The sequence below is a fragment of the Tateyamaria sp. genome (assembly GCF_039945315.1).
Lineage (GTDB): Bacteria > Pseudomonadota > Alphaproteobacteria > Rhodobacterales > Rhodobacteraceae > Tateyamaria.
This window is the reverse complement of record NZ_JBDUXB010000036.1, coordinates 56926-111644: the sequence shown is the minus strand read 5'-3', so window position 1 is coordinate 111644 and position 54719 is coordinate 56926. Positions and strand designations below refer to the sequence as shown.

The 54719-nt window shown below is 57.4% G+C and carries 60 protein-coding genes and 3 tRNA genes (1 of these 63 running past the window's edge); 26 read left to right on the top strand and 37 right to left on the bottom strand.

Annotated elements, in window-relative coordinates; genetic code table 11:
• Window positions 1-57 precede the first annotated feature (57 nt).
• From ABJD00_RS10585 to ABJD00_RS10575, 3 genes are read left to right on the top strand one after another with little or no spacing between them, the layout of a single operon-like run.
• A complete protein-coding gene (locus ABJD00_RS10585; RefSeq protein ID WP_413834666.1) occupies window positions 58-597 on the top strand; it encodes a TRAP transporter small permease in 540 nt (179 codons plus the stop codon).
• Window positions 594-1883, top strand: coding sequence for a TRAP transporter large permease (locus tag ABJD00_RS10580; protein WP_108836138.1), 1290 nt, complete (start codon window positions 594-596; stop codon window positions 1881-1883). Before ABJD00_RS10585 ends, ABJD00_RS10580 begins: the two co-directional genes overlap by 4 nt.
• A 12-nt stretch (window positions 1884-1895) precedes the next feature.
• On the top strand, window positions 1896-3503 hold the full coding sequence (locus tag ABJD00_RS10575; RefSeq protein WP_413834664.1) for an N-acyl-D-amino-acid deacylase family protein: 1608 nt from the start codon (window positions 1896-1898) through the stop codon (window positions 3501-3503).
• A 247-nt stretch (window positions 3504-3750) separates the two neighbouring features.
• Here ABJD00_RS10575 and ABJD00_RS10570 read toward each other — a convergent pair whose 3' ends face one another.
• The 3 genes from ABJD00_RS10570 to tpiA form a co-directional block, all read right to left on the bottom strand.
• Entirely contained in the window at window positions 3751-4557 is an 807-nt protein-coding gene (locus ABJD00_RS10570) for a hypothetical protein (protein ID WP_413834661.1), read from the bottom strand.
• A gap of 88 nt (window positions 4558-4645) precedes the next feature.
• Window positions 4646-5821 (bottom strand): cytochrome P450, encoded by a 1176-nt coding sequence (locus ABJD00_RS10565; protein ID WP_413834659.1) that lies wholly within the window; start codon window positions 5819-5821, stop codon window positions 4646-4648.
• Window positions 5822-5905: 84 nt separating this feature from the next.
• Window positions 5906-6652, bottom strand: coding sequence for a triose-phosphate isomerase (gene tpiA / locus ABJD00_RS10560; RefSeq protein WP_413834657.1), 747 nt, complete (start codon window positions 6650-6652; stop codon window positions 5906-5908).
• Window positions 6653-6742: 90 nt separating this feature from the next.
• Here tpiA and ABJD00_RS10555 point away from each other — a divergent pair, with 90 nt between their 5' ends.
• Window positions 6743-7651, top strand: coding sequence for an isopenicillin N synthase family dioxygenase (locus tag ABJD00_RS10555; RefSeq protein ID WP_413834655.1), 909 nt, complete (start codon window positions 6743-6745; stop codon window positions 7649-7651).
• Window positions 7652-7675: 24 nt separating this feature from the next.
• Here ABJD00_RS10555 and ABJD00_RS10550 read toward each other — a convergent pair whose 3' ends face one another.
• The 4 genes from ABJD00_RS10550 to ABJD00_RS10535 all read right to left on the bottom strand — a co-directional run bounded on the left by ABJD00_RS10550 (window position 7676) and on the right by ABJD00_RS10535 (window position 9306).
• Window positions 7676-7999 (bottom strand): TfoX/Sxy family protein, encoded by a 324-nt coding sequence (locus tag ABJD00_RS10550; protein WP_413834653.1) that lies wholly within the window; start codon window positions 7997-7999, stop codon window positions 7676-7678.
• A 1-nt stretch (window position 8000) separates the two neighbouring features.
• Window positions 8001-8378 (bottom strand): HesB/IscA family protein, encoded by a 378-nt coding sequence (locus ABJD00_RS10545; protein WP_413834651.1) that lies wholly within the window; start codon window positions 8376-8378, stop codon window positions 8001-8003.
• A 102-nt stretch (window positions 8379-8480) separates the two neighbouring features.
• Entirely contained in the window at window positions 8481-8918 is a 438-nt protein-coding gene (locus ABJD00_RS10540) for a hypothetical protein (protein WP_413834649.1), read from the bottom strand.
• Window positions 8908-9306, bottom strand: coding sequence for a LysR family transcriptional regulator (locus tag ABJD00_RS10535; protein WP_413834647.1), 399 nt, complete (start codon window positions 9304-9306; stop codon window positions 8908-8910). Before ABJD00_RS10535 ends, ABJD00_RS10540 begins: the two co-directional genes overlap by 11 nt.
• Before the next feature lie 83 nt (window positions 9307-9389).
• On the opposite strand from ABJD00_RS10535, the gene ABJD00_RS10530 reads away from it, so the two are divergent.
• Window positions 9390-9536, top strand: coding sequence for a hypothetical protein (locus tag ABJD00_RS10530; RefSeq protein WP_413834644.1), 147 nt, complete (start codon window positions 9390-9392; stop codon window positions 9534-9536).
• Between the two features lie 84 nt (window positions 9537-9620).
• Here ABJD00_RS10530 and ABJD00_RS10525 read toward each other — a convergent pair whose 3' ends face one another.
• The 18 genes from ABJD00_RS10525 to ABJD00_RS10440 form a co-directional block, all read right to left on the bottom strand.
• On the bottom strand, window positions 9621-10826 hold the full coding sequence (locus ABJD00_RS10525; protein WP_413834642.1) for a glycerophosphodiester phosphodiesterase family protein: 1206 nt from the start codon (window positions 10824-10826) through the stop codon (window positions 9621-9623).
• 114 nt (window positions 10827-10940) lie between these two features.
• Window positions 10941-11303, bottom strand: coding sequence for an SUF system Fe-S cluster assembly protein (locus tag ABJD00_RS10520; RefSeq protein WP_413834639.1), 363 nt, complete (start codon window positions 11301-11303; stop codon window positions 10941-10943).
• Between the two features lie 183 nt (window positions 11304-11486).
• Window positions 11487-12689, bottom strand: a complete 1203-nt coding sequence (locus ABJD00_RS10515) for a hypothetical protein (protein WP_413854507.1) — start codon at window positions 12687-12689, stop codon at window positions 11487-11489.
• Window positions 12690-12891: 202 nt separating this feature from the next.
• Window positions 12892-14118, bottom strand: a complete 1227-nt coding sequence (locus tag ABJD00_RS10510; protein WP_413834634.1) for a cation:proton antiporter — start codon at window positions 14116-14118, stop codon at window positions 12892-12894.
• Between the two features lie 62 nt (window positions 14119-14180).
• The gene (rimK, locus tag ABJD00_RS10505; protein ID WP_413834631.1) at window positions 14181-15557 is read right to left on the bottom strand and encodes a 30S ribosomal protein S6--L-glutamate ligase; all 1377 of its coding nucleotides are present in this window, start codon (window positions 15555-15557) and stop codon (window positions 14181-14183) included.
• Between the two features lie 141 nt (window positions 15558-15698).
• Window positions 15699-16625 carry an XdhC family protein gene (locus tag ABJD00_RS10500; RefSeq protein WP_413834629.1) on the bottom strand — a complete coding sequence of 309 codons (927 nt, stop codon included), beginning with the start codon at window positions 16623-16625 and terminating at the stop codon, window positions 15699-15701.
• Window positions 16606-17061 carry a CoxG family protein gene (locus ABJD00_RS10495; protein ID WP_413834626.1) on the bottom strand — a complete coding sequence of 152 codons (456 nt, stop codon included), beginning with the start codon at window positions 17059-17061 and terminating at the stop codon, window positions 16606-16608. The genes ABJD00_RS10500 and ABJD00_RS10495 overlap by 20 nt, the downstream gene beginning before the upstream one ends.
• Before the next feature lie 111 nt (window positions 17062-17172).
• Window positions 17173-17781: a nucleotidyltransferase family protein gene (locus tag ABJD00_RS10490; protein WP_413834623.1), complete on the bottom strand. Its 609-nt coding sequence runs from the start codon at window positions 17779-17781 to the stop codon at window positions 17173-17175.
• A complete protein-coding gene (locus tag ABJD00_RS10485; RefSeq protein WP_413834620.1) occupies window positions 17774-18553 on the bottom strand; it encodes an XdhC family protein in 780 nt (259 codons plus the stop codon). Before ABJD00_RS10485 ends, ABJD00_RS10490 begins: the two co-directional genes overlap by 8 nt.
• Window positions 18550-19731: a vWA domain-containing protein gene (locus tag ABJD00_RS10480; protein WP_413834617.1), complete on the bottom strand. Its 1182-nt coding sequence runs from the start codon at window positions 19729-19731 to the stop codon at window positions 18550-18552. The genes ABJD00_RS10485 and ABJD00_RS10480 overlap by 4 nt, the downstream gene beginning before the upstream one ends.
• Window positions 19728-20603 carry an AAA family ATPase gene (locus ABJD00_RS10475; RefSeq protein WP_413834615.1) on the bottom strand — a complete coding sequence of 292 codons (876 nt, stop codon included), beginning with the start codon at window positions 20601-20603 and terminating at the stop codon, window positions 19728-19730. The genes ABJD00_RS10480 and ABJD00_RS10475 overlap by 4 nt, the downstream gene beginning before the upstream one ends.
• Before the next feature lie 44 nt (window positions 20604-20647).
• Complete coding sequence (locus tag ABJD00_RS10470; RefSeq protein ID WP_413834612.1) at window positions 20648-23074, bottom strand: aerobic carbon-monoxide dehydrogenase large subunit; 2427 nt, start codon at window positions 23072-23074, stop codon at window positions 20648-20650.
• Window positions 23071-23565, bottom strand: coding sequence for a (2Fe-2S)-binding protein (locus tag ABJD00_RS10465; RefSeq protein WP_108835751.1), 495 nt, complete (start codon window positions 23563-23565; stop codon window positions 23071-23073). Before ABJD00_RS10465 ends, ABJD00_RS10470 begins: the two co-directional genes overlap by 4 nt.
• Before the next feature lie 11 nt (window positions 23566-23576).
• The gene (locus ABJD00_RS10460) at window positions 23577-24431 is read right to left on the bottom strand and encodes an FAD binding domain-containing protein (protein ID WP_413834607.1); all 855 of its coding nucleotides are present in this window, start codon (window positions 24429-24431) and stop codon (window positions 23577-23579) included.
• A 116-nt stretch (window positions 24432-24547) separates the two neighbouring features.
• Entirely contained in the window at window positions 24548-25672 is a 1125-nt protein-coding gene (locus tag ABJD00_RS10455) for an MHYT domain-containing protein (protein ID WP_413834958.1), read from the bottom strand.
• Between the two features lie 210 nt (window positions 25673-25882).
• Entirely contained in the window at window positions 25883-26755 is an 873-nt protein-coding gene (locus ABJD00_RS10450) for a PhzF family phenazine biosynthesis protein (RefSeq protein WP_413834605.1), read from the bottom strand.
• 85 nt (window positions 26756-26840) lie between these two features.
• Window positions 26841-27065: a DUF1150 family protein gene (locus ABJD00_RS10445; protein ID WP_108835747.1), complete on the bottom strand. Its 225-nt coding sequence runs from the start codon at window positions 27063-27065 to the stop codon at window positions 26841-26843.
• A gap of 3 nt (window positions 27066-27068) precedes the next feature.
• On the bottom strand, window positions 27069-27479 hold the full coding sequence (locus ABJD00_RS10440; RefSeq protein WP_413834601.1) for an Hsp20 family protein: 411 nt from the start codon (window positions 27477-27479) through the stop codon (window positions 27069-27071).
• 159 nt (window positions 27480-27638) lie between these two features.
• Between ABJD00_RS10440 and ABJD00_RS10435 the strand changes: the two genes are divergently transcribed.
• From ABJD00_RS10435 to ABJD00_RS10425, 3 genes are all read left to right on the top strand, one after another.
• Complete coding sequence (locus ABJD00_RS10435; RefSeq protein WP_108835745.1) at window positions 27639-27863, top strand: YdcH family protein; 225 nt, start codon at window positions 27639-27641, stop codon at window positions 27861-27863.
• Window positions 27864-27951: 88 nt separating this feature from the next.
• Entirely contained in the window at window positions 27952-28437 is a 486-nt protein-coding gene (gene purE / locus ABJD00_RS10430; RefSeq protein ID WP_413834599.1) for a 5-(carboxyamino)imidazole ribonucleotide mutase, read from the top strand.
• A complete protein-coding gene (locus ABJD00_RS10425) occupies window positions 28430-29497 on the top strand; it encodes a 5-(carboxyamino)imidazole ribonucleotide synthase (RefSeq protein ID WP_413834597.1) in 1068 nt (355 codons plus the stop codon). Before purE ends, ABJD00_RS10425 begins: the two co-directional genes overlap by 8 nt.
• A 9-nt stretch (window positions 29498-29506) precedes the next feature.
• Here ABJD00_RS10425 and ABJD00_RS10420 read toward each other — a convergent pair whose 3' ends face one another.
• Both ABJD00_RS10420 and ABJD00_RS10415 read right to left on the bottom strand, forming a co-directional pair.
• A complete protein-coding gene (locus ABJD00_RS10420) occupies window positions 29507-30652 on the bottom strand; it encodes an alpha-D-ribose 1-methylphosphonate 5-triphosphate diphosphatase (RefSeq protein WP_413834595.1) in 1146 nt (381 codons plus the stop codon).
• Window positions 30639-31421, bottom strand: coding sequence for an esterase/lipase family protein (locus tag ABJD00_RS10415; RefSeq protein ID WP_413834593.1), 783 nt, complete (start codon window positions 31419-31421; stop codon window positions 30639-30641). The genes ABJD00_RS10420 and ABJD00_RS10415 overlap by 14 nt, the downstream gene beginning before the upstream one ends.
• A 72-nt stretch (window positions 31422-31493) precedes the next feature.
• Between ABJD00_RS10415 and ABJD00_RS10410 the strand changes: the two genes are divergently transcribed.
• The gene (locus ABJD00_RS10410; protein ID WP_413834591.1) at window positions 31494-31946 is read left to right on the top strand and encodes an NUDIX domain-containing protein; all 453 of its coding nucleotides are present in this window, start codon (window positions 31494-31496) and stop codon (window positions 31944-31946) included.
• Here ABJD00_RS10410 and ABJD00_RS10405 read toward each other — a convergent pair.
• The 4 genes from ABJD00_RS10405 to ABJD00_RS10390 all read right to left on the bottom strand — a co-directional run bounded on the left by ABJD00_RS10405 (window position 31912) and on the right by ABJD00_RS10390 (window position 36119).
• Window positions 31912-32760: a DMT family transporter gene (locus tag ABJD00_RS10405; protein WP_413834588.1), complete on the bottom strand. Its 849-nt coding sequence runs from the start codon at window positions 32758-32760 to the stop codon at window positions 31912-31914. The genes ABJD00_RS10410 and ABJD00_RS10405 overlap by 35 nt on opposite strands.
• A 287-nt stretch (window positions 32761-33047) precedes the next feature.
• Complete coding sequence (locus ABJD00_RS10400; RefSeq protein ID WP_413834586.1) at window positions 33048-33845, bottom strand: alpha/beta fold hydrolase; 798 nt, start codon at window positions 33843-33845, stop codon at window positions 33048-33050.
• Between the two features lie 293 nt (window positions 33846-34138).
• A complete protein-coding gene (groL, locus tag ABJD00_RS10395; RefSeq protein ID WP_413834583.1) occupies window positions 34139-35779 on the bottom strand; it encodes a chaperonin GroEL in 1641 nt (546 codons plus the stop codon).
• 52 nt (window positions 35780-35831) lie between these two features.
• The gene (locus ABJD00_RS10390) at window positions 35832-36119 is read right to left on the bottom strand and encodes a co-chaperone GroES (RefSeq protein ID WP_108835736.1); all 288 of its coding nucleotides are present in this window, start codon (window positions 36117-36119) and stop codon (window positions 35832-35834) included.
• Between the two features lie 283 nt (window positions 36120-36402).
• Between ABJD00_RS10390 and ABJD00_RS10385 the strand changes: the two genes are divergently transcribed.
• Together ABJD00_RS10385 and ABJD00_RS10380 are read left to right on the top strand one after the other, a co-directional pair.
• A complete protein-coding gene (locus ABJD00_RS10385) occupies window positions 36403-36684 on the top strand; it encodes a PepSY domain-containing protein (RefSeq protein WP_413834579.1) in 282 nt (93 codons plus the stop codon).
• Window positions 36685-36747: 63 nt separating this feature from the next.
• Window positions 36748-37242 carry a helix-turn-helix transcriptional regulator gene (locus ABJD00_RS10380; RefSeq protein ID WP_413834576.1) on the top strand — a complete coding sequence of 165 codons (495 nt, stop codon included), beginning with the start codon at window positions 36748-36750 and terminating at the stop codon, window positions 37240-37242.
• A gap of 17 nt (window positions 37243-37259) precedes the next feature.
• Here the strand turns inward: ABJD00_RS10380 and ABJD00_RS10375 are convergent, their stop codons facing one another.
• Window positions 37260-37937 (bottom strand): DUF2161 domain-containing phosphodiesterase, encoded by a 678-nt coding sequence (locus ABJD00_RS10375; RefSeq protein WP_413834574.1) that lies wholly within the window; start codon window positions 37935-37937, stop codon window positions 37260-37262.
• Window positions 37938-38054: 117 nt separating this feature from the next.
• Here ABJD00_RS10375 and ABJD00_RS10370 point away from each other — a divergent pair, with 117 nt between their 5' ends.
• From ABJD00_RS10370 to ABJD00_RS10350, 5 genes are all read left to right on the top strand, one after another.
• Window positions 38055-38975: a manganese-dependent inorganic pyrophosphatase gene (locus tag ABJD00_RS10370; protein ID WP_413834571.1), complete on the top strand. Its 921-nt coding sequence runs from the start codon at window positions 38055-38057 to the stop codon at window positions 38973-38975.
• Window positions 38976-39086: 111 nt separating this feature from the next.
• On the top strand, window positions 39087-39959 hold the full coding sequence (locus ABJD00_RS10365) for a TIGR01459 family HAD-type hydrolase (RefSeq protein WP_413834568.1): 873 nt from the start codon (window positions 39087-39089) through the stop codon (window positions 39957-39959).
• Between the two features lie 89 nt (window positions 39960-40048).
• A complete protein-coding gene (locus tag ABJD00_RS10360; protein ID WP_413834565.1) occupies window positions 40049-40492 on the top strand; it encodes a MaoC family dehydratase in 444 nt (147 codons plus the stop codon).
• Window positions 40493-40630: 138 nt separating this feature from the next.
• On the top strand, window positions 40631-41563 hold the full coding sequence (locus ABJD00_RS10355) for a bifunctional riboflavin kinase/FAD synthetase (RefSeq protein ID WP_413834563.1): 933 nt from the start codon (window positions 40631-40633) through the stop codon (window positions 41561-41563).
• Complete coding sequence (locus tag ABJD00_RS10350) at window positions 41560-42030, top strand: YcgN family cysteine cluster protein (RefSeq protein WP_413834560.1); 471 nt, start codon at window positions 41560-41562, stop codon at window positions 42028-42030. The genes ABJD00_RS10355 and ABJD00_RS10350 overlap by 4 nt, the downstream gene beginning before the upstream one ends.
• Here ABJD00_RS10350 and ABJD00_RS10345 read toward each other — a convergent pair.
• Together ABJD00_RS10345 and ABJD00_RS10340 are read right to left on the bottom strand one after the other, a co-directional pair.
• Window positions 42027-42818 (bottom strand): alpha/beta fold hydrolase, encoded by a 792-nt coding sequence (locus ABJD00_RS10345; protein ID WP_413834557.1) that lies wholly within the window; start codon window positions 42816-42818, stop codon window positions 42027-42029. The genes ABJD00_RS10350 and ABJD00_RS10345 overlap by 4 nt on opposite strands.
• The gene (locus ABJD00_RS10340; RefSeq protein WP_108835726.1) at window positions 42815-43414 is read right to left on the bottom strand and encodes a 2-hydroxychromene-2-carboxylate isomerase; all 600 of its coding nucleotides are present in this window, start codon (window positions 43412-43414) and stop codon (window positions 42815-42817) included. The genes ABJD00_RS10345 and ABJD00_RS10340 overlap by 4 nt, the downstream gene beginning before the upstream one ends.
• A 107-nt stretch (window positions 43415-43521) precedes the next feature.
• Between ABJD00_RS10340 and ABJD00_RS10335 the strand changes: the two genes are divergently transcribed.
• Entirely contained in the window at window positions 43522-44541 is a 1020-nt protein-coding gene (locus tag ABJD00_RS10335; protein WP_413834553.1) for a ribose-phosphate pyrophosphokinase, read from the top strand.
• Between the two features lie 72 nt (window positions 44542-44613).
• On the opposite strand, the gene ABJD00_RS10330 is transcribed toward ABJD00_RS10335, so the two are convergent.
• Complete coding sequence (locus ABJD00_RS10330) at window positions 44614-45162, bottom strand: hypothetical protein (protein WP_413834550.1); 549 nt, start codon at window positions 45160-45162, stop codon at window positions 44614-44616.
• A 77-nt stretch (window positions 45163-45239) separates the two neighbouring features.
• Here ABJD00_RS10330 and ABJD00_RS10325 point away from each other — a divergent pair, with 77 nt between their 5' ends.
• Both ABJD00_RS10325 and tgt read left to right on the top strand, forming a co-directional pair.
• Window positions 45240-45818: a Crp/Fnr family transcriptional regulator gene (locus tag ABJD00_RS10325; RefSeq protein WP_413834548.1), complete on the top strand. Its 579-nt coding sequence runs from the start codon at window positions 45240-45242 to the stop codon at window positions 45816-45818.
• 275 nt (window positions 45819-46093) lie between these two features.
• On the top strand, window positions 46094-47221 hold the full coding sequence (gene tgt / locus ABJD00_RS10320; protein ID WP_413834545.1) for a tRNA guanosine(34) transglycosylase Tgt: 1128 nt from the start codon (window positions 46094-46096) through the stop codon (window positions 47219-47221).
• 537 nt (window positions 47222-47758) lie between these two features.
• Here tgt and ABJD00_RS10315 read toward each other — a convergent pair.
• Window positions 47759-47908: a hypothetical protein gene (locus ABJD00_RS10315; protein WP_413834543.1), complete on the bottom strand. Its 150-nt coding sequence runs from the start codon at window positions 47906-47908 to the stop codon at window positions 47759-47761.
• A 320-nt stretch (window positions 47909-48228) separates the two neighbouring features.
• Here ABJD00_RS10315 and lon point away from each other — a divergent pair, with 320 nt between their 5' ends.
• The 7 genes from lon (at window position 48229) to ABJD00_RS10280 (ending at window position 54120) form a co-directional block, all read left to right on the top strand.
• On the top strand, window positions 48229-50640 hold the full coding sequence (gene lon / locus ABJD00_RS10310) for an endopeptidase La (protein ID WP_413834540.1): 2412 nt from the start codon (window positions 48229-48231) through the stop codon (window positions 50638-50640).
• Window positions 50641-50796: 156 nt separating this feature from the next.
• Window positions 50797-51243, top strand: coding sequence for an HU family DNA-binding protein (locus ABJD00_RS10305; RefSeq protein WP_413834538.1), 447 nt, complete (start codon window positions 50797-50799; stop codon window positions 51241-51243).
• A gap of 61 nt (window positions 51244-51304) precedes the next feature.
• Window positions 51305-51379: transfer RNA gene (locus ABJD00_RS10300), tRNA-Val, on the top strand.
• 211 nt (window positions 51380-51590) lie between these two features.
• Window positions 51591-52169, top strand: coding sequence for a histidine phosphatase family protein (locus ABJD00_RS10295; RefSeq protein WP_413834535.1), 579 nt, complete (start codon window positions 51591-51593; stop codon window positions 52167-52169).
• Between the two features lie 48 nt (window positions 52170-52217).
• A tRNA-Val gene (locus tag ABJD00_RS10290) sits at window positions 52218-52293 on the top strand.
• A gap of 221 nt (window positions 52294-52514) precedes the next feature.
• On the top strand, window positions 52515-53453 hold the full coding sequence (locus ABJD00_RS10285) for a pirin family protein (RefSeq protein ID WP_413834532.1): 939 nt from the start codon (window positions 52515-52517) through the stop codon (window positions 53451-53453).
• Between the two features lie 590 nt (window positions 53454-54043).
• A tRNA-Asp gene (locus ABJD00_RS10280) sits at window positions 54044-54120 on the top strand.
• Between the two features lie 88 nt (window positions 54121-54208).
• Here the strand turns inward: ABJD00_RS10280 and ABJD00_RS10275 are convergent.
• Window positions 54209-54719: the 3' portion of an alpha/beta fold hydrolase gene (locus ABJD00_RS10275; protein WP_413834529.1), read on the bottom strand. The gene runs 347 nt beyond the window's last position; only the last 511 of its 858 coding nucleotides appear in the window; its start codon lies off the right edge, out of view; its stop codon occupies window positions 54209-54211.

The following is a 54719-nucleotide window of genomic DNA, read 5'->3' as shown; positions in this document are numbered from 1 at the left end:
GGGGGGCTGCGCGCTCCCCTTTAGCCATGCCCGCTCAAGGCCGAAGGAGATCACACGATGCAAGCCCTGCGATGGCTCGAGCGGCATATAGAGGAATTGATCTGCTGCACGTGCCTCGTGATCATAGCGGTGGCCGTATTTGCGCAGGTCGTTGCACGGTACATCTTCGAAGTGGCATTGCACTGGACCGAAGAAACTGCGTCGATGGCAATGGTCTGGGCGGTATACACCGGCGCCTCGCTTTGCGTTCGTGAGCGTTTCCACATCCGTATCATGGTGGCCGTTCAGTCACTGCCCGAACGCTTTGGCAAGGTCGTGGTCGTGACCGCTGATATCCTTTGGGCCTTGTTCTGCGTCTTCATGCTGAAGGTCAGCTACGACTATCTCTACATTTTCTGGCGTTTCCCCGAAACCTCACCAAGCCTCGGCATCAACCAGTTCTATCCGCAAACAATTCTGGTGATTGGTTATGCGTTGATGCTTCTGCGACTGGCCCAAACCTACGTGGCTTGGTGGCACGACGGGATGCAGGGTCTGCCAGGCATGCTGCACGAAAACGGCGACGACGGCGTGCCAGAGGACGAAGCACACATATGAGTCCTCTTGCAATCATTGCCATCTGTTTTGTCGTGCTCACCATCATGGGCATCCCGTTGTTTGTCGCAGTCGGTCTCACAACGGCGGTGGCGATCTACATCATCGACATTCCCTACACCCTGCTGGCGCAGACGGGCTACGGGTCTCTCACTCCATTTCCACTGCTCACCATTCCGCTCTTCGTTCTGGCAGGAAGATTGATGGAAGTGGGCGGCATGGCCACGCGCATGATCGGAATCGCGACAAACCTCGTCGGCGCCTATCGCGGGTCCATGGGGCTGGTCACAGTCTTTGCCTGTATGCTCTTCGCAGCCCTTTCAGGCTCAGGTCCGGCGACGACCGCCGCCATCGGCTCTGTCACTGTGCCCGCGATGAAACGCGAAGGCTATGACGTGCCATTCGCCGCTTCAATAACCGCCAGCGCAGGCGCATTGGGCAGCCTCATCCCCCCTTCGAACCTACTGATCATCTACGGGCTGGTCTCAGAGACTTCGATTCCCCGCCTGTTTCTTGCAGGGATTTTGCCGGGATTCATGGTGACTGTCCTCCTGATGATCACCACCTACATCATCGCGAGACGGCGTGGTTACGGCGGAGACGGCGACCCGTTCTCATGGGGGCCGTTCCTGAGAGCGGCATGGGAGGGGAAATGGTCCATCGGCGCACCAGTCATCATTCTAGGTGGTATCTATGGCGGAGCATTCACCCCGACAGAGGCGGCGGGCGTGGCAGTGTTCTACTCTCTCTTCGTCGGCCTATTCATTTACCGCGAACTGACGCTGAAAAAGATCATCGACGCGCTGCGGTTCACGGCCCTGTTGACCGGGATTCTCATCCTGCTAACGCCGACGCTGGCCTTTGGACAACTGACTGCGTTTTATGATGTGCCCAGCGCGGTGCAGGAAGGTATCACGGCGCTCACTACCAACAAGTACCTCGTGTTGCTGCTGATTGGGATTTTCTACATCTTCATCGGTACCTTTATGGAAAGCCTTGCGCAGATTGTTCTTTTCACAGCAGTCTTCCTGCCTCTCGCGCTTTCTTTGGGTGTTGACCCGGTGATGTTCGGTATCTTCACGGTGATCACCTGCGAGATTGGTTTTCTAACGCCACCCTTGGGTGCCAACCTGACCGTTGCGGCGCGGATTTCGGGCATCTCCATCGAACGTATATCGGTTGCCGTGCTGCCCTTCATCGCGGCCTATATTGTGGGAATGCTGATCCTGATTGCGTTCCCGGACATCGCGACAATCTTGCCCAATTGGCTTTATGGGCCTGCACTTTAGGGAGGCAAAGGCATGTTCGATCTTATTCTCAAGGGTGGTGAAGTGTTCGACGGCACCGGCGCCCAAGGGTTTGTTGGTGACGTCGCAGTCAAGGGCGGCCGCATTGCTGAGATCGCACCTGCGGGTGAGATCAACCATGCAAACGCGGCGGAGGTTATAGAGGTCGGAGGGCTCAGTGTTTCACCCGGTTTCGTGGACATGCATACCCATTCAGATTTCACCCTGATTGCCGATGGCCGCGCTGAAAGTCAGGTACATCAGGGCGTGACGACGGAAGTGATCGGGCAATGCGGCATCTCCTGCGCACCGGTCGTCAGCTATGACCAGATCAAGCGCGTCGCGCCCTGGCACACGAATGATGCCAAACACAAAAACTGGCACGGTTTTGGCGAATACTTGGACGTTTTGGACGAAACGGATTTGGGCGTGAACGTCATGGCCTTTGTCGGCCACGGCACGATCCATCGCGCGGTCCTCGGCGGTGACATGCGCGCAGGTGAGGCCGATGAGGTCGCTCAGATGGCCCGGCTGGTCGATCAATGTATGGACGAAGGCGCGGGAGGATTTTCGTCCGGCCTCGAGTATTTTCCCGGCATCCTCGCCGCGCCTGAGCATCTTGTGCCTATGTGTGAAGTGGCAGCCAAACGCGGGCGGCTCTACGCCACCCACGTGCGCAACCGCGATACGCACTATGATCTTGGCTTCGGCGAAGCCATCGCCACTGCGCGACAATCAGGTGCAAAACTGCAGATCAGCCACATCCAACCCAAGTTCGGCGCGCCGGATTACGCCATGGAACACACACTCGAGATGATCGACCTTGCGCGCCGATACGACTGCGACATCGCTTTCGATGTCATTCCGCACGATTGGAACCACACATTGATGGCCGCCATTCTGCCCTCGTGGGCACAAGCAGGAGGCATCGACGAGGTGATGAAACGGCTGGCCGATCCAGAGGCGCGCGAGAAGATCAAGGCCAACCCACAGCCCATGTGGCTAATCGTAAAGGCCGAGAAGTGGTCTGACATAGTTTTGCTGAACGCCACCGAGAACAAAGACATCGTTGGCATGGATTTCGCCGAGATTGGCCGCATGCGGAACTGCCACCCTTATGATGCAGTGCTCGATATCCTTCTTGAGGAGGGTGAGAACATGATGGCGTGCATGTGGTCATCCAAGTCTTTCCGAAATTCCGACGTGGACCTGTGCCTTGAACAGGACGAATGCGCGGTGATCTCGGACACTGTGGCGATTGCCAATGACGGCATTCTGAAAGACCACATCGGATCATTGTCGGGCTACGGTTGGGCGGCGCGGTTTCTGCAGTATTACGTGCGAGACCGACAGGTGCTGTCGCTGGCACAAGGGATCGCCAAAATCAGCTCAATCCCAGCGGACAGGCTCGGGATCAAAGAGCGCGGACGCTTACGGCCGGGATATCACGCGGACATCTGCGTGTTCGACAAGTCGGTGATTGCGAGCAATGCAACGGCGAAACATCCAAGGCGCTATGCATCAGGCATCGCGCATGTGCTGGTGAACGGGAAACTTTCGATGCGAAACGGCGAGCGCACATCGATAAATGCGGGACAAGTTCTTCGAGATTTCAGAGCCTAATTGCTGGACGGTGTTTGCCCGGCATAGAGTTTGTATTGCTGCATCCTGTCGGCCAACTAAAGAACTGCTTCCGGATATGAGCAGTCGTTTGGTGTGATCGGCATGAACGTCTTCAAAAAGCTCACAGCATTCACTCGCTGTATCTTGCGCCAAGGCCTGATTTCCAACTTGGGTCAAGTCTTGCCGTGAAGGCGAAAGGCACCTGGCACTCTACAAGCATAAACTGTTCCAACCGTCGCAACAGGTGTCAGCGCAGGTTTGGGTCGCGTTCAAGGTCGAGGATAGCGTTGTACTCGTCTTGGGGATCCATCCAGGCTGCCAGGATCGTTCCATCTGAAATCTGGAGCTCGTCGATTTGCGAGGGCGTGACCAGAACCATTCGAATGTTACTCATGAAAGCGCCGCCATGGGTGTCTCCGAACACCACACGGATATATTTCTTACGTGGTGCAAAGAGGCGTAGATACGGGTCGGCAGGGTCGCCGACCAGCAGTACTTCGGCCTGTTCTTTTTTCCAGTCAGGCGCGATGGTTTTGTAGGCGGGTCCGTTCATTGCGGAAAACGCACCGGGAATGATCATGCCGACCGAAGCCGACACCATCAGCGCACCCGCGCCGAGCTGTACGACACCGGCTCCGTGCCCGATTGTGTGCGACCAACCCGCCAGACGCATGAGCGCGCCATTGGGCAGGTAAACCACATCGACTTCGTCGCCCGGTTCGACCGCGCGCCACAGGTCAATGAGGGCAACTTCTTTCTCTGCATGGGTCTGGCCGTTTTCGGATCTCTCGAAACGCAAATAGTGATATTTAGGCGGCGTCGCGCGATGGCGTTCCTCGCGGTCGACATGGCCCTTTTTTATCCACTTTTCAGTTATAACAGCGCGTCCTTTCACGCCGTATTTACGCAGCATTGCCGCCTTCACATAAGTGCGAAAGCCAAGCACCAGCATAAACACCCCGACAACACCAACGGCCACGACACCAAGGAAGGGAAGCCAGTTGAACAAGACGTCGCCAACGGGGTCATCGGGTTTGACGATCTCGGTGATCATGCCGCTGCTTGTCTAAAGTCCTGAACCATTCCGACATATTATCAGCAGGCGCCGCCATTACCCTAGCCAAAAAACTGGCCAAGCCGCCTCACACTGCCTCCACGACCAATTCATCAAGTTTGTGAAAATGATAGCTGTCGGCAAATTGCGGTGGCTTGGCGATCTGCAAATTGGGGGCATGGTTGAACAGGGCGGGCAGGGCGATCTGCATCTCAAGCCGCGCCAAAGGTGCGCCGACGCAAAAGTGCAGCCCGCCGCCAAAGGCGAGGTGGGCGGGTTTGGTTCGTGCCGGATCAAACTGGTGTGGATCAGCAAACACGGCAGGGTCTCGTCCCGCGGCCCCTAGCATCAATGCGATTTCATCGCCCGGGTTCAGGGTGTGCCCCCCCACCTCCATCGTTTCGTAGGCATAGCGCGTGAACATGTGCAGCGGCGGGGTATACCGCAGTAGCTCCTCAATCGCGTTGTCCCGCGTATCGGGGCCAAGCGCGCTTGTTGTGTCTGTTTCAATCAAGCACTTCACTGCGTTTCCAAGGCTGTGAACCGTCGCCTCGTGACCTGCGTTGAGTAACAGCACGATGGTTGCAATCATTTCGTCCGGGCTGAGACGCCTTGCGTCGTCCTGTGCTGCAATCAGCTCACTGATCAGATCATCCGCCGGGTCAGCGCGTCGTTCTTCGATGTAGCCGCGGAGGAAACCCGCAAACTCAACGGCTGCGGTATTCGCTGCGTCCTCGATCTCGCGAGTGCGCCCGGCCTGATACATCGCCACCATGGCCGACGACCAGCGCAGCAGATCGGGGGCAAGAGACTCGGGCACGCCAAGCAGGCGGGCAATCACGCGCACAGGAACCAGCTGGCAATAGGCCGGGATCAGATCGAACGCGCCCTTCGGCATGTTCGAAAGAAGGTCGGCGCAAATCGCCTCAATATCAGGGGTAAGACCGGCAATGCGACGCGACGTGAACGCATGCAAGACAAGCCGGCGCAGACGGGTGTGCTCAGGCGGTTCCAGTTCCAGCAGCGAATGCTGCTCGACCGCGTAAAACGCGCTCAAATGATCCGGGATGGGTGTTTTGCGGCTTTCGGGCACGGCCCGCCCCAGCCGTTTGTCCCTAAGAAGTGTATGCACCGTGGCGTGATCAAAAGCGGCCAGCATGCCATAGTCCTTCCAGAACGCCACGGGGCCCGACGCGCGGGCATGATCATAGAAGTCGTATGAGTTTTGGATAAAGGACGGATGGTGCGGGGACTGGCTCAGCATGGGACGGGTTTTTCAGTCTGCTATGGTCTTTGCAAGCGGCCGGGGACGCTACCCCGCCGCATGTTCTGCAAAGATGTAAGGGGATCAGGATGCAGCAAGCGCGTCGATAATCGGTTGGAAATCCGCGACCTTCAAAGACGCCCCGCCAACAAGGGCCCCATCCACGTTTTCGGCGGTGAAGATCTCGGCAGCGTTGGAAGGTTTGACCGAGCCGCCATAGAGGATCCGGATGGAATCACCTTGGGACCCGAACCGCGCAACAAGACGGGCGCGGATCATGTCGTGCGTCTCAACTATCTGCTCAAGCGTGGGCACGCGGCCCGTACCGATGGCCCAGATGGGTTCGTAAGCAATCACCAGTTTCTCGCCCGTCGCGCCATCAGGCATGGAGGCGTCAAGCTGGGCCGCTATGATATCAAGCGTGTCGGGGCCCATTCGTTCCACCTCGCTTTCGCCGATGCACAGAATGGCCAGCAGATCAGCGCCCCAGGCGGCTTCGACCTTGGCGCGCACATCTGCGTTGGTTTCAGCATGGTCGCCCCGCCGATCAGAGTGGCCAACAATCACGGCGCTGGCCCCCGTCGCTTTGATCATTGCGGCAGAGATATCACCCGTATGTGCGCCAGATGCCGCTGAATGGCAGTCTTGTCCGCCAATGGACACCGGACTGTCTTTGCTTGCGGCCACGGCCTGCACCAAAAGCGTGCTGGGTGGGCAAATCAGGATATCTGGCGCGCTATCTCCACCGGGGGCTTGCAGGTGCCCCAAAGCCTCCAACATGGCCGCATCGCCGTTCATTTTCCAATTGCCCGCTGCCAGTGTCCGCCGCATGCCGTGTCTCCTTTTTCGCTCTGTCCGCCTTGGACCTAGCATCGCGGTGATGCCTGCGCTAGGGCTGCCGGAAAGAGTGTGAGAGGTGATATGAGTAGGATCCCAAGGATTGATGCAGCAGCCCTCGCGGCCAATGACGCAGAAAGCCTTGCGGCGCTGCGCGAGGCGGCCACGGGCGTTGGCTTTGCCACGGTGTTTAACACGGCCCTGTCTCGCGCGCGCGTCGTTGAAGTAATCGAAGTCTACCGCGCCTTTTTCAAACAGCCGGAGGCCGCCAAACAAGCACTGAATATGGCGCGTACGGGGTCGAACCGAGGGTGGGGTGCCGCAGGATCAGAACAGGTCGATCCGGACGCTAACCCTGATTACAAACAGTTCTTTGATGTGGGGTACGAACTGCCGCGCAGCCACCCGCTGAGTGCGCAGCCTTTTTACGCACCCAATCTATGGCCAGAGAATGACGCCTTTCGTGGGGTGATCACCGGATACTACGTCGATGCCTGTGCGGTCTCGATGGATCTGCTTGGCGCGATTGCGCTTTGCCTCGGTGCGGATGCGGATCGCTTTTCGCGGTCCTTTGATACGCCCATGGCACTGCTGCGGGGTAACTATTACCCCGAACGCCCCGCATGGGCGGGGACGCGTGATTTCGGGATCGCGACGCACACGGATTATGGGTGCCTCACGCTGTTGGCGACGGACGGCTCGCCGGGGTTAGAGGTGCGCCAGAGGGGTGGGGGCTGGATTCCGCTGTCAGCGCCACCGGGCGAGTTCATCATCAATTTTGGCGAAATGCTGGAGTTTTGGACAGACGGGCAGGTCAAAGCGACTCCGCACCGGGTGGTGGGCGGACAGGCCGAACGGATATCGGTGCCGCTGTTCTTCAACCCCAGCTATGACACCAATGTGGCCCCTGACGGACAGCGAAAGATCCTTGCGGGGGATCACCTGAGCGCAAGGTTCCGCGAAACTTACCTGCACTTGCAGCAAAAGACCTGAAGCAAGGCGCGCGACACGCCCGCCTTACAAGTGCTGCAAAGCGGCCCGTGCCAGATCAACGGCCTCTCCGGGGTCATCCAGCGCGCTTTCGGGCAGGTGCCAGTAGGGCATATGTGTCGCACTGCCGTCCTTACGGGTATAGGCCCAGCGTTCCATGCCCATGTCGTCGAACCGTTCCCGCATCGGTCCCTGACCTTTAAGCAGCAAACGCCCGTCCAACATCAGGATGGCAAAGATAACGCCGTCGCAATAAATCGACAGTCCGCCAAACATCTTGCGGGTGGTCAGAGGGCCAAGATCTGTGAAGAGATCAAGCGCGTGGGCGATCTCTTCGCCCGACACGGCCATGTCAGGCGCTGCGTTCGGCGCTCAGTTCCTCGACATCTTTGAAACTGATGGATTCGCCGCAACCGCACGCGTCAGAGACATTAGGATTGTTGAACTTGAACCCGGATTCCAGCAGCGAAGTTTCATAGTCGATTTCGGTGCCAAACAGGAACATCTGCGCCATGGGGGCGATCAGAACCTTGGCGCCGTCCTGTTCGACCACTTCGTCGTTTGGATCAGGCGTGTCCACGTACTCCATGGTGTATTCCATGCCTGCGCACCCACCCTTTTTCACACCAATACGCAGGCCGGAATGGCCCTCTTTCTCCATCAGTTTGGAGATGTGCGCAGCGGCGCGATCGGTGATGCTGACGGCCTGTTTGCCGGGGATCGAGAACATGGGCTCTGCCTGTTGCTAAGTTGGTTTTAAAGTAGGGTCTTCACCCAAGTCACGCAAGGGGTGCGACCCTGATGCCACGTGATGCCTGTGATGGGCCCGCCCCTATGCGGGTGCGCGCAGCCCAATGGCCAGCGCATCCAACGCGGCGCGGATCGCCGGGTCGTGGCGCGTGTCCTGATGGCACACCAGCCATTCTTCGGCTGTTAACGCCTTAATTATCGGTGACACTTGGATCAATTTCGGCACGCAAGCCGCTGCAAACGTGGGTAAAACAACGCGACCAATGCCGCTGCGGGCCAAAGCGAGACGGATTGTGGGTTCGTTCGAAACGGCGACGATATCGGGGCCATGGTGAGTGATGGTCCATGCCTCTGATGGCAAGGTAGAGGTGTCATCACTGGGCCCAATCCAGCCGGTGATGTCATCCGATAAGGCAAAGGCGGCATGTTCCACAGTCCCGGTGCGCCGACCAGCAAGCCACGGATGGGTGGGGCGGCGGTTGCGCACGCCTATGTCGACCTCGCGTCGCTCAATATCCATGTCGCGGTTGCAGCTGACAAACTCGGGGGTCCACGCCGCGTTTGCTGACCAATAGTCGGTCAGGGTGCGCCAACCGCTCGGACGTCCAGGTGCCCGCTGATATGCGAACGTGGGGTGGGCCGGATTGAGCAGCGGACCAATGGGCAATGTCGCGTGCGGCGGCCTCCATTTTCTTGGCCCGCTCAAGCAGCGCGCGTCCTTCGGCTGTTGGGGTGTACCCAGCCGATCCATGCGCAAACAACCGTCGGCCTGTGCGCTGTTCAAGCGCAGTCATGCGGCGCGACAGGGTCGCCTGGCTGAGGCCCGTTTCACGTGCAGCCCCCGCCAGTGACCCGGATCGGGCAACGGCGGCGAACAATCCAAAGTCTGTCCAATCAGTGATTTGCATATTTGAAAGTCTAAGTGCGAACGTAGGGTCTGACAATGGCCGTTCTGCTGTGACACCTTAAGGGCAACACGAAAGGAGAACCCATGCTGCACCCATATAAGCCTCTGGAATTGAACAGTATCTATGCGCAAGAGCAGGCGGCATTTGCAAAAATGAAAGAGGCAGAGCATTTGCGCAAACGCAAACTACGTCGGCGACGCGTGGTTATGTGGATCTTGCGCAGGCTGTAACTGAATAAACGGGCCGCGGAGGTACGGCGGCTCTTTGCGGGCCTGTACATGGCGCTGTGGGTGACCCGAGCGACTAGGTGTGGGTTACAGCCCCATGCAGTTGGCGTAATAGGTGGTCGTCGCCGGCCAATCGGAAAAGACTCCAACCACACCGACATCCTGTGCCAGTACATCCAGCACTTCAAAAACGGCGCCGTCATGGGTGATGACATCCGAAACGGTCTGGAAGTACCAGCCTCCGCCAGAGGCCAAAGGTCCAGAACGCTCAAGTGTCCATGTGATGATGTTCAGACCGGCAGCACGGGCGTGTTTGGCCCATTCAGACGGCACCATCTGGCCGTTCTCGGTGGTCAACAGAATCCACAGGGGCGGGGCGATGAATTGCACACCCTGTTGAGCGTAGCTGGCCAATGGCAAAGGCCAACTGTCGGAATTTTGCGGGTCAAACCCGCCGATGCGGTAATGATCGACGAGGTACACGGCTTGTTCGCCAAACTCTGGTTCATTTCCAATCCAGTAGAGGACGTCTTCAAGGTTAAATGACTGCGCCCAGACGTCTGAGGCGGGGATGCCCGCAGCCTTGTATTCGTCGATCAACTTTTGCGCAAAATCTGCCTGAGAAAACCCGTTGAACGGCATTTTTACCGCTGGTGATTTCAACTCAGGTGTAAACTTGGCACCAAGGTTTTTGAACAGGGCGATGGACTCTGTATGGGTCATCAGGTGCGCATCATCGGAGTACAGGTTTGTTCGCCAGTCTGCGACACCGCCCTGATACGCCTCCGCCGTTGTGGCCGTTTTGTCTGCGCTGTCCATCTTGGGCGTCAGGGTTTGAAACTCGGCCAACGTCAGATCGGATGTGCGGCACTCCGCAGCGGCAGGCGTGTCGCCATCAGCAGGAGTAAAGGGCGTCATACAGGTGCCAGCCAGATCGCTGACAAGAATGTCGGTGGTGGTGTGCAGATCGTTTTGGGCGTGACGGCAGACCAGTTCCAGATCCTTGGTAAAGGTGACATCACATTCCAGAATGCCCGCACCCATCCGCGCCGCGGCGACATTGGATTCGACGGTGTGTTCGGGAAACAGCAGGGGCGCGCCGCGGTGACTGATCGAGAAATCAGATTTGGCTGGGGTCTGACCCGCGCAGCTTTGCAGTTTGGATTTCAACGCCCCGTCCGGCAGTTTGTCGATCAGGTACGCCGGGCGGGGGCCATAATCGATTACAGGACCATTCGCCGAAAGGATTGTTGGAAGGGTTGCGAGTAGCAGACAAACAGCAATGCAGCGCATCAAAGGCTCCTTCGGGGACTACTATTAAGTCCGCCATTTTGGCTCGCGCCAGTGACGGTATTTGTTGCCCGAAACGACAGTTTGATGCTGGTTCAGTAGAGCCTTTGCAAAGACCTACATAAAACCGAGCTCAAGGCGCGCCTCATCAGACATCATCTCCATGCCCCAGGGCGGCTCCCACGTCAGATCAACGTCGACCTGTTTGACACCGGGCAATGGTTCAACTGCATCAGCCACCCAGCCCGGCATCTCACCCGCCACAGGGCAGCCGGGGGCCGTGAGGGACATCACGATGTGCACCTCATTTTGGTCATTGATTTCAATGGTGTATATTAGGCCCAGTTCATAGATATTGACCGGAATCTCGGGGTCATAAACAGACCGGCACGCCTCGACGATTGCCTCATGCAACGGGTGATCCGTAGAAGACGGCGCAATAAGCGGGGTCCCTTCAAGACGATCGTTGGATTGGTTCATGACGGGCCTCGCACTGTTCCTGACCGTTTATATAGGGTTTGGGGCAGGGACGGTAAAGGGGCCGCGCACCCGCACGTGGCGCAAAGCCGCGCCGATGGTGACAACAGTGCAAACAATAAAGAGAACGCTCACTCAATTGCGGACTTGGGCGCCAGTCCTTCGGTGCCCAAGTCACATTGGTTTTTAGGCACCTTTTGCTTCGGTATGCGGGAAAATCCAGTTCGCCATATATTTGTGCCCCGGCACGGTATGACCGAACGGGAACTTTGCCATGTATTTGTGTCCCGGTACGATATGAGCGAACGGGAATTTGGCCATGAATTTGTGGCCAGGCACGATGTGGCCAAACGGGAACTTCGCCATGAACTTGTGCCCCGGCACGATGTGGGCGAAGGGAAATTTCGCCTGGAATTTGTGGCCTGGCACCAAATGGTCGATGGGTTTTTTTGCCCAGAATTTTGAGCTGCCACCTGGCATCGGGACCGAAGGCCGCTTGCCGTTCATCAACAGCGGGAAAGGCCAATTTGCCATACGACGGTGTCCTGGCACCAGATGCCCGATCGGGAAGTTCGCTTGGAATTTGTGACCCGGTACGATGTGGCCAAAGGGGAACTTGGCCATGAACTTGTGGCCCGGCACGATGTGGGCGAAGGGGAACTTGGCCATGAATTTGTGCCCCGGTATGATGTGCCCGAACGGGAACTTGGCCATAAATTTGTGGCCTGGGACCAACAGATCGAACGGAAACCGGCCAAAGCGGATGCTGCCTTGCAGCAACAATCCAATCGGCCAGCTTGCCATGCGCCCATGAGGAGGGATCACCGGATCCGGAGTCGGCATTTTTTCAGTCAGATGCGGAACGGGCCGGTCAGCCATAAAGTAATTCGAGCTTTCCTGATCCAGCCTGCGTGACAGCATCAGCGGACCACCTGAGAGCACGCTGCTTGTTGCACCGGGCTTGAAAGGAATGACTGCTTCTTCGGGGAAGCCGTCAAGGGCCGCAGCGCCGGACTCAGCCAGCGTCTCGCGGGTGATGCGCGCGACTCCAAGTGGTGTGTAGTCCGCGAGCACCATCAAAACTGCTCCACCTTTGGCCATGCGTTCTTGGTAAGCTTGAGCTGTTCCGGGAACGACACCTTTGGCGGTGAGGGCTTCGACAAGACCGTCTGCGTCGTCATATGCGCGCACGATGTGCCGTGGCAACTTCTTGTCTTTGACGAGCTCTGTGGTGACTGATTTGAGTTCGTCCAAATCGTCAAAATACCGAGTAATCACTTTCGCCATGGTCCATCCTTTCGACCGGGTGTGCTCCACCGATGAAAGGCGGCGCATGTAATAAGCTACGTCGCCATTGCCGAATGGCAAGAGTTGGCGACGGTCAGACATGCGCACTGCGGGATCGAACTGTGATCCGCTTACACCTAAAATGTCAGGAAGAGCTTACACAATCAAGCCATAGCTACATTTTTTTGATGGGTTACGCTGGGCGATTGTCTACGTTGCTTTACAGCGTTGCAGGAGCATCCTCACTCGCAGCTGATAATCGCACGACGCGGTTTGCACGTTCCACGAAATGGGCAGTGTTCCCCTAGGGTTCGGATTGCGGGTTTTGCCCGAATGAACCGATGTAACGGGCCAGCGGCGTTGCGCTCACCCCATGGAGCAAAACAGACAAGCCGACCGTCAGCGAAACGCAGGCTAGCAACTCTTCTGCATGGGGCAGGTCGAACTCTTCCATCATGATCAAAGTGAAAAGGATTGAGGCAAGCCCACGCGGTCCGAACCAGCCCAGAAACAACTTGTCGCGAACTGCAAGGCCTGTGCCGGCAAGCGACAGGAATATGGGCAGCATCCGCACAAAGGTCAGAAAAGCCACCGCAACCGCAACTGTGGGCCAATTTATATGCCCCAAAGCATCCGGCAACATAAGTGCGCCAAAAATCAGGAATGCAGCCATGGTCAATAACTGACCGGTTCCTTCCATGAATTCGGTGATAAAGTGTAGGTCGTGGCGATAGACATTACCAACGACGGCGCCCGCCACAAAAGCTGCAATAAAGCCGTTTCCGCCAACAAGTTCAGAGCCAAGATAGCTGACAAAAGCCGTCCCTAGAAACACGATGGCTTGCGCGCTTTCCACGATCCAGTCGCGTTGCTGCGCGTAATCAAGTGCGCGCGCCGTACTCCAACCCACGGCGATGCCAACGAGCGGCCCAAGAACAACTTGGGTGATGGCCATCATCATCAACCCATCCGTACCCGCGGCGCTTTCTGAGGCAAGGATGGCACCGAACAAGACGAAGGGTAGGGCGAGGCCATCGTTCAGGCCGCTTTCGACGTTGATCGACTGGCTAAGATGGCGAGGTACCTCGGGGCTTGACACGACCGTTTGTCCCAAAGCGGCATCGGTGGGTGTCAGTAGGGCTGCCGTCAGTAACGCCATAGCCACACCGGTTTCCGGATTGATAAACCCTACAACCACCGTGCCCAGTGCAATAGTTGCAGGCATTCCAAGGACCAGCATGCGCAGTGGTATGGTGAAGGTCGATCGCAATTGCGCGAACCGAACAGAGCTCGCATCGGTGAAAAGAACCAGCACCAGTGTAATTTCAGCGACCAGACGGGCTGTGCCAAGCAGGTCTTCTTGGCTCCCCAATGCTGGGATTACAGGTGCACATAATAACCCAAGACCAACAAACAGGATTGGTAAGGTGAGAATGGTTCTTGAGATGGCTTTCGACAGCAGAGAAAAAGCGATGATGCACACCACAATCCCCAGTGACAAAACTTCGAAATCGACGTTGGTTTGATCCATGCCTCACATTGGCTGCAGCCATTCAAAAGGGCAAGGACAGGCCGAGCAGTCGGCGTGCCTGATCACTTTCTGCGGCGCACCGCCTGCGGACGCACGCGCGCCTCGACCATGTCGTAGACAAGCCCTACAATGTCCTTGCCTGTCGCCTTCTCGATCCCTTCAAAGCCGGGGGAGGAGTTGACCTCCAGCACTTTCGGCCCAGCCTCTGAGCGCAGCAAATCCACGCCGGATGTGCCCAACCCAAATGCCCGAGCGGCGCGGACCGCTGTTTCGCGCTCGGCTTTGGTGATGCGCACCGACTTCGCCGATCCACCACGGTGCAGGTTGGACCGGAAATCACCCTCGGCACCGGTGCGCTTCATCGAGGCGACGACTTTGCCATCCACCACTAAGCAACGGATGTCCTCACCGGCGGCTTCCTTCACGAAATCCTGAACAAGAAAGTTGGCGCGCAATCCACGAAACGCATCGATCACAGACTCCGCCGCCTTCTTTGTCTCGGCCAGCACCACGCCCTTGCCTTGCGTGCTTTCCAGCAGTTTCACGATGACTGGGGCGGAGCCCACAAGACCCAGAATATTCGCGGTGTCATGGGGCGAGGCGGCAAAGGCCGTTGTCGGCATCCCGATCTTTTTGCCAGCGAGGATCTGGTGGGCGTGCAGCTTGTCCCGGCTGGCTGTGATCCCGGCGGATCCATTCACACAATAGGTTCCCGTCGTCTCGAACTGTCGGATCACAGCGGTCCCGTAGGCGGTGACACTCGCCCCGATCCGTGGGATCACCGCATCATAGCGGGGCAGACGCTTGCCATCATAATGAACTTCGGGTGCCATCGCATTAATTGCCATATAACAACGGGTTGTGTTGATAACTTCAACTGTATGTCCGCGCGCTTCACCGACCTCGACCAGTCGGCGGGTCGAATAATTGTCCTCGCGGCTGAGCACGGCAATGCGCAACGACCGCTTGGGGGCTGTCTTGCGCATGGCAGGCGAATGATAAACGTCATAGCCCAATTCAGGCTGTAGCCGTTTTTCCGAAGCGGTGATGGTGATGTGATCCTGCAAAGCCTGACGCCCCAATAGCATCCGCGCGCTCATCGACGAGCGATCCGTGAGGGTCACTTCGATTGGCCACACTTGCCCGCCCACAGCCAGCGGCGTCTCGATGACGTAACGCAATTCTGTCTCACCGTTGGAGGACGTCACTTCGCGGCGGTCCTTGATCGGGGCGCTGCAAGTGATGTCTACCGTATCCTTGCCTGCTACGGGAAAGACGTTGAACCGGACTTTGGGTTTGGAGGCGGGGCCAAACACTTCGATGTTGTTTGCGTGGAGCGCAGAAGTGCGCGCGCCTGTATCGATCTTGGCTTTGAGAGCTGGCAGGCCAAGGTCGGGCAGGGCAACCCACTCTTCCCAGCCGAAGTTCAGAGTGTCCATGCGCATTGTCCTTGCTGGCCGTCACTGCAAACCACTCTAGCGGGCGTGCACAGGGGCCACAACGCGATGGTTGTGTGAATTCAAGCTGCGCAAGAGGCATGAGTAGTTGACTACTGCTTTGCGACTTAAAAAGGACCTGCCTCAATCTTGAAATGCGGCCACTATTTCAGCCAGTGCTGACACGGAAATTGAAGGTGCGTCGCGTAGCGACGGCACCATTCCGATTGGGCCGCGCAGACGCTTTAGTGATGTCTCATCAACCTGCATCTGCCGGAGTGTTTCCTTGCGCATCTCATGGGTGCGTCTGCTTCCGAGGCTGCCAATAAAGCGGGCTGGCGTGTCCAATGCGGCCTTAAGCAACACGGGTTCCCAATCATGATCATGGAACAGCGTCAAAAATGCTGAATGCTCGTCCAGCATATCAAGGTGTTCTTCTGCATTTGGGTTCTTCAATTGGCGCGGGTCCGTATCGATGCAGGCGCGCACCGCCGCAAGATCGTCGGCGTCGGGCGAGAGGGCAAACACTTCATAGCCAGTCGCTTGGCCGATCTGCGCCATGGATCGAAAGATCGCTCCTCGGCCCGCCAGCACCAACCGGTGGCGCGGGGAGTAGGTAAAGTCTCGCGACACTGGTTCTTCATCGTCGGGCCCGTGGAACGTCAACGTGACCACCTTACGTGCCGCAAAGTCAGCCGCCGCACGCACGAGCGCGTCCTTGTCTGGTGCTGGATCGATCAACACGGTCAACGCGCCGCCGCAGGGCAGTTTCAGATCGACATAGCGCGAGCCATCACCGTACCGGATCAGCTTCTTTGCCCCAGATCGCAGTGCGTCCTGGGCGTGAAGCTGGATATCCCGGTCTATACAGCCGTTCGACAAATAGCCGGTCATCTCACCGGTTTCATCCACCAGAGCGAGCGAGCCGACCTCGCGCGCCGCACCGCCTTCAATCGCAAGCGACGTGATCAGCGCAAATGGGTGGTCTTCGGCGACAAACCCTGCGGCTTTCGCAGTGATTTCAGAGGCATGTTCGACGTAAGTGAGGCTGCTAGGCTGCGACGTCTTCATTCACGACTTCCGCGAAAGATTTGAAGAATTTTGCCGCCAGCTTTTTTGCAGTGCCTTGAATGAGGCGGCTGCCCAATTGGGCCAGCTTGCCGCCAATTTCAGCCTTGGCTTCGTACCGCAAAATCGTGGTGTCAGGGCCATCTGCGGTCAGCGTCACATCCGCCCCGCCTTTTGCGTGCCCCGCAGCACCGCCATTGCCTTGCCCAGTCAACGAGAACCCATCCGGAGCAACTGAGGTGTCCAGTTGCACGTTACCGCTGAATTTGGCTTTGACCGGGCCAACCTTAAGGACAACCTTGGCTTCCAATTCGCTGTCAGAGTGTTTGATCAACTCTTCGCACCCCGGAATGCACTGTTGCAGGATGTCCGGGTTGTTGAGCGCCAGATAAACCCGTTCTTTGGGGGCGTTGATAACAATTTCGTCTGCGAGTTCCATGGGTATGTCCTTCTTAGCAACAAGGGAATTTGACTGTGGCCAGATGTTCGGCCTGTTCCGGGGTTAGCGCCAATTTCCGGCGTAAACGGGTGGCGATCTTTCTGAGGGTTTTCATGTCACTTCCTTCAGCTGATGTGCGGCGAGGGCGTTGTAGGCTTCGGGCGTATCGACATCTGCGTAGTAGCCCGGTGACTGCAGCGGATGAAATTGCACGTGCTCGGGATGGGCACGCGTGAAGGTCTTGCAGCCGGGCGATCTTGGATCTTCCAGTAAACGGTTGCGCAGGGCGGCAGGCACGACGATCGGATTGCCTCTGCGCCCCTCGCGCACCGGGATTGAAATGCGTGCAGGGTCGGTCGCGTTATGTGCTCCCAGCAATGCCTCAAGGTCGTCAGCTGTCAAAGACGGTTGATCCCCCAGACCAATCAGCATCGGCGCGCTGCCCTCGGCGGCCCGCAATCCACAAACGACCGAGGTCTGCTGGCCTGTCTCAAATTCAGGATTGTAGACGATCTGAACATCGCATCCCTCAAGGCACGCCTTCACAGCGTCCGCCTGATGCCCGGTGACGACCAGAACCGGCGTTTGTGTCACGGCGCTGTAGACATCCACCATATGTCGGATCATCGGCACACCATTGATGGGCAAAAGCAGCTTGTTGCGCTCTCCCATCCGGCGCGACAGACCCGCGGCCAATATCATTGCTGTGGCGTCATGCATCGTTCTGCTTCAGCGCGGACCGGCGCTCTTGCACCAATTGCGCGAGGATCGAGAGAGCGATTTCTTCTGGCGTGACTGCCCCAAGATCAAGGCCGGCAGGTGCCTGAACCTGATCAATTCCCGATTGCGCAATGCCAGCGGCGACAAGCTTTTCGGCCAGTACAGTGTACTTTTTGCGGCTGCCCACAAAAGCGATGTAATCCGGCGCTGCCGCAAAGGCGGACTTCAAGGCCTCCAGATCACCTTGGCCTTGTGTGGCAATGACCACGTAACACTGCTGATGCGGTTTTACGTGGTCCAGCCCTGTTGCCACCGACCAGTGAAACTGTGGGGCCAACACTCCAAGCGCTTGTGCCACCGGGGACGCACCCATGACGACCAGCTGTGGCGAAGGCAAACAGGGTTCAATGAAGATATCAACGGTCCCGCGCGAGGGGCAGCCGTTGCGGGCAAAGCGCGTGCCATCGATCTCATCGCCTGCACTCACGCCTTTCTCGGCAAGAAGGTCTTCGGGCGCGACCGACACAAGCTGCGGCGTGCCGTCTTGCAGGGCTTTGAGGGCGGCGCGTTTGACAGCGCCTCGCGTGCAGCCACCACCCAGCCAACCCTGCACGATGGTGCCATCAGCACTCAAAAGCGCCTTGGCCCCCGGTTTGGCGGCTGTCGACCCTGCCGTGCGCACAATGGTGGCAAAGGCAAAAGGTTGATCCATCTCGCGCAGTTCCTGCGCGGCTTCAGCCAGATCGGTGGATAGGATTTCTGCAGGTGTCATATCGTTGCCAGGTCCCGCTCAAGCGCTGCGAGATCACCAAGTGTGTTGGCTGCTTTGAAGGCGTCCAGATAGGGCAGGGCCGCCGCCATGCCTTCGGCAACGGGCGCATAATCTGTCCAGCCTTTCAGCGGGTTAAGCCAGACGACCTTGCAGCCCCGTTTCTTGAGCTTTTCCAGGGCTGCGGCAATCACTTCTGGCGGTTCCGTATCATAGCCGTCTGACAGGATCAGTACGACACTGCGCCCATCAACGAACCGCTTGGCATATGTGTCCGCAAACCGCATCAGTGACGGCCCGATTTTTGATCCCCCGCCAAACCCGTCTGCCATCAGTGACATGCGGCCAATTGCACGCATCGCATCTTTGTCACGCAAGGCTTCGGTGATGCGCACGAGCCGCGTATGGAAAAGATAAGCATCTCCAGCAGTGTCTGCCCGCATAAGCCCCGCAAGAAAGGCGAGAAACACGCGGCTGTAGACGGACATCGACCCCGAGACATCACAAATGGCGACGATTTTGCGCGTCCGGTCCGGGCGCTTCTTGCGCAAAAGGCGCAAGGGTTCTCCACCGCTCGACAGGCTCCGCCGGATGGTTTTGTGGAAATGCAGCTTGTCGCCTTTGCGCGCAGCGATCCTGCGGCGCGAGCGTTTATCGCGTAGGGCGGCGCCGATACGGCGGGCGACATCTTCGGCCTGCGCAATTTCTTCGGGGCGCACAAGATCGCGCAGGTCTTTGCGTGCTAGGTTGCGCTGTTCAGTGGCGATCAGCTTGCCCGTGCCGTCGCTGTCGGCTTCGCCGTCTTCTCCGTCCGGAGCGGTCGCACTGCCCGAGGCTCCTGCGTCTTCGCCACTGGCATCGCGCGAGGAATGCACATCGTCGTTAATGGTTGAGGTCTGGCTGGGCACCACTTTCTGCTTCACGCGGCCCATATCCATCCAGTAGCCGTCAAACAGATCATCAAACCGCTCGGATTCTTCTTTGCAGCCGGTGCAAACCGCGCGCAACGCGCGGCGGCTGTCCTCGGGGCGGATCGCATCCACTTCGGACAATGCAGCCATTGCAAGCTCTGCTTCGGCAACCCCAAGCCGCAGCCCGTTTTCGCGCAGGTGCGAAATGAATCCGACGACCCGCGCCGCCGGCCCCGGATCACGGCCTGCAAATTTCGTAATACGGCTCATGCCGCCTTACCCGCGATGCGGCTTGCGACCTCAACGGTAATCTGGGCCTGATCGCTCTGGGTCTTCAAAAGAGTTGTGAGGGTTGACTGAAGAACAGCAGGATCCTGGGTCAGATCTGCAATTCCCAGCCCCATGAGCGCTGCGGCAAAGTCCAACATTTCAGCAACGCCGGGTGTCTTTTCCAATTCTTCTTCGCGCAACTTTTGGACAAAGCCCACGATCTGATCGGCAAGCCGCGCCTCAACTTCGGGGCAGCGTGCCTTGAGAATGGCAAGCTCAGTAGCACGGTCCGGGTATTCGACGTAAGTGTACAGACACCGACGGCGCAAGGCGTCTGAAAGGTCGCGCGTCCCGTTTGAAGTGAGGATCACAATGGGACGCGTGACGGCCGCGATTGTGCCAAGCTCCGGGATCGAGACCTGAAAGTCTGACAGGATTTCCAGCAGATAGGCTTCGAATTCCTCATCCGCTCTATCGATTTCGTCAATCAAGAGAACGGGAGGTTTTTCCTGTGTGATCGCGGCCAACAAAGGCCGTTCCAGCAGGAAATCGCGTGAAAAGATGCGATCCTCAACGGCTTTGCCCGTTTCTCCCCCCTCTGCCGCGGCGCGGATGGTCAACAGTTGGCGTTGATAGTTCCACTCATAAATGGCCTGTGCTGCGTCCAACCCTTCATAGCATTGGAGCCGGATCAGGCGCGTGTCCTGCACCTGCGCCAGTGTGCGGGCGATCTCGGTTTTGCCGACACCAGCAGCACCTTCCAGCAAAAGAGGGCGGCCAAGTGACAACGCCAGTTGTAAGGCAACCGCCAGATCATCTGATGCGACATAGCCTTCGCCGGCGAGAGCGGATTTGAGAGTGGTCCAGGTCATGCAAATCTCCGTAGGGTGCGCAGGTCGCGCACCCTACATTAGCGTCAGCCGTGCAGGCCGAGTTCATTGGCAGTTCTCCAGATCCGCCAGTGATCGTGAGGCATGTTGGTGTGCGTGTTGCCAAACGGGCGGAACGCATCCTGCACCGCATTCGAGAAACACGGCACGCCACCCACGTGAGGGCTTTCGCCGACACCTTTGGCCCCGATCGGGTGATGCGGACTAGGAGTGACGGTAAAGTCCGTTTCGTAGTTGGGGACTTCCCAAGCCGTGGGCAGGAAGAAGTCCATCAACGTGCCCGTTTTCACGTTGCCCATGTCGTCATAGGCAATCTCCTGGCCCAGCGCGACGGCGAGCGCCTCTGTCAGCCCGCCATGCACTTGGCCTTCGATGATCATCGGGTTGATCCGTGTGCCGCAATCATCCAGCGCATAGAAGCGGCGGATTTCTGGCACACCTGTATCCACGTCGATGTCCATCACACAGACATAGGCGCCAAAGGGATAGGTCATGTTGGGTGGGTCGTAGTAGCTGACCGCTTCCAGACCCGGTTCAATCCCCGGAATGGCCTGATTATAGGCGGCAAAGGCGATTTCCTTCATCGTCTTGAACTTTTCAGGCGCGCCTTTGACCACAAACCGATCCACATCGAATTCCACGTCATTGTCGTGAACTTCGAGAAGATAAGCGGCGATCATTTGGGCCTTGGCCCGAATTTTGCGGCCTGCCATCGCGGTTGCGGCACCGGCGACCGGTGTCGAGCGCGAACCATATGTTCCAAGTCCGTATGGTGCGGTGTCCGTATCGCCTTCTTCAATGGTGATACTATCCGCAGGCAAGCCAATCTCAGAGGCGAGAATTTGGGCAAAAGTGGTGGCATGGCCCTGTCCCTGAGAAATCGTACCCAACCGTGCGATCGCGGACCCCGTGGGGTGGATGCGGATCTCACAGCTGTCAAACATGCCGAGGCCGAGAATATCGCAATTCTTGACCGGTCCGGCGCCGACGATCTCCGTAAAGAACGACAGACCAATCCCCATCAGCTTGCGGGTTTTGCCAGCTTTGAAGTCCTCAACCCGTTGCGCTTGTTCTGCGCGCAACCCGTCATAATCGACTGTTTTGAGGGCCTTGTCCCACGCGGTGTGGTAATCGCCGCTGTCATATTCCCAGCCAAGAGCGGCCGTATATGGGAACTGTTCTTTCTTGATGAAGTTGATGCGCCGCAATTCTGCAGCGTCCATGTCCAGTTTGATCGCCAGAACCTCGATCATGCGTTCGATGAAATAAACCGCCTCGGTCACTCGGAACGAACAGCGATAGCTGACGCCGCCGGGGGCCTTGTTGGTGTAAACGCCATCGACGGCAAGGTGCGCAGTCGGGATGTCGTAAGACCCGGTGCAGATATTCATGAATCCCGCTGGGAATTTGGTCGGGTCAGCACAGGCGTCAAAGCCACCGTGGTCAGCTGTCACATGGCATTGCAGCCCGGTGATCTTGCCTTCTGGCGTGGCTGCGATCTTGCCGGTCATATGATAATCCCGCGCAAATGCGGTGGTCATCAGGTTGTCCATCCGGTCTTCGATCCACTTGACCGGTTTACCCGTGACAATGGAGGCCACGACCGAGCAAACGTAGCCCGGATATGCACCAACCTTGTTGCCAAAGCCGCCACCGATGTCGGGCGAGATGACACGGATGTTGTGTTCTTCGATGCCAGAGATCAATGAAACCACTGTTCGAATTGCGTGTGGCGCCTGAAAGGTTCCCCACAACGTGAGCTTGCCATTAACCTTGTCCATCGAGGCCACACAGCCGCAAGTTTCAAGCGGGCAGGGGTGGGTGCGGTGGTAGTACATGCTTTCGGTCGCGACGACCTCGGCATTCGTGATGACCTCTTCGGTTGGGTCTTTGTCGCCGGCTTCCCATGTGAAAATGTGGTTTGGGTGCTTGCGGGGACCATGAGCACCGTCGGGGATGGATCCATCCTCGGCAACCAGATCTTCACGCAGAACCACATCTGACTTCAAAGCCTCAAACGGGTTCACAATCACCGGCAGTTCTTCGTATTCGACTTCCACGGCTTCGATCCCGTCAGCCGCGGCATAGCGGTCTTCGGCGACCACGTAGGCCACTTCCTGCCCCTGAAACAGAACTTTGCCATCTGCCAACACCATCTGCTTGTCGCCTGCAAGAGTCGGCATCCAATGCAATCCCAGCGGTTCCAGATCAGCTGCCGTCAGGACCGCCAATACACCCGGGACTTCCAGCGCAGCAGCGGTATCGATACTTTTGATACGCGCGTGCGCATAGGGAGAGCGGACAAAATCGCCGAACAGCATACCGTCCAGCTTGATGTCGTCGACATAGTTGCCTTTGCCTTGCGTGAACCGGGCATCTTCGACCCGCTTGCGCGAACACCCCATACCTTTGAGGTTGTCTACGCGTTCTTCGCGTGTGATCTCGTCCTTCATTCTGCGGCCTCCTTGGCTGCATTCATCTCCGCCGCAGCGGCCTGAATGGATTTGATGATGTTTTGATACCCCGTGCAGCGGCAGATGTTGCCAGCCATGCCAAAGCGGATTTCTTCTTCCGTTGGGGTCGGGTTTTCCTCGAGCAACTTGGTCGCGCGAGTGATCATGCCGGGGGTGCAATAGCCGCACTGAAGACCGTGATGTTCCTTGAACGCCGTCTGCAGTGGGTGCAGATCATCGGGGTTACCGATGCCTTCGATTGTGGTGATCTCCGCTCCGTCGGCCTGAGCCGCAAACATGGTGCAAGATTTGACCGATTTGCCGTCGATGGTGACGGTGCACGCCCCGCAATGAGAGGTTTCACACCCGATATGCGGTCCGGTGATGTTAAGCCGCTCGCGGAGTGTGTAGATCAGCAGTTCACGCGGTTCGGCGAGGAACTCTTCATCCTTGCCGTTCACGTTGAGCTTGATGTGCATTTTCTTTGACATGGGTGTCCTCCTTAAGCACGCGACCAAGCGCGCGCGATGGCACGACGCAAGATGACGCCCGCCACGTGGTTCTTGAAAGCGACGGGGCCGCGATTGTCCTCTGTCGGGTCGATGTCGCCCAACATGGCCGCGACGGCCGCACCGAGGGCCGCATCATCTACAGCGGTGCCCACAAGCGCGTTGCTCGCGGCCTCGGAATAGACCGGCGTGTCGCTGAGGTTTGTCATCGCAATGGATGCCGCGGCGCAGGTGCCGCCATCTTTGACGATCTGAACCGCAGCGGCGGCGGTTGCGTAGTCGCCAATCTTGCGCTTTTGCTTTTCGTAGGCGTAGCCACCTTTGGGCAACGGTATGGTCACAGCTGTCAGGACTTCTTCGTCCTCACGGGCGGTCATATAGGCGGCCTCGTAAAAGTCTCTGGCGGGGATATCGCGTTCGCCATCGGTGCCAATGACTGTGAAAACGGCATCAAGGCATTGCATCAGGCCAGGCATGTCGTTGCCAGGGTCTCCGTTTGCAACATTGCCGCCGACTGTGCCCATGTAGCGGACCTGCGGATCCGCGATCTGCAACGCCGCTTCCCGCAGGATGGGGGCAACGGTGGCGAGCCCGTCGTGATCGATAATGTCCGCCTGCGTCACCATTGCACCGATGCGAATGCTGTCGCCGTCAACCGTGATATCGGACATGCCGCCCACGTCTTGCAAATCGATCAGGTGGGGAACGTCTGCCATACGCAACTTCATCATGGGGATCAGGCTGTGACCGCCTGCCATGGCGCGCGCGTCGTCTCCGTGTTCCTCAAGAATGGATAGGACACCGGCAATGTCCTTGGGGCGATAGTACTCAAATGCCGCTGGAATCATCGGCTTTCTCCTCCCTAAAAGCGAATGTCTTGCTAAGGACGGAGACTGCATACGGCTGTATGCGAAGGCATTAGAAAATCAATGAAATACAGGTCTTTTGCACGAAATGCGCGCTGCTACGCACGAACTGCGCCGACTTGCGACGCGAGTGCGTCCTGAATCACCTTCAGTTTCGAGCGGCTCACCGGTACGGGCGGCAAATCATCCTCGCCAAAGATGCAGCGCCCCTTGTCCTTGGTCCGTTCGAACCGCGAGACGCGGGCAGGATTGACCAGATAGCTGCGATGGGTCTGCAAAAAGCCCATGGGCAGCAAACGGTCCAGCGCTTCGGTGACGGGCCATGCGCAAAACAGCCGCTCGTTGTCGGTATAGACTTGGGTGTAGTGTCCGTCAGCACGGACGAAAGAAACGTTCTCAGATCGAACGAAGATCTTTTTGCCGTCCCGCTCACATGGGATTTGTAATCCGCCGGCAACTTGCACGACTTCTGAGCTGTCGGGCGTGCCCTGGCCATCTTCACTGGGTTCGGGCGGGATCAGATATGTGACGCTGACCCAAAGGCACGCGCCGAAGATCACGAAACTGAAAAAGATTACACCCAACGCCAGTGTTTCATTGCTCATGGACGGGCCAAAGTCAGACGTGTTCGGCTCTGCGACAAAGTTGGTGCCCGCCATGGCCAGAAAGTGGACAGAGCACACGGCGACGGCAAAACACACGGTCCCCAGCAAGATATTGCGATTGGTCCGTCGCCCATAGGCGATCCCGAAGGCCAGCATGCACAACCCGATCGCGACAACCGATGACAGCGCAACGCCTGTGTTTGTGTAAACAGCGCGACACAGTTCCAACCCCGCCATGCCGATATAGTGCATGGTCAGAATACCAATGCCGACGATCGCACCTGCGGCGGCAATGATCTGCGGTGTTCGCTCTGCAAAGTGCAGCAGGATCAAAGCGGCCCCCACGAGCAAAATGGCGCAAAGTGCCGACACGAGCGTAATTGCAGCGTCATAATAAAACAGAATGGGCAGTTTCAGCCCGAGCATGGCGACAAAATGCATCGCCCAGATTCCACCACCTAGTGCGATCGCAGCCAGCGCGATTGACGCTTTCTTTTGAAATACGGGCTTTTCTGACAAGTCCCGCGTCAATGACAGCCCTGTAAAGCCTGCCACTAGCGCGACGACGAAAGACATGGCGATCAGAAAACCGCTGTGGTTGACGGGCAAGAAGTCCATGGTGCGCAAGATGACTAACAAGAGGGCACATTGCAAACAATGTGGGCTGTTCATTGCATTAATCGTTCGACGAAGACGCAATTTCTTGGCGGCGACGAAAAGCAACCGGCCAGAACGACGTGCTGCGCGTTACAAATACGGTTGATGGATCTCGAAGATCACCGTTTCTGACAGATCAGCGTTCGCTACATTTGCGAGGCTGCGCATACCTCAAAGATGCAACTCTCCACTCATCAACACATGCGCGGCACCGGCAACGACCACGCCTGTGATGGCATCGCGCGCGCCCAATACTTCGACCTGCGCTTTGCCAGGGCGGCCCAGCCCATGCCCTTGCCGGGCAGAAAGCTTTGGCTTCTTGATCAACCCTTCTGCCCAGAGGTAGGCCGCCATTGCGCCTGTGGCCGACCCTGTGAATGGGTCCTCGGCAGGGCTGGGGGGTGCCATCAGCAAGCGGGCATAGGTATCACCAGCGTCAGGAACATCAGACAAGGTGACCCAGAAGGGTTCCATTATGTCCGTACCCTCTACGTCCAGATGGTTCAGAAGGCCGTGGAACGCCTCCATATCAAAGCGCGCAGCATCCAGCACCGTGCGATCCTTCACAACCGTGATGCAAAACGGCAAACCGGTAGCGACAAAGCGGGGCGGGTGCAGAATGTCGCTCGGGGTCATGCCACCGACAGGGGCGACGATTTCGGCCGGGACGTGGGCGCCAAATTTCGGCGCGATCTGGGTCATGGACACCTGCGCGCCATTCACCTCGACCGCGACGATGCCTGCACCCGTCTCAAGGGTCAGCGGCCCATCTTTGATCATTCCGCGATGCCGCATCGCGGCCACGGTTGCGATTGTAGGATGACCTGCAAAGGGGATTTCGCGGCTGGCCAGAAAGTATCGAACGCATATGTCCGCAGTCTCCGAAGGGCCGGTGAACGTGCATTCGACCAGCGAAGTTTCACGGACAAACGCCGTTGCGGTATCCGGGTCCAGCACAGCGCCGCCATGCACCACAGCGCAGCCGTTCCCCCCAAAGGGGCGGTCAGAAAAGGCATCCACCCAGTCCACATCGAATGTCATCACCGGGTCCTTTGTGCCGCCGCGTTTTGCGGCACCATAGTCAGATCATGGGCGCAGGACCACCGCGCCCATGTCGCAATAAATGCGCTTAGTGCAAGGGTTGCGGGGCATAGTCGTTTTGGACCGCCAGCGCAAAGGCCAGCTTGCGGTCTGCCACCAGTGCCAGTTGCTGGCCCTCGGCGTCGTGCACGGCAAAGAGTTCATCTAAACCGTTGGCCTGATCGCGTACTTCGCGCGGCAGGTCGGTCACCGAGATTGGTTTGACATAGACCATCCGGCCCACATCCGCATTCAGATCGATTGCCTTGTTCATGACTTACCCTTTCCTAATGCTGATCGTCTGCACGACCATGTCTGGCTTGGACCGTGAAAGGTCTACGTGCAGCAGCCCGTTCTCCATCACAGCTTCACCTACATCGACCCCATCCGCCAAGACAAAGCTGCGCTGAAACTGCCGAGCGGCGATGCCACGATGCAAAAATATGCGACCTTCAGAGTCGTCAGAGTTGCGGCCCCGGATCACCAACTGGCGATCCTCAACGGTGATCGACAGGTCATCTTCACTAAATCCAGCGACGGCTAACGTGATACGGTAGGAATAGTCCGACGTCTGTTCGATGTTGAATGGCGGGTAGCCTTCGCTGCCCTTGGCCGTGCGTTCCAGCAGGCTTTCAAGTTGCTCAAATCCCAACATATGCGGGTATGAGCCAAGAGTCATTTTCGTCATGCGACACGTCCTTTTAGTTCAAGCGACCGTCAGTGGCCCGCCCCGAAATCGGCAGCGGATATCGTGAATATGGGCAGAATGAGCGTGGGGAACAAGGGGTAGGCGTAGCACCATGTCGTGATTATATTGAAGCTTGAGCAATAGTTTGGAATCGCCTTCATGAACGCACCGTCAAATATGTCGATGAAATCTGACGACGTGTTGCAGGTCGAACTTGAGGTGTTCCGCGCAGAACACCGCGATCTGGATGCGGCGATCCACGCCCTGCAAGAGGTGGGGACATCGGATCAATTGACCATCCAGCGCCTGAAAAAGAAGAAGCTCGCCCTCAAAGACCGGATCGCCAATATCGAAGACCGGCTGACCCCAGACATCATCGCCTGAACGGCCCGCCAAAACCGGCCCGAGGAATGGATTGCGCTTGTCCGCAAAACACCTATATTCCGCGCTTTCCAAGCGAGGACCCTCTATTATGGCAACCGAGGTCGGCATCATCATGGGCAGCCAATCCGACTGGCCCACCATGCGCGAAGCGGCGCAGATTCTGGACCAGCTAGAAGTGCCGTATGACACCGCGATCGTGTCCGCGCACCGCACGCCGGACAGGCTGTGGGACTATGGCAAGGGCGCTGTTGATCGGGGCCTTAAAGTCATTATTGCAGGGGCAGGGGGGGCTGCGCATTTGCCGGGTATGATGGCCTCCAAAACCCGGGTGCCGGTGATCGGCGTGCCGGTTCAGACAAAGGCGCTGTCGGGCGTGGATTCGCTTTACTCAATTTTGCAGATGCCGCGCGGTTTTCCGGTCGCGACGATGGCCATCGGGGCCGCAGGTGCTGCCAATGCAGGTCTGATGGCGGCCGGCATTCTCGCACTCCACGACCCGGCCCTCGCGGCGCGATTGGATGCATGGCGCGCGGCCTTGTCTGCCTCGATCCCAGAGGTCCCCCAAGATGACTGAGCCTTTGGCAACCGGATCAACCATCGGCATCCTTGGCGGTGGGCAGTTGGGGCGTATGCTGAGTGTGGCGGCCTCCCGTTTGGGTTTTCGCACCCACATCTTTGATCCCGGTGCCAATCCGCCTGCGGGCGAAGTCGCTTATCAAGTGACCAAGGCGGCATATGAGGACAACGACGCGCTCATTGCATTTGCCAGCACTGTGGATGTGATCACTTACGAGTTCGAAAACATCCCAACCCTGACGCTCGATGCTCTCGAAGATCACGCTCCAATCCGTCCGGGGCGTGAAGCCTTGCGGGTCAGTCAGGACCGGCTGATCGAAAAGGACTATCTCAGCAATCTCGGTCTGCGGACGGCCCAATATGCGGACGTGCCCGATACAGGCGCACTCACCGTTGCATTGGCCCGGATCGGTGCGCCTTCCATTCTTAAAACCCGCCGCTTTGGCTATGATGGCAAGGGCCAAGTACGCATCACGGACCCGACACAAGCCGACAGTGCTTTAGCTGAAATGGGCAATGCACCGGCTATCCTTGAAGGGTTTGTTAAGTTTAGCCATGAGGTTTCCGTGATCGCAGCACGCGGGATCGATGGCGCGGTGGCCTGCTTTGATCCGGGCGAAAATGTGCACCGGGATGGCATTCTGCACACCACGACAGTGCCTGCCCGTCTCAGTGCGTCACAGCGCACAGATGCGATTTTGATCGCTGCCAACATATTGAATGCGCTGGATTACGTGGGCGTTATCGGGGTCGAGCTGTTCGTGACACCGCAAGGGCTGATCGTCAACGAAATCGCGCCGCGCGTGCACAATTCGGGCCACTGGACGCAGAACGGCTGTATCGTGGATCAGTTCGAACAACACATCCGCGCCATCGCGGGCTGGCCCTTGGGTGACGGCAAACGGCACGCTGATGTGGTGATGGAAAACCTGATCGGTGACGACATGGCCCGGGTGCCAGACCTCGCCCGCGATCCGGCCACTGCGCTGCATCTCTATGGCAAGGCCGAAGCCCGCAAGGGCCGCAAGATGGGGCACATCAACCGCATAACATCCTAGGGCAAAGGGTCAGGCCGCTGCGACAAACCGCTCTGCAATGTTGCCGGCCATGAAGCTCACCCGACCGCCCGAAATGGTTGCAGCAACTCTGTCAGTCGCGTCCAACACAACAATATCCGCCCGCTTGCCGGGGGCCAGAACACCGCGATCGGTTAATCCCAGCACTGCCGCAGGCCCCGATGACACCAGCGCCCATGCTGCACCCAAATCCATCAACCCTGAGCGTGCCAACATCAACGCGGCACGGCGCGGAGAGGGATAGTGATAGTCTGACGCCAGCGCATCACACATGCCCATGGTCACCAAATCAAGGGCCGACACATTGCCTTTGTGCGACCCACCGCGCACGAGGTTGGGCGCACCCAGAACGACATGAGCATGGGCCGCTTTGGCCGCCTCTGCCGCCTCAAGGGTTTCAGGAAACTCGGCCACATCGGCGCCGCGCCCGGCCCATAAGGCGCGCGTATCTGCGGTCGCATCGTCATGACTGCCCAAACGGACACCGGCGTCTCTCAGTTCAGTGCATAAGGGCCCAAGCAACGGCTGTGCCTGCGCAACGTTTGCGTGCAAATCCAGCAGCATTTGAAAATGAGCCTCTGGATTGCGCCCGGCCTTGAGCGCCTGACCCGTCAGACGCGGCGGTTTGCGTCCCTCTGCAAGACGTTCATGGGGCAGGTGGTCGTTGAACACGACATACTGAACGCCCCAGTCCTCGATACGGGCGGGCAAGTCTGCGAAAAGTTCAGTTAGCGAAATCTCGAACCGCAACTGTGCGCGAAGGTCTGTGACCACTTGGGTGCGCACGTCGCGCAATGTCGAAAACACCTGATCGGCGAATTCAAGTCCACGCAAGCCGCCTTCCCAGCTCACAAATTGTGCAAGAACCCCGGTGGTGATGCCATTCGCGGCCAGTTCTGCCTCTACGGCCGTCAACCCTTCAGCCATCTGCTTCATTGCGCCACGGCGGGGCGCCACGTGACGCTCAAAACCGTCGCCGTGAACATCGACGATACCGGGCAGCACGCGATACCCTGTAAGATCTACTGCGCGCCCGATGGGCGCATCTGCAATCACTCCGTCCGCAAGCGATAAAGCGGCAATGCGCAATCCGTCCGGGCGCAACACCTCTGCTCCGACCAGATCAATCGTCAGCATCGGTCGAGACCCCCAGACAGGACGCCTCAGGACAACCCAACTGATCGAGCACCTCATCAACCCATTTTGCATCGCGATCAAAGGTTTCTGAACGCAGAAAAGTGAGGACCTGAGTGATCACATTGGGGTTGTTCATCATGAATGTATGCGTGACCGGCAACACGATGTGATCGGACATGCCGGCCACCAAGGTGGACATAACCGACACTTTGCCGTCGTCCGGACCCGGCAAAAGCGAGGAAAAGTAGGGGTTCAGCGACTGATCGCCGGCAATGATGCCGACTGGATAATCGACAGCGGGCAAGCTGCGCGGCAGACTGTCTGGCCCCGTACCCAATTGCGCGCCCGCAGGCCCGTTGAGCCAGCCAAACGCTTCGATATCTCCCAGTTTGTCGACCACTTCGCTGCCCTGGTTCGGTGGCGCCAGCATCACAACGCGGCCCAACTGCTCCGGGCGGGGATGATTGGCAAACCAGTAGCGCACAAGAATTCCGCCCATCGAATGCGTGACGATATGCACTGTCTGGTCACCGCAGGCCTCTACTCCGTACGGGATCACCGCAGCGGCCAGCTTTTCAACGCTCTCGGACGTCGACGGGTAGCCCGGACGCACGACGTCGTATCCGTCGGCCTTTAGCGCTCCCTCCATGACCAGAAGCGAAGTTTCCGAACGGGCGAGCCCATGCAGAAGCACGACACAGTCCGCCGCAGCCATGCGGGGCAGTGCAAGGACAACCAAAAGGGCGAAAAAGGGTAGGACGCGTCTCATAACGCTTGAGATAGTCCCATCTTGCCGCCTATGGAATGGGGACGCTGCGACGCTTCTGAAAGTTTATCTACCATGCGCCCAAAATCACCGCGACTCGCCGTACGGGCCGTCATTGTCGAAGACGATCGTCTTTTGATGGTCAATGCGTGGCCTGATGGGCAAAGCCCGTTGATGTGCGCGCCCGGAGGTGGGGTTGAAGTGGGCAGCAGTCTTCCTGACAACCTGATCCGGGAGGTGTTTGAGGAGACCGGGCTGACAGTTGAGGTCGGCGCACCCTGCCTAGTGAACGAATTCCATGACCCTGCGGGGACATTCCATCAGGTGGATGTATATTTTCGTTGCAGTCTGGCGCTCGGCGCCGCCTTGCCTGACACTTGGCGTGACGTAGAGGACATCGTGACTGAACGGCGTTGGCTAACACGGACGGAGTTGACAGCAACGCCGCACAAACCCGACAGCCTCGCGGATGTGGCGTTTGGTACGGGTGGGATCACTTATGATCCGTTGGAACCGCTGGTGCGGTGACGGTCAGCGCGATTCCCCCGAGAACAAGAATAGCAGCGATGATGACCGATAGGGTGATGGCTTCGTCCAACACTAGTGCACCTGCGGCAATGGCAATGATCGGCACGCTCAACTGGATGACTGGTGCGGTTTGCCCGCGTAGTTGCGGCAACACCGTATACCAAAGCGCATAACCCAGCCCGGACGTCACTGCCCCTGAAAGGATGGCCAGCCCAATTCCAGACGGCGCTGCATGCAGGCCAGTGCCAACGAGCAGGACAAGCAGCAGCGGAATGGCGACCACGAAATTCGCCGCTGTCGTGGCCAGCGGGTCGGCACTATTCTTGCCTGCAAGGGTGTAGATCGCCCACCCGATCCCTGCGATGACCATCAGCGCCGCACCTGCCACTTCACCGGATGCTCCATCCGTTGGCCATAGCGCCAGCATTAGTCCTACAAAGGCAATCCCGGCGCCGCTCAGCTGGCGGCGGGTGGGAGGCGCCCCGCGAAAAGCAGACCAGGCAAACATCACCACCTGAACAGTCCCGAACAGGATCAGGGCTCCAAGGCCGGCATCAAGGGTGACATAGGCCAGCGAAAATCCAATCATGTAGGCCGCAAGGCTCGCCGAACCAATCGCACGCCCCCCTGCAAACACTGGCAGACCGCCGCCCCGAACCGTCAGGATCATGCACAATGCAATAGCGCCCGCCGTGACACGGATCATGGCAAAGCTGGACGGGTCAATCGTACCACTGTCCACGGCCAGCCGGTTCAGCACCGAATTGGCGGCAAAGGCAATCATGGTAAGTGTGGTCAGAACGGCGAGGCGCATGGCAGCGGCGTACGCGGATTGGTTTGTGCCGTCCAGTCACAGATGCGCTGAGCTCGGAGTATGAGCTATAAATAGATCCGGAGTTTTGAGCTTCATTGGCGCGGACTTGGACAAGTGAGCGGGGAACCCGAGATCTGCGAAGGGCGGGGTTGAGCTCGAAGCGGACGATGGTTGAAACGCGGCGAATGGTTGCTTCGAGCCCATAGTTCCAGATGCTGCAACTTCGACGAATGGCGGCTAGGAATGTCGCAGGTTACATAACGCCGATCAAAGGTTCCGAATTTCGACTAGTCTTCCCAACCCACAGCTACTCGTTGCAACCAGTCCGCAATCAGTGCTGTGAAAACCTCAGGGCGCTCGAACGCCAGTCCGTGCCCTGCTGCATCCAAGACAGCGACGGTTGCGCGCGTATAACGATGCATCAGGTCAACTGAGTCGAGATAACCGCTCATCCAATCTTGACGGCCAGCCACAAGCAAGCTGGGTTTTTCAAAGATTGTGTCTTCCTCTTCATCGGCAAAACTAAAGTTGAACCGCTCTTTCACGCGCGCTTCCTGTTCCTTATCGTGTAGTTGGATAGCGGGCTTCAGTATCTGCCTCCTTTTGAACATGATGTCCCGACTTTGAACGACGGCAAAATTTTCAAAAACCCAGATTTCGTCCTCTGGCAATTCGGGCAGGATAGTTGGATCAGGTTCAAGAATTTCGTGCTTTGGGAGAGGATTGGGTGAACCAGGGTTGCCACCCGGCACAATCAACGCAGCACCCTGAACCCGATTTGACTGCCGGTGAACGATGCCGCGCGAAATGTAGCTGCCTCGCGAAAGACCGATGAGCGCGAAGGGATTGGCGCCTATCTTATCCGCAATAAATTCTTCGACAGCGTCTAAGATACCGTCTTGGCTTTGGATTGTGTCTTGCGGTGGGCTTTTCCCGTGGCCGGGCAAGTCAAGATAAATGCGTTGCCAACCCTCTAACGACTTAAAAACGGGCTCTAGAATTTCGACCATATGCCGGTGGTCCAGAGTAACACCATGAAGTATCACGACTGGTCTGCCTTCACCCAGAACCTTGAAGTGCAACATCTTTGCCTGTCCTCCAAATAGAAATCGCCCGCATAGTTAGCACGACTTCGGCTCAAGAAGGCAAAGATTCAGGCGCCCTTTTGGGGCTACGGCCTTAGTCAACGAGAACGTCCATTTGCGCAAGCAAAGCGTACGGAAGATTTGTCCCGCGGTGCGGACATTCGTTCAACGCATAGTGCCGTTGTGCTGCAGCCCGAGTGTTAAAGCAAAAAAGCTATAGCTCTCGTAACAAAGGCCCCACGCGGGGGCCTTTGCTTTACTCAGCGATGTAAGTTTGCCGAGGGCAAACAGTCTTACATCATGCCGCCCATGCCGCCCATGTCAGGCATGCCGCCGGCTGGGGCTGCGCCTTCTTTAGCGGGTTTGTCGGCAACCATCGCTTCGGTTGTGATCAGCAGACCAGCAACAGATGCGGCGTCTTGCAACGCTGTGCGGACAACTTTGGCCGGATCGATAACGCCGAACTTGAACATGTCACCATATTCTTCGGTCTGTGCGTTAAAGCCGAATGTGACATCGTCGCTCTCGCGGATTTTGCCCGCAACAACAGACCCGTCAACGCCCGAGTTCTCGGCGATCTGACGCAGAGGCGCTTCGATGGCCTTGCGTACGATCGTGATGCCGACGTCTTGATCAGAGTTTGCACCTGATACGCCATCCAGCGCTTTGCCGCCTTGGATCAAGGCAACGCCACCGCCAACAACAACGCCTTCTTGCACGGCCGCACGGGTCGCGTTCAGGGCATCGTCAACGCGGTCTTTGCGCTCTTTGACTTCGACTTCGGACATACCGCCAACGCGGATCACAGCAACACCGCCAGCCAGTTTGGCCACACGTTCTTGCAGTTTTTCACGGTCGTAGTCGGATGTGGTTTCTTCGATCTGGCCACGGATCTGAGTGACACGTGCTTCGATCTCGGCTTTTTCACCGGCACCGTCGATCACTGTGGTCTCGTCTTTTGTGATCTGAACGCGCTTGGCTGTGCCCAGCATGTCCATGGTCACCGACTCCAGCTTCATACCGAGGTCTTCGGAGATCACCTGACCGCCTGTGAGGATCGCGATATCCTGCAGCATCGCCTTGCGACGATCACCAAAGCCAGGAGCTTTGACAGCAGCGATTTTCAGACCACCACGCAGTTTGTTCACGACCAGAGTGGCCAGTGCTTCGCCTTCGACGTCTTCGGCGATGATCATCAGAGGTTTCTGGCTCTGGATCACTTGCTCGAGCAGGGGAACCATTGGCTGCAGCGAAGAAAGCTTCTTCTCGTGCAACAGGATCATGCAGTCTTCCAGCTCAGCCGTCATTTTGTCAGCGTTTGTGACAAAGTAGGGGCTCAGGTAGCCACGGTCGAATTGCATACCTTCGACAACATCGGTCTCTGTTTCCAGGCCTTTGTTTTCTTCGACGGTGATCACACCCTCGTTGCCGACTTTCTGCATCGCGTCTGCGATTTGCTGCCCGATTTCGGCTTCGCCGTTGGCAGAGATGGTGCCGACCTGAGCAACTTCGTCGCTGTCGGAGACTGGGCGCGACGCAGCTTTGATCGCTTCAACCACTTTGGTTGTCGCCAGATCGATACCGCGCTTGAGGTCCATCGGGTTCATGCCAGCGGCAACCGATTTCATACCTTCTTTGACGATGGCTTGTGCCAGAACAGTGGCGGTTGTTGTGCCGTCGCCTGCTTCGTCATTTGTGCGGCTGGCCACTTCTTTGACCATTTGCGCGCCCATGTTTTCGAACTTGTCTTCCAGTTCGATTTCCTTGGCAACCGATACACCGTCTTTGGTGATGCGCGGTGCGCCAAAGGATTTGTCGAGCACAACGTTGCGGCCTTTAGGGCCGAGCGTGACTTTGACTGCGTTGGCGAGCGTGTTGACGCCCGTCAGCATACGATTGCGGGCATCTGTGTCGAATTTGACGTCCTTAGCCATGTATTTTCTCCTTTGAGAATGTGGATTGGAGGATCAGAGAAGCGGCGTGCGCTTACTCGATGATCCCCATGATGTCGGATTCTTTCATCATCAGCAGCTCTTCGCCGTCGATGGTGACCTCTGTGCCAGACCATTTGCCGAACAGCACTTTGTCTCCGGCAGAGACAGCCATCGCGATCAGCTCACCGCTGTCTTTGCGGGCACCGGGGCCTGCAGCAACGATTTCGCCTTCGCTTGGTTTTTCTTTGGCGCTATCGGGGATGATCAGCCCGCCAGCAGTTTTCTCTTCGCTTTCCGTGCGGCGTACCAGCACGCGGTCATGAAGCGGTTTCAATGCCATCTTTGCAGCTCCTTAAGGCTCAAAGTTTCCTCTTTGCACCCCGGGTCAGGGGTGATTAGCACTCAACCGTGCTGAGTGATAATGAGGGGTAGTTAGGGACCATTCTGGCCCAAGTCAACGCCTCAACTCGAAGGGTTTTCAGAAAAAGTGTCAGCAGGGGGCGTAAACCTTTGGCCTAGGCCTGTGCGGATAAGCCAAAAGTCAGATTCAGATCAATCCGCCCAGACCACAGATCACTCCCAGCCGCACCAACGCGGCGCATTTAACTTGTGGAGACACCCTGATGACAACGTTTACCAAATCCGCCGTCCTGACCGCCCTGATGATCCCAGCCGCCGCATTGGCCCAGCTGGATGTCGGCCAGCAACTGGGCAGCACCGAAGCCGATGTGCGCGCGGCACTGACAGGCATGGGCTATGAGGTTCAGGAAATTGAAATTGAAGGCAACGAGATCGAAGCCGAAGTGATGCTGGACGGCGTCGAGCTCGAGATTGAGGTGGCTATGGATACTGGCTTGATCATTGAAATCGAAACCGAGGATGACGACGACCACGGCGACGACTAAGCTGTCCTAAACCTTTGCCGCCCGGAACCATCCGGGCGGCCCTTGCCAAGACGGACTGCTTTTATGCCCTCACGCCGCACTATCCTTTGGACTCTGTTCGCCATCCAAGGAGTCTGTTGCGCCTATTTCGTCACGGACGTGGCGCTGGACCTGTTCCTTCCCAATCACAACAGCACTCTGGCCGAAAGCGACTTGGTTGAGGCGATCATTACTCTGGCTCTCTTTCTTGGGTTGGCCTTTACCGCATCGGAGTTGCGGCATGTGCTGCGCCGTCAGGATCAGATGAATGATCAACTCAAAGTGGCCTCTGGCGCTTTTACAGATTTGCTTGAGGTGCGGTTTGGCGAATGGAACCTGACTGAAGCCGAACGTGCGGTGGCCGTGCTGGCGATCAAAGGATATTCCGTAGCCGAAATGGCAAAGCTGCGCGACACTGCCCAAGGCACCATCAAGGCGCAGTGTGCCGCCCTTTATCGCAAGGCTGATGTGTCCGGGCGGTTGCAATTGCTCAGTTTGTTTCTGGATGATCTGATGGCCGATACGCTTGTTCCGACCTGAACTGTGCTTAGACCCTGTTATCCACCCAGAACCTTACCCGATGATGCCACGGCCTCGGCCCCTTTGGGCGTCAGGCCATAAACCCCTGTTTCTACTTTCTCGAACCAACCGTAGTGGTCATCGCGCATCATTGTCGTGGCTCGGCTCACGCTTGTTTCGCGCGCCACATCTGCCCCCTTGCTGGCTCCGACTTCGAACAAATACATCGCCAGCTTGATCGCATCCTGACGATAGGCTGTGATAAGCCCGACGCGGGTCTGGCCTCCGTCATTTGGATCGCCTGTGCGCCCCGCAAACTCTTTGAGCAATTGCGCCTCTCTGCGTGTGTTCTTTCGCGGTGCGTAAGGACCAGGGTCACAATGGACCTGCACCAACCCATCCGACAAACGGACCGTAATAAGCCCGAGGCCCAATCGCCGACACAGGCGCGTCATATCCTTGAGCGACTTTTGAAACCGCTTTCCCTTGCCCCGTGCCACGGCCATGTAAACATCATCCGTCACCGACAAGCGGGACACACATTGATGCACCAGCGTCAGAGAGAAACCCAGCTTCAGCTCCACAATCACCGGTGGCTCGCCGCCACGCACGGCCACGACATCGGCAGCTCCGACCTCGGACTTCACCACATATCCTTGCCCCTCAAGAAAGGTTTTGACGGGTCGATAGAGGTCGGTTTCGCGTGCATCACTCATATGGCGCAACATCCAACGATGAGCGCAAAAACGCAACGCCCCGAACCCCACGTGACACCCGATCTTTTGTTGTTATAAGGGCGCGAAATTCACATCTCCTCCTCAAGGACACGACATATGACAACTCTGGTTTTTGGACACAAATCCCCCGACACCGATTCCACCGGATCGCCCATCATCTGGGCATGGTACCTCAACGAGATCAAAGGGACCGCCGCCGAGCCTGTTCTGCTGGGCGAGCCAAACACCGAAGCGGCGTTCATGCTGAAGAAATGGGACCTGCCCAAGCCACGGATCATCAGGGGCGTTGAGGCAGACCAGCCGGTTGTCATCGTAGACACCAACAACCCTGCCGAATTGCCTGACGCGATTAACGATGCGGACATCACCGCCATCATCGACCACCACAAACTGGTCGGTGGGCTGGAAACCAAGGGCCCCATCGACATCCGGATCGAGCCCCTGGCTTGCACCGCCACAATCATGTGGAAGATGATCGGCAAAGACATGGCGCAAATGCCGACAGGCGTAAAAGGCGCGATGCTTTCTTGCATCCTGTCTGATACGCTTGAATTCCGTTCGCCGACCACAACGCAAGAAGACAAAGCCATCGCGCATCATCTGGCAAAAGATCTGGGCGTGGATATCGCGGCTTATGCGTCAGAGATGTTCGAGGCGAAATCTGACGTCTCCGCGTTTTCGGATGCCGAACTGCTGCGCATGGACAGCAAGGAATATGCAGTGGATGGCACACAGTTCCGCGTCTCGGTTCTGGAAACCACTGCGCCCAAGATCGTGCTGGATCGTAAGGACAGCCTGATGACGTCCATGGTGGACGTGGCAAAAGAAGACGGCGCGGACGAAGTGCTGTTGTTCGTTGTCGACATCCTGAAAGAAGAAGCGACGATGCTGATCCCCAACGATCGGGTAAAAGGCGTGGCTGAAAAGAGCTTTGATGCCACAGTGACAGGCGACACCGTTGTTTTGCCCGGCGTGATGAGCCGCAAAAAGCAGATCATCCCGAACCTCAAAGTCTGAGGTCGCAGCGCAGGGTGCCTGCGCCTGATAAACACTCCAGCGCGCGGCGAACCGGCGCTGGCAGGGCGGACCATTCGGTCCGCCTTATGGTTTCAAAGATGGAGCGTTTCGATGTCGCAGATCATTTCTTCCCTCACCGAAGTTTCCGATCGCTATGACGCTTTGTTCGTTGATCTGTGGGGCTGTGTGCACAACGGGGTGCACGCGTTGCCCGAAGCGGTGGCGGCGTTGCAAACCTACCGCAAGACGGGGGGCAAGGTCGTGTTGGTTACCAACTCGCCCCGTCCGCGCGCGGGAGTGACCAAACAATTGGTGCAATTCGGGGTGCCAGATGATGCGTGGGATACGATTGCGACCTCGGGTGACAGTGCGCGCTCGGCCATGTTTCGCGGTGTGGTGGGCCAAAAGGTGCATTTGATCGGATATCCAGGCGATGAGAGGTTCTTTGAGCCTATCGGGGTGGTCAAAGACCCAATCGATGTCCAGATCGTTCCGTTAGAGCAGGCCGAAGGCATCGTGTGCACGGGGCCGCGCGATCCGATGGCAGACCCAGCCACTATGCGCCCCGAATTTCTTATGGCCAAGCAGTTGGGGCTGAAACTACTGTGTGCGAACCCGGACATCGTGGTGGACCGGGGCGAGGTGCGGGAATGGTGCGCGGGCGCGCTTGCGCAGCTTTACACCGAGATGGGCGGCGAGTCGCTGTACTTTGGCAAGCCACACCCGCCGATCTACGATCTGGCGCGCCGGCGACTGTTTGAACTGGGGGTGGATGTGCCGGATTCGAACATTCTGGCCATCGGGGACGGCGTTTTGACCGACATCGCCGGGGCGATGGGAGAAGATATCGATTCGCTGTTTATCTCCGGTGGGCTTGCAGCGGCCGAGACAAAAACCATCACGCAACCTGAACCTGACGCGCTAAGTGCCTACTTTGAAAAGGAAATGAGCGCCCCAACGTTCACAATAGGGCATCTGCGCTGACCTTCTTTCCGCTTGATTTTCTGCGCGCGCAAAGTAATTACATTGCGTGAAGCGCCCGTGTGGCGTCAGAAAATTACCGGAAGCGACTCATGTTGGACAACCTACCGCGTGGCACGATCTGTATCGAAGACATCGAAATGGGCATGTCGCGCCATCTGCGCAAACAGGTCACTGACCGCGATATCGAGTTGTTTGCCGAAGTCTCCACTGATCACAATCCGGTCCACATGGATGACGATTATGCACGCGATACGATCTTTGCTGGTCGCATCGCTCACGGAATGCTGACTGCAGGACTGATCTCGGCCGTGATCGGGGAGCAGCTACCCGGACATGGGACGGTTTACATGGGCCAGTCGCTCAAGTTCCTCGCGCCTGTACGCCCCGGCGACATGGTTTATGCCGAAGTGAAAGTGATCGACATCGATTTTGCCAAGCGCAGAGTGCGCCTCGATTGTCACTGTGCTGTGGACGGTAAGAAAGTGTTGGTGGGCGAGGCCACGGTGCTTGCACCGTCGCGCAAATTCGACTGATCCTGACGGTGGCTGGCGGCAGCAAAACGGCCTTAGGGGTTTCGCCCCGTTCGCTTGGACTTCCCTTCTGTATTCTGGGCCAAAAGAAGCGGTACCCTGCGCCTTGCCCTCATCTTGTGGCGCAGCTAGGCATGGCTCATGAGGATCGTGCGCGACTATCAATTTGTGGAACCTGAAGATCGAGGTGCAAGTGCAGCCATCGGCAACTTTGATGGTGTGCATCTGGGCCACCAGTCGGTGATTGAACTGGCGCGTGCTGCGGTGCCGGACGCCCCATTGGGCGTCATGACATTCGAGCCGCATCCGCGTGTTTACTTTGCTCCGGACGCTCCTCCGTTTCGACTCATGAGCCAGGCCGCGCGCGCCAGTCGGTTGCAAAAACTGGGGGTGGACCGGCTTTATGAATTGCCGTTCAACGCTGGGCTTGCCGCGCTCGCTCCAGAAGAGTTTGCGGGGCGTGTGATCTGTGAGGGTTTGGGGCTACGCCACGTGGTGGTAGGGGCTGATTTCTGTTTTGGTCGCAAACGGGCAGGGACGGCGGACGACCTTGTACGGTTTGGGGCAGAGATGGGATTTGGGGTCACCATTGCCCCCTTGATCGAACGCAGTTCTGCCACCGTGTCCTCAACCGCGATCCGCACCGCGCTGAGCGAGGGACGCACGCGGGATGCCGCCGCGATGCTTGGCCACTGGCACCGGATCGAGGGGCCTGTGATTGGCGGCGAACAGCGCGGGCGCGAGTTGGGCTATCCCACAGCAAACATGTCCATCGACGATCTGCACCCACCGGCCTTTGGCGTATATGCAGTTCTGGTTGATGTACTGGAGGGGCCACATGCGGGCACCTATCATGGGGTGGCCAGCCTTGGGGTGCGCCCAATGTTTGGTGAAAACCGCCCAAACCTTGAAACCTTTGTCTTTGATTTTTCGGGCGATCTGTATGGCACGCCGATGTCTGTGGCGTTAGTGGAACATCTGCGGGGCGAAGAAAAATTCGATAGCCTTGAGGCATTGATTGCACAGATGGATGCGGACAGCGCACAATCGCGCGCCATTTTGGCTGCCCTATGAGCGACCCGATCGACCGCACTGGCTTTGGCCCAAAATTCTGGGAAACCAAATCTCTTGACCAGATGAGCGAAGCAGAGTGGGAGGCTTTGTGTGATGGCTGCGGCAAATGTTGCCTGAACAAGCTGGAAGACGAAGACAGCGGAGAGGTCGCCTTGACCCGCGTAGCCTGCCGCCTTTTGGACGATGCCACCTGCCGCTGTGCGCAATACGAGATCCGGCACCAATTTGTACCTGATTGCATCGTACTGAAACCGTCAAACATTGAAAGCCATCTCTATTGGATGCCGCAAACCTGCGCTTATCGGATGCTGCACGAGGGCAGGGGGCTGGCCGATTGGCACCCGCTGATTTCAGGCACGGCCGAGACCGTTCATGCGGCTGGCGTATCTATGCGCGGTCGAACCGTCAGCGAATTCGAGGTCGCCGATGAAGATTGGGAAGACCACATCATAGAAGAGCCGACCTAGGTCGCATTGAGAAATTGGCGCACCGGGTCAGAGGCCTCTTTGGGATGCGTGATAGGCCCCATATGGCCAATGCCGTCCAGCGTGATCTGTTGTGCCTGCGGCAGCCGCCTTGCGATGGCTTCACTGACGGGCAGGGCCCAGGGCGATCCGGCACCACGCACAAGCAAAGCAGGCATATCCGCCGCCGCAAACCGACCCGGTGCCAACAACCCGGCACTGTCATTTATGAGGAAAGAGGCGGAGTCTCGCACGAAAAAGATGCGGTCGGCCATATAGGTCCGCGTGGACAAAGGTATGTCGTCCCAACTGGCCGCATCCCCCCATGTGGCGCTGAACGCCCGTGCCGCTGCCATCCTGTCGTCTGCATCCAAAGCGTCATCGAAAACTTTGGTGTCACGGGCGTAGACTTGTGCAAAGGCCGGATCATCGGCCATTGCTGGTGCAAAATATACCGGTTCAAACATGACCAACTTGCGAACAAGGGACGGGTGTTCAATGGCGATGCGCAATGCGACGGTGGCACCAAAAGAATGCCCGATCACATCGACCGGCCCCAGATCGTCCAACACGGCCAGTGCCATATCCGTGGCCGTGTCGTGCATGACTCCACGCCCGTCCCAATCGCTCGATTTGCCATGACACGGCAGATCAAAGGCATGCAGTGTGGCCATATCCCCAAGCGCAGCCCCCATGCCCCGCCACGCGCCGGAATGCGCGAGCGAACAATGGATGGCCAGCACCGGGCGCGGCCCGGTGCCAAAGCTGCGGCGATGAATGTGTGGGATCAAAGTTTGCCGGACAGGTGCATATCCAGTTCTTCGATCTTGTCCTGTCCCCAAAACCGCTGCCCATCATCCACAATATAAAACGGTGCACCGAACGCGCCCTTGTCGATGGCTTCTTCGAGATTGCGGGCGTAGGTCTCGGCCCCTGCCAGCAAACCGCTGTCAGAAAGTGCAGGGTCAAAACCGGCCGCCTCAAGGCAGGCTTTTATCACGCTATCCTCTGCAATGTCCTTTTCCTCGGCCCAGACGGCGCGCAGGACGTTTTGAACCAGCAATCCCAGATCGCCGCCACCTGCGGCCTGCGCGGCAATGATCGCGTAAGACGACGGTGCGGCATTGGTGGGCCAGTGCGCAGGTTTCAGGTTCAACGGCATGCCCAGTTTTTTGGCTTGTCGCGGCAGTTCCTGCGCGCGGTATTCCACGCGGTTGGGGTGGCGATCTTTGGGGGGCGTGCCACCTGTGCGGGAAAACAGACCCATGATGTCGAGCGGTTTGTAGGTCACGGTGGCGCCATGCTTGGCGACCACGTCTTCAAAGCGTGTGCCTGCCAGATATGTGTAAGGGGACAGGGTCGCAAAATAATAGTCGATATGGGCCATTTTCTTCTCCGCTGGGGGGTGTGTTGGGTTCGCGCGACGCTAACCGCGTGCTAGGTGATGTCAACATCACGAATCTGTCACATTGTCGTGCTGCGCGGGGACACCACATGCCGAACATCCAGGAACCGAAACTGATTTCAGGCAATGCAAATTTGCCATTGGCCAATGCCATTGCCAGACGCATGTCTATGCACCGTGGTGTTCACACCGGATTGGTGGATGCGCGGGTCGAACGATTTAACGACGGCGAAATCTTTGTTGAGGTGTTCGAGAATGTACGCGGCGAGGATATGTTCATCATCCAGCCGACCTCCAACCCGGCCAATGACAACCTGATGGAACTGCTCATTATGTGCGACGCACTGCGACGCTCTTCGGCAGCTCGGATCACCGCCGTGATCCCCTATTTCGGTTATGCGCGTCAGGATCGCCGCTCCAAGGCACGTACACCCATTTCGGCCAAGCTGGTGGCGAACATGCTGGTTGGCGCAGGGATCGAACGGGTGCTGACAATGGATCTGCACGCCGCGCAAATTCAGGGGTTCTTCGATATTCCCGTGGACAACCTTTACGCCTCACCGATTTTTGCGCTCGATATCCGCACACAGTTTGCCGGGAAACTGGACGATCTTATGATCGTGTCTCCGGACGTCGGCGGCGTGGCGCGGGCACGCGACCTTGCCAAACGTCTTTCAGCACCGTTGTCGATCGTGGACAAACGGCGCGAGAAAGCCGGCGAAGTGGCCGAGATGACGGTGATCGGGGATGTGACGGACAAAACCTGCGTCATAGTGGACGACATGGTCGACACTGCCGGCACACTCTGCAAGGCGGCAGAAGTCCTGATCGAAAACGGGGCGAAAGAGGTGCATTCCTATATCTCGCACGGTGTCATGTCAGGCCCCGCGGTCGAGCGGGTGACCAAGTCGGTGATGAAGTCGCTGGTGATCACCGACAGCATCCAGCCCACTGACCCGATCAAGGCTGCCTCAAATATCCGCATCGTGCCTACGGCACCGGTCTTTGCCCAAGCCATCCTGAACATCTGGAACGGCACATCGGTTTCTTCGCTCTTTGAGGCCGACACACTGTCCCCGATCTATGACGGGATGTATGCGGCGGAGTGAAGTAGAGGAAAACCGTTGCTGCGTTCAAGACTGATCAACGGCAGCTTTGCGGACAAGGCCGCCGTTAACAGGCTAGAGATGAATTTTCGCTTTTGGTTGCCTTGCCCAATTAAATCCCGCCAGTAGGACCATTAGCACAGCCAAGGTTGTTGAAACGGATTTAAGAATTGTGACTGAGCTGGCAGCATGTACCAACGGAACAAAAACGCTTGGCCAGCTCCAGATCATGGCCATGATCCCGAGGTTCTCGACATAGTCGAACAGGGCGCTAGCAACTGAAAGGGCGATGCCGAAGCAGACAAATCTACTGTTTGGCATACGCTGTCCAAGCCAGCAGATCGTGGCAATCATAGTCAACGCAAGCATCGCTGGATAAAGTGTGTCCAAAGCGAGTTGGCGACTGAGGTAATAGTCGCGCCCGTCCACTCCTAGGGCTTCAAGAAGTGCTGCTGCCTGTGTGGGGGCATAGCCGGCCGGGCGCATGTCGAAGGGGACGTGCCCGGAAACCGCTTCGATATGGGCGAGCGTGACGCTCATCATCAGCCAATAGATTGAAGCTGCTATCAAACCTGAACCGACTGCAATTAGTCCAATGTGCTTTGGCAGAATTCTATTCGTCATTTGTAATCTCCCTGACCTGTGCCACACATGCTCGCAGACGGTTTGACCCGCATTATCATTTGATAAGGCAAGCGAAGATGGATTTACGGACTTTTCTGATGCGGTCACCTGACTTTTCAGAAATGGCTTGCGCGGAACGTTTCGCATCAGATTGGAAACGTCAGCGCCTCAAAAAAGGGGCGCACCTAACCCGCCAAGAACAATCCGAAACAGATGAATTCGCGCTTTTGGAAGGATGCTTGGCGAGCAGTATTTGTGACCAAGACGGCAAAGAAGTTTGTGTCGACTTTTTTGTGGGTCCCTGTGTTGTTACGCCAAATATCGCGCGGACGCGCAACGGTTTGTCGCTTGTGTCCATAGTGGCAACGACCGATTCGGTGCTGGCGCGGATTGACAGCGATGCGCTATCAAATCGGATGATTTCATCTGAACCCGTCCGAAATTGGGCCAACGGGATTCTGCGGGAGGCGTTGAGCAGGAAGGCGGATCGAGAGTGGTGCCTCGCCGCGCTTGGCGGGGCCGAGCGTCTCACTTGGTTTCGCCAAGCATTCCCGGGCTATGAAGACATCTTTCCTCATACGTTGATTGCATCGTTTTTGGGGGTCACGCCTGTCACAATGAGCCGCTTACGCGCCAACGATAAAACCCGATTGTAAGCGGCCACTCCTGCTGCACACGACATCAGTCACTATCAACACAAACCCGACCTTCGCTTCGCCTACCAACGTGTAAAGTGGCGTTTTGAGGAGAAAAGACTGGTGATAGAAACTCTGCCTGCTCCCAAGCGAAAACATGAGCGCAAGGTTAAACCACACTTGTTACCTATTAGTTTCGCGCATTCCGAACCCTATCCCAGCATGGGACACCCATCATGGCTTGGCACCATGCCTAGGGCGAAGTATTAGGGCGCTTCACTGGTGGCGAGGGCGATATGACAAGCTTTTCCTTTGATCTCAAAGGCACAGACGGGCGGGCCCGGACGGGAGTGATCTCGACCCCACGGGGCGACATTCGCACCCCGGCTTTCATGCCCGTTGGCACCGCCGCCACGGTCAAGGCGATGCTGCCCGGATCGGTGCGTGAAACCGGTGCTGACATCCTGTTGGGTAACACCTACCACCTTATGTTGCGCCCCACAGCCGAGAGGATCGACGCCCTTGGCGGATTGCACAAGTTCATGAACTGGGACCGCCCGATCCTCACCGATTCTGGTGGGTTTCAAGTGATGAGCCTCGCCTCGTTGCGCAAACTCACCGAAGAGGGCGTCACATTCAAATCCCACATTGACGGATCCAAGCATACTCTGAGCCCTGAACGTTCGATGGAAATTCAGCGGCTGCTTGGGTCAGACATTGTGATGTGTTTCGATGAATGTCCGGCCTTGCCCGCGGATCGGAGTCGGATCGCTGAAAGCATGGAATTGTCGATGCGTTGGGCCAAACGATCGCGCGCGGCCTTTGGGGACAGGCCCGGCCACGCGCTCTTTGGCATTCAGCAAGGTGGGCTGGAAGAAGATTTGCGAGGACAAAGCGCCGAAGCCCTGCGCGAGATCGGCTTTGAGGGCTATGCAGTCGGCGGTTTGGCCGTTGGAGAGGGGCAGGAGGCGATGTTTGGCTGCCTCGATTTTGCGCCGGAACAACTGCCCAGAGACAAGCCACGTTACCTCATGGGCGTGGGGAAGCCTGACGATATCGTGGGCGCTGTTGCACGGGGCATCGATATGATGGACTGCGTGCTGCCGTCGCGATCGGGGCGTACGGGGCAGGTGTTCACCCGCCACGGCGTGCTCAACATCAAAAACGCGCGACACCAGAACGATCCCCGCCCGTTGGATGAAAACTGCTCCTGTCCGGCGTGTCGTGGGTATTCACGGGCCTACCTGCACCATGTGTTCCGCAGTCAGGAAATTATCTCTTCGATGCTGCTGACATGGCACAATCTGCATTACTATCAGGACCTGATGCAGGGCATGCGCGATGCGATTGCGGCCGGCACCTTCGAGGCGTGGCAGACATCTTTTCATGACGGCCGGGCGATGGGCGATATTGAGCCGATTTGACGATGGTACCGCATGTGTTGGAACAGGATTCGACCCTCTTTCTCTCATTTTGAATGAACGCATTTTGCTAACCAACACCTTGTAGTTGAAAAATAAAGCGCTGAGGTTGCATTGGCGGCTGTTCATGGGGATGTGAAAGGTGGCTTCCAAGGTAAGGAATACCCCCATCGCGGCATTTTTCGACTCATCCTAGGCTAAAGATGTTCACACCTTGGGGAAGGATCGTCATGCCACTTGTTCTGTTTTCGGCGGTATGGTTCGCCGCGTCTTTATTGGCGGTCCTGACCCTTGTGTGAACTGCCTTAGGCCAGCAACTCAACTGCCCAACCGACCACCCCAATTTGTATAAGTTGGATTGTGACAGACGCGAAGTTCAGCCATCTGAACCAGCCTCTGTTGCTACAGCTGGCGCCACAATGATCTGCACCGCTAAAACCTGACGCGAATATGCGGTGCTTTGTGCAATTCCAATCAACAGGAAACCCGCAAGTAAATTCACGAAAAGGGCGGCTAAACTGGCGAGTCAGGCGGTTGCGATCACCCAAAGATAATAAAAGGAAAAGCACCTCGAATGCCCTTTTGGGCATCATGGGCGTCAAACAGCTTGAAGAAAGCTGCCGCAAACCCAAATGAAAGCAAGGTCATGCCACCGAACAGTAGTGCAGTCAGCATGGCATCGGTTATCATGAATTTCTCCTTTGTTGCACGGTCCTGCTGAACGCGCATGATGGAGTTGCAAGCATTCGTGAGAGGCGCATTGACGCATGGGGCAATGCAGTTATCCACATTTAGTGGTGAAATGGGCGCCGCACCCCACAGAGAGTGGTCTTTTTATGTGGACAACCCCGCTGATCCCATTGCACCCGCCGCGCTGTCACGGCACACTGACCCTTGAAACCGGGGCGCAAAGGCCACAAATCAAGCAGTCCTGACACGAAATAGGAGACGGAGACCGGTTGCCGCCAAGCGGGGCCACGCCGTCTTGCCACTCAAAAGGAAAAAAACGCATGCAAGAGCCACTCAACGCCTCTTATCCGGTGCTGCCGCTGCGCGATATTGTCGTCTTCCCGCACATGATTGTGCCGCTGTTTGTGGGACGTGATAAATCAGTGCGCGCTTTGGAAGAGGTGATGGCCGATGACAAGCAGATCCTGCTGTCGAGCCAGATTGACCCTTCGATCGACGATCCTGACTCGGATGGCATCTTTAAAGCGGGTGTGCTGGCGAATGTACTGCAACTGCTTAAATTGCCCGATGGCACCGTAAAAGTGCTGGTCGAGGGCCAAGCGCGTGTGCGCATTACGGAATACCTGGAAAACGATAACTTTTTCGAGGCGCGCGCCGAGTATCTCACGGAGATGCCCGGTGACATGGCGACGACTGAGGCGCTGTTGCGCTCGGTCGCTGAAGAGTTTGAGCGTTATTCCAAGGTCAAAAAGAACATCCCTGAAGAGGCGTTGACCGCTGTCGGAGAAACCTCTGAGCCTGCCAAGCTGGCGGATCTGGTGGCCGGGCATCTGGGCATTGAGGTTGAGCAGAAACAGGATCTGCTGGAAACGCTGTCGATCAGCGAACGGCTTGAAAAGGTCTATGGTCTGATGCAGGGCGAGTTGTCGGTTCTGCAGGTCGAAAAGAAGATCAAGACCCGTGTGAAATCTCAGATGGAGAAGACCCAGCGCGAATATTATTTGAATGAGCAAATGAAAGCCATTCAGAACGAGCTGGGAGATGGCGAGGACGGCAAAAACGAAGTTGCGGAACTCGAAGCGAAAGTTACTGAGACAAAGCTGAGTAAAGAGGCCCGTGAAAAGGCCGATGCCGAGCTCAAGAAACTGAAAAACATGTCGCCGATGAGTGCCGAGGCGACTGTTGTACGCAACTATCTCGACTGGATGCTGTCCATCCCGTGGGGCGTGAAGTCTCGCGTGAAAAAAGATCTTGGGCGTGCCGAGAAAATTCTCGACGACGACCACTATGGCCTTGAAAAGGTTAAAGAACGCATTGTCGAGTACCTCGCCGTGCAACAACGCAGCAAAAAGATGAAAGGCCCGATCATGTGCTTGGTCGGCCCTCCTGGTGTAGGTAAAACATCGCTTGGGAAATCTGTTGCCAAAGCGACAGGGCGCGAATTCATTCGCATCAGTCTTGGCGGCGTGCGTGATGAAAGCGAAATCCGTGGGCACCGCCGCACCTATATTGGCTCCATGCCCGGAAAGATCATTCAGGCGCTGAAGAAAGCTAAGACCACCAACCCGCTGATCTTGCTCGATGAAATCGACAAGATGGGTCAGGACTTCCGGGGTGATCCGGCGTCTGCCATGCTTGAGGTGTTGGACCCTGAACAGAACAGCACCTTTGTCGATCACTATCTGGAGGTCGAATATGACCTTTCGAACGTGATGTTCCTGACAACGTCGAACTCCTACAACATGCCTGGGCCTTTGCTTGACCGGATGGAAATTATTCCGCTGGCTGGCTACACCGAGGATGAAAAGAGCGAGATTGCCAAGCAGCACCTCATCGCCAAGCAGATCAAGAACCACGGTCTGAAGAAAGGTGAGTTTGAGCTAACTGACGACGCCTTGAGTGACATCATCCGCTATTACACCCGCGAGGCCGGGGTGCGGAACCTTGAGCGTGAGATTGCCAAGGTGGCGCGCAAATCGCTGACCAAGATTGTTAAGAGGGAAGTTGAGGAAGTCGTTGTAACCTCCGAAAACCTCGACGATTTCCTTGGTGTGCGCAAACACCGCTATGGTCTGGCCGAACAGGCGGATCAGGTCGGGGTTGTGACCGGCCTGGCATGGACCTCCGTCGGCGGCGATCTGCTGCATATCGAGGCGTTGAAGCTGCCCGGCAAAGGGCGGATGAAGACGACTGGTAAGCTGGGCGATGTGATGAAGGAATCGATTGATGCAGCGGCAAGCTACGTTCGCTCGATCAGTCCGGAGATCGGCGTGAAACCCACGCAGTTCGACAAGTTGGACATTCACGTCCACGTTCCCGACGGGGCGACGCCAAAGGATGGGCCTAGTGCTGGTCTTGCTATGGTCACCTCGATCGTTTCGGTTCTGACGGGCATTCCCGTGCGCAAGGACATCGCCATGACAGGTGAGGTGAGTTTGCGCGGCAACGCGATGCCCATCGGAGGCCTCAAGGAAAAACTCCTCGCCGCTTTGCGGGGCGGGATCAAAACCGTGCTGATCCCTGAGGAAAACGAAAAGGACCTGGTCGAGATTCCCGACAACGTCAAAGAAGGGCTCGATATCATTCCGGTTACGCACGTCCGTGACGTGTTGAGCCGCGCACTGATCGCCGAACCTGAAGCGATCGAATGGGATGAAGCCGCCGAAGAGGCAGCGGCAGCCGCGGCTGCCAGTGCTACGGCAGGTGGCGGAGCAGGGGCCACCGCCCACTAATCTCAGCCAACTTAGACACAAGTAGCTCCCCGGATCCTGTCCGGGGCGTTTTTCATTGGAGGGCGGCGCCTCTCCTCGGCGGTCCCGGCCCAAACACATGGATTTTTAACCTGAAATTGGGTAAGACGCTTTCATAGAAAAACAAAGAGGCAGGCCATGGCGAAATCGATAAGCACGACCTGGAAACCCAAAACTACAAAGACACCGCGCAAGAAAGCCGCGCCTAAAGCCTTCGTTGCGCCAAAACCCGAGCCTGCTGCATCGGCGACAGTCGTGGATGCTCCCAAGCCCGTTGTGCTGGGCCCGATGATGCGAAAGCCCGAGTTGATAAATGCAGTCGTCGAAAGGTCCGGCCTCAAGAAAAAGGACGTAAAGCCGATAGTAGAGGCCACACTTGCCGTTCTTGGGGCTGCCTTGCAGGACAATCGCGAATTGAACCTGCAACCGATGGGAAAGATCAAGGTAAATCGCGAAAAGATAAAACCAAATGGCAAGGTGATGATCGCGCGCATTCGTCAGTCGCAGAACTTGCCCAGTGCACTGGCTGACACCGATCCGACGGACCTCGATTCAGATGTGGCGCCGCCAACGGCTGCCGAATAGCAGTTTCGCAGGTGCGCCCTCTTGCCACCACCCATGGCTCCGGCTAATACGCGCGAGCTTTGGGTGATTAGCTCAGTGGTAGAGCGCTTCGTTCACATCGAAGATGTCAGGAGTTCAAATCTCTTATCACCCACCAAAGCCCCTCACTTTGTGCTTTGTTTGTTGTAGCGCCTGGTGAATTGCCTGTCTGACGTTGCGATTGTGCGCCCTTTTGGACGACGTGTTCCAATCAACTAACTTCACTCATTCCTCACGGTCAGCGCCCTTGCGCGCGTCCTTATCGGACGTCACAACGCCATTGATCACGCTTAGGTTCCTTGGATCCAATGAAAGCCCATAACAGGAGAATGCTCGTGTCTTTCCACCCAATCTATGTGATGCGGCATGGGGAAACCGAATGGAATGCCGAAGGGCGGTTTCAGGGTGCTTTGAATTCTCCACTGACAGGGCTGGGCCAAGAGCATGCCCGCCGTTTGGCAAAAACGCTTGAGACGCTGGATCTCGATCCATTCGAAATCCGAGTCAGCCCACAGGGGCGGGCGTTTGAAACTGCAGCCATCGCCTTGGCCCGCAGAGCCAACTTTTTGCGCACCGATGACCGTCTGCGCGAGATCGAGGTCGGCGAGTGGTCGGGAAAGGTGCGCGCCGATGTCACCCCAAGCGGGTTGGTACTGGAAGACACGCCAGACGGCCCCATCGCGCTTTATGAACACGCGCCCGGCGGTGAGGGCTTTGCTGCTTTGCGGGCCCGCTGTACTGCGTTTCTGAACGATCTGACAGGCCCGACACTTTGCGTGACCCATGGCATCACCTCGCGCATGTTGCGCACGGTCGCTATGGATCAACCTTCCGCAACTCTAGGCAGCCGACCGGGTGGCCAAGGCATGATTCACGTCGTCGAAAACGGGATGCACCGCACCTTGTAAAAGGGGGCTTGCGGACCAGCACATGCCTCGCATAAAACACCGTCAGGCGGGTCGTTAGCTCAGTTGGTAGAGCGCTTCGTTTACACCGAAGATGTCGGGAGTTCGAGCCTCTCACGACCCACCATACTCTGCCTGTTTTATGCTTCAGCCAAAATAGCTCTTAGCGGCCTGCCTGAACGGTGCGTTGAGGACGCAGATCACACCCAACATTTGTCCGCGTCGTCCGGCATGCATCGTTGCGCCCCTATGTTGTGTGCGAATTTGCACAGGTGCCGTCCTTTTGCGCCTATTGCGTGCGTCGTCGGCCGCGCTACCTTTGTAAAACACCAGCAAAGGAGCCGTCAGATGAGTTGGAACCCAGCCCTCGATCCAGATTGCCCGAAGGGCGATGCGGTGGATGCCATTGAAACAATCATCGTCCCGCGTGCCCGTGATCTGGGTGGATTCGAGGTGCGGCGTGCGCTGCCCGCGCCCAAACGGCAGATGGTTGGGCCATTCATCTTCTTTGATCAAATGGGTCCGGCAGAGTTTGTCACCGGCAAAGGTATCGATGTGCGCCCGCACCCGCATATCGGACTGGCCACGGTCACTTATCTCTACAAAGGCAAAATTCATCATCGTGATAGTCTGGGCACCGACAGCTGGATCGAACCCGGGGCGGTGAACTGGATGGTGGCGGGGCATGGAATCACCCACTCCGAACGCACCGATGGCGATCTGCTGAAACGCCCGCATGACCTTTTTGGCATCCAGACATGGGTAGCCCTGCCTAAAGACGCCGAGGATGACCCGGCGGACTTTCAGCACGCGGCGAAGGACGATCTGCCGTTTCTGGAAGGTGAGGGCAAGGAAGTGCGACTGATCCTTGGTGATGCATGGGGCGAACGCGCGCCGGTGCAGACGTTTTCTGAAATGTTCTATGCCGATGCCGTGCTTGAGGCGGGGGCCTCCATCCCGCTTCCCGACAATCACGAAGACCGCGGTGTCTATGTCGTGGAGGGTTCGATTGTTGTTGCGGGCGAGACTTACGCAGCCGGACAGATGATGGTGTTTCGTCCCGGCGATGCAATGTCGCTCAGGGCAGGGGCCGCAGGCGCGCGCTTGATGATGCTAGGTGGTGCGACGCTTGAAGGGTCACGCCATATCTGGTGGAACTTCGTGGCATCTTCAAAGGAACGCATTGATGCGGCCAAAGAGGCGTGGCGCGCCGGTGATTGGGCGCATGGTCGGTTCAAACTGCCTCCGGGGGATGAGGATGAATTTATCCCGCTGCCTGACAGGTGAGCGATACCGAAACCTGTGCGATGCACGCAGGCGATCTGGCGGCTGTCAGTGCGCTGCATCTGTGCAATTGGCACGACAGTTACGCTGGCCCCATCGGTTCTGATTTCCAGGGGGGATCCGGTAGTTCGGGACACGGCCAGTTGCTGGGCGCTGGTGCGATCTGCGCCAGATCTTACTCTGGTTGCCATCTAAAACCACAGTCTGACAGGATTCGCCTGGTTGGGCCAGATTCACCCTAGCGGACCGTTTATGATGAATCTTTAGGTTGAGCACGCTATCGGGGCAATAGGCAGTTGGCATGGGCTGTTTGAGGCTTGCGCGCGGTACATCGTGGGGCAGGGGCTTGATCAGCTGTCTTGCTGGGCAAAGAACCCGCTCGCACGCTTTATGCCTGCTGGGGTTGGGAGGAATCTGAGCCCTTTGAAGACAGAGTGTCCGGAACCATGGTCAGCTCTGTTGCCACTTCATGGCCATCTGTTTCGGGGCTGATTTCGGAGTCTGGGAAACCTTCCTGAGAAAATTGCACCTTTTGCATCAAAAGCCCGCTTGACGAGGGCGGGCCCGCGCCATAATACGCCAGAACGCAGCGGGCGGTTGTAGCTCAGTTGGTTAGAGTACCGGCCTGTCACGCCGGGGGTCGCGGGTTCGAGCCCCGTCAACCGCGCCACTGCTGCGATAAAAGCCGCTCCTCTTTTTGAGGGGCGGTTTTTTCATTTGGTGGTGCGGTTTACGAGTTGGGAAACCGGTGCATCAGATCAAGTTGTCTGAGCGCACAGGAAGTCGAGAAGGGCGTGTACTGTCTCTTTGGGATTCGTGTCGGGAAAAAAGTGCCCCCCGGACAGTCCTGCGCTTTGCATATTGCTCAAACGATTCTGCCATGTCGCGGGCACGTCATATGCCTGACCCATAGCTCCGTCCGTACCGTATAGAACAAGTGCTGGAACCTCGATCTGTCGATCCAAGTCACGCGCATCCAGATCAAAATCTACATCAATCCCGGCGCGGTAGTCGTTACACATCGCTTTGATGCAAGCTGGCGATCGCCAGGATTTGCGATAGGCCTCTAGCGCTGATGGGTCAAAGCCCTCCATGCCTCCGCCCCAGCCCGCAAGACAGGATTCGAAATAGGCATCTGGGTAATACCCAATCAGGGTTTCGGGAAAGGGAGTGGGTTGGGCGAGAAAGAACCAATGGTAATAGGCACGCGCGACGCCTTGGGTCAGCTCATCAAGCAACAGATGAGTGGGTACGATATCCATCAGAGTC

Bases quoted from the DNA above. Each gene is read 5' to 3' on its own strand.
- ABJD00_RS10455 (WP_413834958.1), bottom strand. From the start codon at position 25,672: ATGGACTTCTTGCCCGTCAACCACAGCGGTTTTCTGATCGCCATGTCT.
- ABJD00_RS10375 (WP_413834574.1), bottom strand. From the start codon at position 37,937: ATGAGTGATGCACGCGAAACCGACCTCTATCGACCCGTCAAAACCTTT.
- ABJD00_RS10415 (WP_413834593.1), bottom strand. From the start codon at position 31,421: ATGAGACGCGTCCTACCCTTTTTCGCCCTTTTGGTTGTCCTTGCACTG.
- ABJD00_RS10330 (WP_413834550.1), bottom strand. From the start codon at position 45,162: ATGACGAATAGAATTCTGCCAAAGCACATTGGACTAATTGCAGTCGGT.
- ABJD00_RS10365 (WP_413834568.1), top strand. From the start codon at position 39,087: ATGTCGCAGATCATTTCTTCCCTCACCGAAGTTTCCGATCGCTATGAC.
- lon (WP_413834540.1), top strand. From the start codon at position 48,229: ATGCAAGAGCCACTCAACGCCTCTTATCCGGTGCTGCCGCTGCGCGAT.
- ABJD00_RS10435 (WP_108835745.1), top strand. From the start codon at position 27,639: ATGAACGCACCGTCAAATATGTCGATGAAATCTGACGACGTGTTGCAG.
- ABJD00_RS10510 (WP_413834634.1), bottom strand. From the start codon at position 14,118: ATGGATCAAACCAACGTCGATTTCGAAGTTTTGTCACTGGGGATTGTG.
- ABJD00_RS10575 (WP_413834664.1), top strand. From the start codon at position 1,896: ATGTTCGATCTTATTCTCAAGGGTGGTGAAGTGTTCGACGGCACCGGC.
- purE (WP_413834599.1), top strand. From the start codon at position 27,952: ATGGCAACCGAGGTCGGCATCATCATGGGCAGCCAATCCGACTGGCCC.
- ABJD00_RS10445 (WP_108835747.1), bottom strand. From the start codon at position 27,065: ATGAACAAGGCAATCGATCTGAATGCGGATGTGGGCCGGATGGTCTAT.
- ABJD00_RS10475 (WP_413834615.1), bottom strand. From the start codon at position 20,603: ATGACCTGGACCACTCTCAAATCCGCTCTCGCCGGCGAAGGCTATGTC.
- ABJD00_RS10360 (WP_413834565.1), top strand. From the start codon at position 40,049: ATGTTGGACAACCTACCGCGTGGCACGATCTGTATCGAAGACATCGAA.
- ABJD00_RS10585 (WP_413834666.1), top strand. From the start codon at position 58: ATGCAAGCCCTGCGATGGCTCGAGCGGCATATAGAGGAATTGATCTGC.
- ABJD00_RS10440 (WP_413834601.1), bottom strand. From the start codon at position 27,479: ATGACGAAAATGACTCTTGGCTCATACCCGCATATGTTGGGATTTGAG.
- ABJD00_RS10515 (WP_413854507.1), bottom strand. From the start codon at position 12,689: ATGTCTGACCGTCGCCAACTCTTGCCATTCGGCAATGGCGACGTAGCT.
- ABJD00_RS10390 (WP_108835736.1), bottom strand. From the start codon at position 36,119: ATGGCATTGAAACCGCTTCATGACCGCGTGCTGGTACGCCGCACGGAA.
- ABJD00_RS10520 (WP_413834639.1), bottom strand. From the start codon at position 11,303: ATGAACCAATCCAACGATCGTCTTGAAGGGACCCCGCTTATTGCGCCG.
- ABJD00_RS10500 (WP_413834629.1), bottom strand. From the start codon at position 16,625: ATGAAGACGTCGCAGCCTAGCAGCCTCACTTACGTCGAACATGCCTCT.
- ABJD00_RS10380 (WP_413834576.1), top strand. From the start codon at position 36,748: ATGCCCTCACGCCGCACTATCCTTTGGACTCTGTTCGCCATCCAAGGA.
- ABJD00_RS10410 (WP_413834591.1), top strand. From the start codon at position 31,494: ATGCGCCCAAAATCACCGCGACTCGCCGTACGGGCCGTCATTGTCGAA.
- tgt (WP_413834545.1), top strand. From the start codon at position 46,094: ATGACAAGCTTTTCCTTTGATCTCAAAGGCACAGACGGGCGGGCCCGG.
- ABJD00_RS10335 (WP_413834553.1), top strand. From the start codon at position 43,522: ATGCCGAACATCCAGGAACCGAAACTGATTTCAGGCAATGCAAATTTG.
- ABJD00_RS10460 (WP_413834607.1), bottom strand. From the start codon at position 24,431: ATGATTCCAGCGGCATTTGAGTACTATCGCCCCAAGGACATTGCCGGT.
- ABJD00_RS10545 (WP_413834651.1), bottom strand. From the start codon at position 8,378: ATGTTCTCGATCCCCGGCAAACAGGCCGTCAGCATCACCGATCGCGCC.
- ABJD00_RS10540 (WP_413834649.1), bottom strand. From the start codon at position 8,918: ATGGATATTGAGCGACGCGAGGTCGACATAGGCGTGCGCAACCGCCGC.
- ABJD00_RS10530 (WP_413834644.1), top strand. From the start codon at position 9,390: ATGCTGCACCCATATAAGCCTCTGGAATTGAACAGTATCTATGCGCAA.
- ABJD00_RS10470 (WP_413834612.1), bottom strand. From the start codon at position 23,074: ATGAAGGACGAGATCACACGCGAAGAACGCGTAGACAACCTCAAAGGT.
- ABJD00_RS10555 (WP_413834655.1), top strand. From the start codon at position 6,743: ATGAGTAGGATCCCAAGGATTGATGCAGCAGCCCTCGCGGCCAATGAC.
- ABJD00_RS10550 (WP_413834653.1), bottom strand. From the start codon at position 7,999: ATGGCCGTGTCGGGCGAAGAGATCGCCCACGCGCTTGATCTCTTCACA.
- ABJD00_RS10305 (WP_413834538.1), top strand. From the start codon at position 50,797: ATGGCGAAATCGATAAGCACGACCTGGAAACCCAAAACTACAAAGACA.
- ABJD00_RS10480 (WP_413834617.1), bottom strand. From the start codon at position 19,731: ATGAGCCGTATTACGAAATTTGCAGGCCGTGATCCGGGGCCGGCGGCG.
- ABJD00_RS10580 (WP_108836138.1), top strand. From the start codon at position 594: ATGAGTCCTCTTGCAATCATTGCCATCTGTTTTGTCGTGCTCACCATC.
- ABJD00_RS10285 (WP_413834532.1), top strand. From the start codon at position 52,515: ATGAGTTGGAACCCAGCCCTCGATCCAGATTGCCCGAAGGGCGATGCG.
- ABJD00_RS10420 (WP_413834595.1), bottom strand. From the start codon at position 30,652: ATGCTGACGATTGATCTGGTCGGAGCAGAGGTGTTGCGCCCGGACGGA.
- ABJD00_RS10340 (WP_108835726.1), bottom strand. From the start codon at position 43,414: ATGGCCCATATCGACTATTATTTTGCGACCCTGTCCCCTTACACATAT.
- ABJD00_RS10400 (WP_413834586.1), bottom strand. From the start codon at position 33,845: ATGTTGCACTTCAAGGTTCTGGGTGAAGGCAGACCAGTCGTGATACTT.
- ABJD00_RS10355 (WP_413834563.1), top strand. From the start codon at position 40,631: ATGAGGATCGTGCGCGACTATCAATTTGTGGAACCTGAAGATCGAGGT.
- ABJD00_RS10370 (WP_413834571.1), top strand. From the start codon at position 38,055: ATGACAACTCTGGTTTTTGGACACAAATCCCCCGACACCGATTCCACC.
- ABJD00_RS10490 (WP_413834623.1), bottom strand. From the start codon at position 17,781: ATGCATGACGCCACAGCAATGATATTGGCCGCGGGTCTGTCGCGCCGG.
- ABJD00_RS10525 (WP_413834642.1), bottom strand. From the start codon at position 10,826: ATGCGCTGCATTGCTGTTTGTCTGCTACTCGCAACCCTTCCAACAATC.
- ABJD00_RS10295 (WP_413834535.1), top strand. From the start codon at position 51,591: ATGCTCGTGTCTTTCCACCCAATCTATGTGATGCGGCATGGGGAAACC.
- ABJD00_RS10565 (WP_413834659.1), bottom strand. From the start codon at position 5,821: ATGCTGAGCCAGTCCCCGCACCATCCGTCCTTTATCCAAAACTCATAC.
- ABJD00_RS10485 (WP_413834620.1), bottom strand. From the start codon at position 18,553: ATGACACCTGCAGAAATCCTATCCACCGATCTGGCTGAAGCCGCGCAG.
- ABJD00_RS10315 (WP_413834543.1), bottom strand. From the start codon at position 47,908: ATGATAACCGATGCCATGCTGACTGCACTACTGTTCGGTGGCATGACC.
- ABJD00_RS10570 (WP_413834661.1), bottom strand. From the start codon at position 4,557: ATGATCACCGAGATCGTCAAACCCGATGACCCCGTTGGCGACGTCTTG.
- ABJD00_RS10425 (WP_413834597.1), top strand. From the start codon at position 28,430: ATGACTGAGCCTTTGGCAACCGGATCAACCATCGGCATCCTTGGCGGT.
- ABJD00_RS10405 (WP_413834588.1), bottom strand. From the start codon at position 32,760: ATGCGCCTCGCCGTTCTGACCACACTTACCATGATTGCCTTTGCCGCC.
- ABJD00_RS10385 (WP_413834579.1), top strand. From the start codon at position 36,403: ATGACAACGTTTACCAAATCCGCCGTCCTGACCGCCCTGATGATCCCA.
- groL (WP_413834583.1), bottom strand. From the start codon at position 35,779: ATGGCTAAGGACGTCAAATTCGACACAGATGCCCGCAATCGTATGCTG.
- ABJD00_RS10465 (WP_108835751.1), bottom strand. From the start codon at position 23,565: ATGTCAAAGAAAATGCACATCAAGCTCAACGTGAACGGCAAGGATGAA.
- ABJD00_RS10535 (WP_413834647.1), bottom strand. From the start codon at position 9,306: ATGCAAATCACTGATTGGACAGACTTTGGATTGTTCGCCGCCGTTGCC.
- ABJD00_RS10350 (WP_413834560.1), top strand. From the start codon at position 41,560: ATGAGCGACCCGATCGACCGCACTGGCTTTGGCCCAAAATTCTGGGAA.
- ABJD00_RS10495 (WP_413834626.1), bottom strand. From the start codon at position 17,061: ATGGAACTCGCAGACGAAATTGTTATCAACGCCCCCAAAGAACGGGTT.
- rimK (WP_413834631.1), bottom strand. From the start codon at position 15,557: ATGGACACTCTGAACTTCGGCTGGGAAGAGTGGGTTGCCCTGCCCGAC.
- tpiA (WP_413834657.1), bottom strand. From the start codon at position 6,652: ATGCGGCGGACACTGGCAGCGGGCAATTGGAAAATGAACGGCGATGCG.
- ABJD00_RS10325 (WP_413834548.1), top strand. From the start codon at position 45,240: ATGGATTTACGGACTTTTCTGATGCGGTCACCTGACTTTTCAGAAATG.